The organism is Piscinibacter gummiphilus (genome assembly GCF_032681285.1).
Lineage (GTDB): Bacteria > Pseudomonadota > Gammaproteobacteria > Burkholderiales > Burkholderiaceae_C > Rhizobacter > Rhizobacter gummiphilus_A.
Genome location: NZ_CP136336.1, coordinates 2,452,283 through 2,509,181 on the forward strand (window position 1 = coordinate 2,452,283; position 56,899 = coordinate 2,509,181).

Below are 56,899 nucleotides of genomic sequence, written 5' to 3' on the forward strand. Positions count from 1 at the left end.
ACGTCGACTGGGGTATGGCCGAGCACTTCGCCTACGCCTCGCTCGTGGCCAGCGGCTACCCAGTGCGCCTCTCGGGCGAAGACTGCGGCCGCGGCACCTTTACCCACCGCCACGCCGTGCTGCACGACCAGAACCGCGAGAAGTGGGACGAAGGCACCTGGACGCCGCTGCAGCACATTGCCGACAACCAGGCCCCGTTCGTCGTCATCGACTCGCTGCTGTCCGAAGAGGCCGTGCTCGGCTTCGAATATGGCTACGCGAGCGCTGACCCCAACACGCTCGTGATTTGGGAGGCGCAGTTCGGTGACTTCGTGAACGGTGCGCAGGTCGTGATCGACCAGTTCATCGCCTCGGGCGAAGTGAAGTGGGGCCGTGCGAACGGCCTCGTGATGATGCTGCCGCACGGCTACGAGGGCCAGGGCCCAGAGCACTCGTCGGCACGCCTCGAGCGCTTCATGCAGCTCGCGGCCGACAACAACATGCAGATCGTGCAGCCGACCACGGCCAGCCAGATCTTCCACCTGCTGCGCCGGCAGATGGTGCGCATGTTCCGCAAGCCGCTCGTCATCATGACGCCCAAGTCGCTGCTGCGCGCCAAGGATGCGTCGTCGCCGCTCGCCGAGTTCACCAAGGGCGAGTTCCGCACCGTCATCGGGCCGAACCACCCCGAGATCGACCCGCAGAAGGTCAAGCGCGTGATCGCCTGCTCGGGCAAGGTTGCCTACGACCTGATGAAGCGTCGCGACGAGAAGAAGTCGTTCGACACGGTCATCCTGCGTGTGGAGCAGCTGTACCCGTTCCCGCACAAGGCGTTCGCGGCCGAGCTGAAGAAATTCCCGAACGCGACCGAAGTGGTGTGGGCACAAGACGAGCCGCAGAACCAGGGCGCCTGGTTCTTCGTGCAGCACTACATCCACGAGAACATGCTCGAAGGGCAGAAGCTCGGCTACGCCGGCCGCCCGGCCTCGGCCTCGCCGGCCGTGGGCTACTCGCACCTGCACCAGGAGCAGCTGAAGGCGCTGCTCGACCAGGCATTCGGCAAGCTCAAAGGTTTTGTCCTGACGAAGTGATGTTCACGAGAACGACGGCGGCCGCCCTGCGCCGCCGTCGTTTCGTGCGCTCGGCCGCGACAAGACGGCCACTCGCGCGGGGTGATGAACGACAGAAAGAATTGAAATGGCAATCGTAGAAGTCAAGGTTCCGCAGCTTTCCGAATCCGTCGCCGAAGCGACGCTGCTGCAGTGGAAGAAGAAGCCCGGCGAAGCCGTGGCCGTGGATGAAATCCTCATCGAGATCGAGACCGACAAGGTCGTGCTCGAAGTGCCGGCGCCGTCGGCTGGTGTGATGGGTGAGATCGTCAAGGGCGATGGTTCCAGCGTCGTGAGCGATGAAGTCATCGCCAAGATCGATACCGATGGCAAGGCCAGCGCGGCTGCGCCTGCTGCAGCTCCTGCTGCGGCGGCTGCGCCCGCTCCGGCGCCCGCCGCTGCGGCTCCGGCATCCGGTGGCAGCAAGAGCGATGTCGCCATGCCGGCCGCCGCCAAGCTGATGGCCGACAACAACCTCGCCGCCGGCTCCGTGCCGGGCACCGGCAAGGACGGCCGCGTGACCAAGGGCGACGTGCTCGGCGCCATCGCCGGCGGCGCGAAGCCGGCGGTGTCGGCGCCCGTCGCCGCGCCGGTGAACGCTGCGGTCGCCAAGCCGCTGCCGCCCGTGGCAGCCCCGGTGGCCATGAACCTCGGCGACCGCCCCGAGCAGCGCGTGCCGATGAGCCGCTTGCGCGCCCGGGTCGCCGAGCGCCTGGTGCAGTCGCAGTCGACCAACGCCATCCTGACCACGTTCAACGAAGTGAACATGGCCCCGGTGATGGAGATGCGCAAGAAGTTCCAGGAGAAGTTTGAGAAGGAGCACGGCGTGAAGCTGGGCTTCATGAGCTTCTTCGTGAAGGCCGCGGTGGCCGCGCTCAAGCGCTACCCGGTCGTCAACGCCTCGGTCGACGGCAACGACATCGTCTACCACGGCTACTTCGACATCGGCATCGCGGTGGGCTCGCCGCGTGGCCTGGTGGTGCCCATCCTGCGCAACGCCGACCAGATGACCTTCGCCGAGATCGAGAAGAAGATCGCCGAGTTCGGCAACAAGGCCAAGGAAGGCAAGCTGTCGCTCGAAGAGCTGACCGGCGGTACGTTCTCGATTTCCAACGGCGGCACCTTCGGCTCGATGCTGTCGACCCCGATCATCAACCCGCCGCAGTCGGCCATCCTCGGCGTGCATGCCACGAAGGACCGTGCTGTCGTCGAAAACGGCCAGATCGTCATCCGCCCGATGAACTACCTGGCGATGAGCTACGACCACCGCATCATCGACGGCCGTGAAGCCGTGCTGTCGCTCGTGGCGATGAAGGAAGCGCTGGAAGACCCGGCTCGCCTGCTGTTCGACATCTGAGGACACGACCATGAGCAAATCATTTGACGTGGTCGTCGTCGGTGGCGGCCCCGGCGGCTACATCGCCGCCATCCGCGCCGCGCAACTCGGCTTCAACGTCGCCTGCATCGACGACTGGAAGAACGGCAAGGGCGGCCCCGCACCGGGCGGCACTTGCACGAACGTGGGCTGCATCCCCTCGAAGGCCCTGCTGCAGTCGAGCGAGCACTTCGAGCATGCCGGCAAGCACTTTGCCGACCATGGCATCGGCCTGTCGGACCTGAAGATCGACGTTGCGAAGATGCTCGGCCGCAAGGACACCGTTGTGAAGCAAAACAACGACGGCATCCTGTACCTCTTCAAGAAGAACAAGGTCACGTTCTTCCACGGCCGTGGTTCGTTCGTGAAGGCGGCCGACGGCGGGTACGAGATCAAGGTGGCGGGTGCGGCTGAAGAGTCGGTCACGGCCAAGCATGTGATCGTCGCCACCGGCTCCAACCCGCGCGCGCTGCCGGGTGCGCCGTTCGACGAAGAGAACATCCTCTCCAACGACGGCGCACTGCGCATTCCGTCGGTGCCGAAGAAGCTGGGCCTGATCGGCGCCGGCGTCATCGGCCTCGAGATGGGCTCGGTGTGGCGCCGCCTCGGCTCGGAGGTGGTCGTGCTGGAAGCGCTGCCCACCTTCCTGGGCGCCGTCGACGAGCAGATCGCCAAGGAAGCCGCCAAGGCCTTCAACAAGCAGGGCCTGAAGATCGAGCTCGGCGTGAAGATCGGCGAAGTGAAGTCGGGCAAGAAGGGCGTCACGGTCGCGTATGCCAACGCCAAGGGCGAAGCGCAGACGCTGGAAGTCGACAAGCTCATTGTCTCGATCGGCCGTGTGCCCAACACGATTGGCCTCAACCCCGAGGCCGTGGGCCTGAAGCTCGACGAGCGTGGCGCCATCGTGGTCGACAACGACTGCAAGACCAACCTGCCCAACGTCTGGGCCATCGGCGACGTGGTGCGCGGCCCCATGCTCGCGCACAAGGCCGAGGAAGAGGGCGTGGCCGTGGCCGAGCGCATTGCCGGCCAGCATGGGCACGTGAACTTCAACACCATCCCGTGGGTGATCTACACCTCGCCCGAGATCGCGTGGGTGGGCCAGACCGAACAGCAGCTCAAGGCTGCGGGCCGTGCCTACAAGGCCGGCACCTTCCCGTTCACCGCCAACGGGCGTGCGCGCGCGCTTGGCGACACCACGGGCATGGTGAAGTTCCTGGCGGATGCGAAGACCGACGAGATCCTTGGCGTGCACATCGTGGGCCCGATGGCCTCCGAACTCATCTCGGAAGCCGTGGTGGCGATGGAGTTCAAGGCCTCGGCCGAAGACATCGCGCGAATCTGCCACGCTCACCCGAGCCTGAGCGAAGCCACCAAGGAAGCAGCGCTCGCGGTCGACAAGCGCACGCTGAACTTCTGACGGCGTGACCTTGGGAGTTCGAGCGCTCTACGAGCAGACGCTGGCCGAGCGGGGGTACAAGCCCGATCCGGCTCAGCTTCGCGCCATCGATGCGCTTGAACGCTGCGAGCGGGAGTGGGCCGATTACAAGTCCCGCCGCAGCAATGCGATCACCAAGCTGGTGGTGAAGCCGCCGATTCCGCGCGGTGTCTACATGTATGGCGGGGTGGGGCGGGGCAAGAGCTTCCTGATGGATTGCTTCTTCAACGCCGTGCCGCTGACCCGCAAGACGCGCCTGCACTTCCACGAGTTCATGCGCGAGGTGCACCGCGAGCTGGCCGAGCTGAAAGGCACGGTCAACCCGCTGCACGAGTTGGGCAAGCGCATCGCGCGCCGCTACCGCCTCATCTGCTTCGATGAGTTCCACGTTGCCGACGTGACCGACGCGATGATCCTGCACCGCCTGCTCGAATCGCTGTTCGAGCACCGCGTGAGCATCGTCACCACCTCCAACTTCGAGCCTGACGGGCTGTACCCGAACGGCCTGCACCGCGACCGCATCCTCCCAGCCATCGAACTGCTGAAGCAGAAAATGGAAGTGCTGAGTGTCGACAACGGCACCGACTACCGCCGCCGCACGCTGGAGCAGGTCAAGCTCTATCACACACCACTCGGGCCCGAGGCCGATGCCGCGATGAGCGAAGCCTTCACCCGGCTGGCCGAGAGCAAGGATGAACCTCCGGTGCTGCACATCGAGCACCGAGAGCTGCACGCACGTCGAAAGGCCGGGGGTGCGGTGTGGTTCGACTTCAAGCAGCTCTGCGGTGGCCCTCGCTCGCAGAACGACTACCTCGAACTTGCGACGCAGTTCCACACGGTGCTGCTGTCAGACGTGCCGCAGATGTCGCCACGGCTCGCCTCAGAAGCGCGGCGGTTCACCTGGCTGGTGGACGTGCTCTATGACCGGCGGGTGAAGCTCATCATGTCGGCCGAGGTGCCGCCTGAGCAGCTGTACACCGATGGCCCGCTCTCGCATGAGTTCCCGCGCACGGCGTCGCGGCTGAACGAGATGCAGTCGACCGAGTTCCTCTCGCTGGCCAAGCGTGACGTGGACACCTCGCTGACATGATGAAAGCCGCGGCGACCCTGCTGGCCGGTGTGCTGGGCGTGGCGGCGTTCAGCGTGCACGCTGCCACCCGCGAAGAACTCCGGCGCGAGCGCGAAGCCATCGAAGCCGAGCACGCTCGCCGTGCCGAAGCCTGCAAGTCGCAGTTCGTCGTCACGCCTTGCCTCGACAGGGTGCGCATCGAGAAACAGAAGGCCCTGAGCGGTGTGGCGGCGCAGGAAAACGCGCTCGATGCCGCCGAGCGTCAGGCGCGTGCCGACGCGCGCAGCAAGCGCTTGGCCGACAAGGCGGCGACGGTGGAAGGTGCCGCATCGGCTGCAGCGGCGACACCGTCTGAACCCAGTCCTGGGCCGGCGCCCCGCAAGACGCCCAAGCCGCGCCAGAAGAAGGCGGAAGTGCCTGACCGCAGCGCCCAGGAAGAAGCCAAGCGTGCCGATTTCGAGGCACGTCAGCGCGAGATCGAGGCCCATCGCCAGAAGGTCGAGGAGCGCAACGCCGAACGTGCCCGCAACAAGCCGGCGCCGCGGCCATTGCCGCCGCCGGCCAGCGCCAGCAGCCGCTGACGCGTCAGCTCAGCGGATCGAGGCGCACCAGCGCCAGCGACAGGTTGTCGCCCGATCCACGCGCCCGCTGCCGGGCCTTGCTCACCAGCATCTCGCTCGCTTCGCGCGGCGGAAGCGTGTGCACGATCGCACCGAGTTCCTTCGGCGTGAAGTAGTGCCACAACCCGTCGCTGCAGGCGAGCATGGTGTCGCCGATCTCCAGGCGGTCGATGTGGTGAAGGGTGAGCGGAGGGTCCTGGAAAGTGCCCAAACACCCCGTCAGCAGGTTGGACTGCGGGTGCGTGTTGGCCTCGTCTTCGGTGATCTGGCCTTCGTCGACCAGGCGCTGCACGAAGGAATGGTCGATGGTGCGGCGGACCATGTCAGGCCCACGGAAGTGGTACACGCGCGAGTCGCCCGCGTGGATCATGTCGCACTCGCGAGAAGGGCTGATCAGGAAGGCCGTGACCGTGCTGTGCGGCTCTTCCTCGGCGGTGATCGCGGTCAGCTTGATCATCAGGTGCGCTTCCAGCACCAGCTGCTTGAGCAGCTCGGACGGGTCGTCCTGGTTGGGGCTGTAGCGATCGAAGAGCTGTTTGGCGGTGAGGATCACCTGGTCGGCGGCCTTTCGGCCACCGCTCTTGCCACCCATGCCGTCGGCCAGCACTGCGAGCGCGCAGCCGGGCACTCGATGGTGAGGCAGGATCTCGACCTGGTCTTGCTGGTAGGCGCGGTCTCCGCGGTGAATGCCGGTGGCCGCAGACAGGCGATAGCCAGGAGGTGTGCTCATGGGCGAAAACTATAATCGCTTCCGCCTCGCTGCCCTCATCGCGCTTTCATGGATGACAACCTGCATTCCCCACAGCGCCGATTGATCGAGTTGCGCATGGAACACGCCGACCTCGATTCGCTGATCGACGAAGTCGGCGTGGGTCGGCCCGACGAGCTGGCCCTGCGCCGGCTGAAGAAGCGGCGGCTCGTCCTTCGCGACCAGATCTCCAAGCTCGAAGCCCAGCTGGAACCCCCAGAGCCGGCATGAGCATCCTTCGCGATCACGTGGCGCAAGCCTTTGCGTCCGGCGGGCCTTTGGCCGAAGCGGATGAGCGCTATGTGGAGCGTGAAGTCCAGCAACACATGGCCTACGCCGTGGCCGATGCGATCGACGAGCAGCGAGCCCTGGTGGCCGAAGCCGGCACGGGGGTGGGCAAGACCTTCGCGTACCTCGTTCCCACGCTGCTGTCGGGCAAGCGCGCCCTCGTCAGCACCGCGACCAAGAGTCTGCAGGACCAGCTCTTCCTGCGCGATTTGCCGCGTTTGCGCGATGCCTTGCAACTGCCGGTCTCGCTTGCGCTGCTGAAAGGCCGGGCGAGCTACCTCTGTCTGCATCGGATGAAGCAGGCGCATCAGTCGGCCCAGCTGCCCGACCGCTGGGCCGTGCGCACGCTCGCCAAGATCGAGGCGTGGGCGCAGGGCACGCAGAGCGGCGACCTGGCTGAACTCGAGGGGCTGGATGAGCGGTCCAGCGTGATCCCGCTCGTCACCTCGTCGCGCGAGAACTGCCTCGGCAGCGAGTGCGCCGACTACCGCCAATGCCATGTGATGAAGGCCCGCCGCGAGGCAATGGCGGCCGACCTGGTGGTCGTCAATCACCACCTTTTCTTTGCCGACATGGCGCTGCGCGACAGCGGCGTGGCCGAGTTGCTGCCGAGTGTGGAAGTGGCGGTGTTCGACGAGGCCCACCAGCTGGCCGAGGCCGGCGTGCAGTTCCTCGGCGTGACGCTGGGCAGCGCGCAGGTGATCGACTTCGCCCGTGACATGCTGGCCGCGGGCCTGCAGCTCGCCCGTGGCCTCATGCCCTGGCAGGACCTGTCGGCGGCCTGCGATCGGGCGGCCCGCGAACTGCGGCTCGCCGCGGTGGGGCCGCTGCGCGAGGTGCGGGGCAGTTTCAAGCTGCGCTGGGACGAGCGGTCCACGCGAGACGAGTTCATCGCGTGCATCGGTGCGGTGGCGCAGGCGTGCCTGGCCGCCGCAGAAGCCCTGGACACGGTCGACGAGCTCGCGCCCGACTTCACGAAGCTCGCCGAACGAGCCCGCGCGCTCGCGAGCCACGCCGAGCGCTTCCGCCATGACGCCGTGCCCGGGCATGTGCGCTGGATCGACCTGTCGCCGCATCAGGCGCGGCTGGTCGAGTCGCCGCTCGACATCCGCGAAGCGCTGCGCGAGCAGATGGACGCGGCATCCAAGGCCTGGATCTTCACCTCGGCGACGCTCGGCGACGACGAGCGCCTGAGCTGGTTCACCGAGTCGGCGGGGCTAGATGACGCCACGGTGCTGCGCGTCGGCAGCCCGTTCGACTATGCCGCTCACGCGAGGCTCTACGTGCCGACGCGGTTTCCCAAACCCAACGAGCCGGCGCACCCTGCGGAAGTGGCCGCGCTGGCGGCACGTTTCGCTCGGGCGCTGGGCGGGCGGACCTTCGTGCTCACGACCACGCTGCGGGCGCTGCAGGCCATCGGGGATCGCCTGCGAGAATCTTTCGAGGCCGAAGGCGATTCGATCCAGGTCCTTCAGCAGGGCGATGCACCCAAGCGCCAGCTGCTCCAGCAGTTCCTCAACCAGCCGCGCTCGGTGCTGGTCGGGTCGCAGAGCTTCTGGGAAGGCATCGACGTGCCCGGCGAGGCCTTGCAGTGCGTGCTGATCGACAAGCTGCCGTTCCCGCCGCCCAACGACCCGCTGGTGGAAGCCCGCGTGAAGCGGCTCGAGAGCGAGGGCCGGAACCCCTTCGCCGATTACTTCATCGCCGAAGCTGCGGTCTCGTTGAAGCAGGGGGCAGGGCGCCTCATCCGCAGCGAGACCGATCGCGGCTTGCTGGTCGTTTGCGACCCGCGCATGGCCGGCATGAACTACGGCAAGCGCTTGCGCGAGGCCTTGCCGCCGATGACGCGAGTGATGAGCGAGGAAGAAGCGCTCGCGTGGCTGAACGATCTGTCGGCAGCCGCGCTGCCGTTCTGAGCCTTACTTCGTGGCCGGGGCCGGCAGCGTCGCGATGAAGCCGCTGGTCGGGAAGTTCTTGCGCAGGATGCGGTTGGCGTCGTCGCGCAACTGCGTCATGCCGAGCTTGTCGTAGCTCTGCACCATGAGCGCGAGCGCCTCTTCGGCGGCGGGTGCCTGCTGGAACTCCTGCAGCGTCTGCTGCGCCCGGTTGACCGCGGCGAGGTAGGCGCCGCGGCGGTAGTAGTAGCGTGCCACGTGTACTTCGTAGGCGGCGAGCGAGTTCACGATGTAGCGCATGCGGACCTGCGCGTCCGGCGTGTATTTCGAGCGCGGGAATTGCTCGGTGAGCTGCTTGAACGACTGGTACGAGTCGCGTGAAGCCTGCTGGTCGCGCTCGGACAGATCCTGATTCGCCAGGCTGCCGAAGATGCCCAGGTTGTCGTTGAAGTTGATCACGCCCTGCAGGTACAGCGCGTAGTCCATGGCGGGGCTCGTCGGGTGCAGCTTGATGAAGCGCTCGACGATGGCCAGCGCCTGGGCCTTGTCGCCGGTGCGAAAGCTCATGTAGGCTCGCTCGAGCTGTGCCTGCTGCGACAGCAGCGTGCCGGCCGCGCGGCCTTCGAGGCGCTCGTAAAGCTTGAGCGCACGCTCGTAGTTGCCGGCAGAGGCTTCCTCGCGCGCCTCTGAATACAATTTCTCCACGCTCATGCCGGCGGTTTCGTCCTTCGGGATCGAGTCGCAGGCCGACAGCAGCAGCGACACCACGGCCAGCGACAAGGCTTTCGACGCGCGGCGAGTCCAGCGGATCCGATTCATCAACGACATGGCGCCGCCGCGGCAGCGCTTCGAGTGGAAAGCGCAGAGTATATGGTTCGCCCCCCGCTGCCGGACGCGGTGCCCCTGCCGGCAGAACAGCAGGAGGAAGACGACGCGCCGGAGCGTCGCACGAGCACGGTGCCGGCCGAGTTGCACGGCACGCGTCTCGACAAGATGCTCGTCACGATGGCCGAGGAGTTCTCGCGCAACCATCTTCAGCACCTCATCGATGCAGGCCATGTGTGGGTGGATGGTGTGGGAGCCAAGAGCGCTTCGCGCAAGGTGCTGGCGGGGCAGCGCATCGAGGTCGATCTGGTCCCGACGGCAGAAAGCCGCGCGTTCAAGGCAGAGCCGATCGCCTTGCCCATCGTGTTCGAAGACGACTACCTGATGGTGATCGACAAACCCGCGGGCCTGGTGGTGCACCCGGCTGCAGGCAACTGGTCGGGCACCTTGCTCAACGGCCTGTTGGCCCATCACCCCGGCGCTGCGGCACTGCCTCGTGCCGGCATCGTGCACCGCCTCGACAAGGACACCTCGGGCCTGATGGTGGTCGGCAAGACATTGCCGGCGGTCACCGCGCTCATGCGGGCGATCGCCGGACGCGAGGTGCAGCGTGAATACCTCGCGTTGATCCATGGCCGCCTGGCCGAGGAGTTCCTGCACATCGACCGGCCCCTCGCACGCGACCCGCAATCGCGTGTGCGCATGGCCATCGTGCCTGGGGGCAAGCCCGCCCAGACGGATGTTGCGCGGCTGGCGGTCGCAGAGACGGCAGACGGCCCCGTGACCGCGGTGCGGTGCAAGTTGCACACTGGCCGCACGCACCAGATTCGCGTCCACCTCGCGTCGCGCGGGCACCCGCTGCTGGCCGATGTCATGTACGGCGGGCGTTCAGTGCTCGGGTTGCAGCGGCAGGCCCTGCACGCTCAGCGACTCGCGTTCGAACACCCTGGCACTGCCGAAACGGTGGCTTTCGAGGCCGCCTTGCATGCCGACATGGCGCTCGCGTGGCAACAGGTCGTACCCGGTCGTGGCGGCATCTGACGAGCTTCTATACAATGCGGGCACTTTCCCCAGGGTAACGAGCGTTCGACGCGCCGCGCACAGCGCCCACCTGCGGAAATGATCGCGCCGGAAGGGGCGCGACCCCTGGTTCACCGCGATGAGCGGTGTGAACTTCAAGGCCAAACACTCAGCAGCCATCGACGTGGGCCCGCCGCTTTGCCGGCAGCCTTGGGCGGGAAGCCGCTGTGAGAGAGTCCCGGTGCTGGAGACGAGTCCGGCGATCCCCGACTGAGGATGTAGACGACATCTATGAACACACAGGATGCGAAGCGCGTCCTCGAAACCGCGCTCATCTGTGCGCAGCAGCCCTTGCCCCTGAAGGACATGCGCACCCTGTTCGCCGAGGAACTGGGCCCCGACAGCCTGCGCGCCCTGCTCGATGAGCTGACGCGCGATTGGGAAGGGCGTGGTGTCGAACTGGTCGCGCTGTCCACCGGGTGGCGCTTTCAAAGCCGGCCCGAGATGCGCGACTACCTCGATCGGCTGAACCCCGAGAAGCCGCCGAAGTATTCGCGAGCCGTGATGGAGACTTTGGCGATCATTGCCTACCGCCAGCCGGTGACCCGCGGTGACATCGAAGACATTCGCGGCGTCACCGTGAGCAGCCAGATCGTCAAGCAGCTCGAAGATCGTGGCTGGATCGACGCGATCGGCTACCGCGAGGCGCCCGGCCGGCCGGCGCTCTACGCCACCACCAAACAATTTCTCGATGATCTCGGGCTCGCCAGCCTGGAGCAGCTGCCGATGCTCGAGGGTGGCGGTGCCACTCCAGCAGTAGCGCTGGCCGAAGCGTTGCCCGACCAGGGGTCGCTGCTGGAGGATTCCGCCCAGGCCGTGTTGAGCCTGGACGAAGACGCAACGGCCGTGATTGAACCCGTTGGCGACGAGGCAGCAGATGCACCGGTCGAAGCTGACGATGCCACTGCGTCAGAGGGCGGCGAAGCGCTGCTTCCCGAGGCCGAAGTGACCACCGATGAAGCGCAGGTCGGCCACGAGCCGGCCGAGCAACTTCCTCCCGATCAAACCGAGACCGAGACGGCAGCGCCGTCCGATGACTCCGAATTTCCTTCCGAACCCGCGGCAAAGACCGTCCCGATGGACCCCCAAGCATGAATCAGCCCGACGACGACACCCCGGTTGACGTGAGCTCTGCATCGACCGATGCGGCGCCTGCCGAGGCCAAGCCTGTGCGGCGTCGCCGCACGGCCAAGGCCGACGCGGCACCTCCCGCCGAAGAAGCCCCGGTCGAGAGGGAAGGCGCGGCGCTTGAAGCCGCACCCAAGCCCGCGCGCAAGCGCCGCACGACGGCCAAGGCCGACGCTGCGGAAGCGCCCGTGGCCGCGGAGGCCGCAACGCAAGAGGTCGCGCCTCGCGAGCCGGGTGAGGCACCTGCGCTTGTGCGGCCGGAGCCCAGCGAACCGGCCCCGGTGTCCGAAGGTTCGGCGTCGGCCGAGGGTGGCGACGCCGCACAGGCTGCCGACACCGCCGAGGGTGACGACCGGCCGCGTTCTTCGCGCAACCGTCGCCGCAACCGCAAGGATCGCCAACGCGAACGCGAAGGCGCACCCGACCCGGCAGTGGCGGCTCAGACCGTCGCCAGCCAGGCCGGTGAGGTGTTTGCGCAGGTGCTGGCGGGAGACTTCGACGTCGAGGCGCCTGTCGCCGAGGAGGGCGCCGAGCCGACCGAAGAGGGCGACGAAGCCGCGGCCGAACACAAGCGCGTGCTGGCCGCCGAGCCTGACGCGCCCAAGCTGCACAAGGTGCTGGCGCAGTCGGGCATCGGCTCACGCCGCGACATGGAGCAGCTGATCGAAGACGGCCACGTGACCGTCAACGACCAGCCGGCGCATGTGGGCCAGCGTGTGTCGTTCGGCGACCAGGTGAAGATCAAAGGCAAGCCGGTGCGCATCCGCATCGTGCCGCCACCGGCTCGCATCATTGCGTACCACAAGCCCGTCGGCGAGGTCGTCACGCACGACGACCCGGAAGGGCGCCCGACGGTGTTTCGCCGTCTGCCGCGTCTGCAGCAGGGCAAGTGGCAGTCGGTGGGGCGTCTGGACCTCAACACCGAAGGCCTGTTGCTCTTCACCACCTCGGGCGAGCTGGCCAATCAGCTCATGCACCCGCGATTCGGGGTCGAGCGTGAATACGCCGTGCGCGTGCTGGGCACCTTGACCGAGGACGACAAGGAAGAGTTGCTCAACGGGGTGAACATCGAAGGCCAGATGGCCAGCTTCAAGTCCATCCAGGATGGGGGCGGTGAAGGCGCCAACCACTGGTATCGCGTCGTCATCACCGAAGGCCGCAACCGCGAAGTGCGCAAGCTCTTCGACGAAGTGGGCTTGACCGTCAGCCGCCTGATCCGCATTCGCTACGGCACCGTCGTGCTGCCGCGCGGCCTCAAGCGGGGCGTGTGGGTCGACCTCGATGAGAACGACGTGCGCGCGATCCGCCGTCTGGCCAGTGGCAACAACCCCGGCCAGCAGCAGGGCGACCGCGGTGGCCACGGCCAGCAGCAGAACAACCAGAAGCGCGGCAACCGCAACGATCGCAACGACCGCGGCAACCGGCAGGACCGCGGCCCGCGCGGCGGCCAGCAGCAGCCCGTCCCGGCGCAGGCGCGCGAGAGCAACCATGACGACCAGGATCGCGATGACGATCTTGACTTCGATCCCAGCAAGATTCCCAACCCGCTGGAGCAGACCTTCGACAAGCGCTTCGTGCAGAAGCCGCGCGGCCCGGTGGGCGGCGGGGGCTTTGGTCGAGGCGGCGGAGGTTTCGGGGCGGGGGGAAGCGGCCCGCAGCGCCCGCAGGGCGGGGGCAACAACAAGAAGGGTGGGCCGCGTGAGCCCGATCCGCTGCAGACGTCGGTCGGCTACATCGGCGCCGATGCCTTCCACCGCAAGAACCGCGGTGGCCGGGGCAAGGGTGGGGGCGGTGGTGGCGGCTTCGGTGGCGGCGGCGGTGGTGGTGGCTTCGGCGGAAACCGCCGCGGCGGCCGCTGAACGCTTCTGGTATTCACGAAGGAACCCACCTTCAAGCGTTAGAATCCAAAACTTTGCCAAGTGCTTGATTCAGGAGAAGAAATATGGCGATCGAACGTACCCTTTCCATCATCAAACCCGACGCGGTCGCGAAGAATGTGATCGGCCAGATCTACGCTCGCTTCGAAGGCGCCGGCCTCAAGATCATCGCGGCCCGCATGGCGCATCTCTCGCGCAATGAGGCCGAGCAGTTCTACGCGGTGCACAAGGCCCGCCCGTTCTTCAAGGACCTGGTCGACTTCATGGTCTCCGGCCCCGTGATGATCCAGGTGCTCGAAGGTGAAGGCGCCATCGCCAAGAACCGCGACCTGATGGGCGCGACCGACCCGAAGAAGGCCGAGAAGGGCACCATCCGCGCCGACTTCGCCGACAGCATCGACGCCAATGCGGTGCACGGCTCCGACGCTCCGGAAACGGCCGCCGTCGAAGTGGCGTTCTTCTTCCCTGGCATGAACGTCTACAGCCGCTGAGCGCTGGCCTTGCGCCTCGTGTAGGCGTCGCCTGCCTGAGCGCAAGGAACCACCCCATGACACCGGCCAACCTGCTCGACTTCGATCTCGACGGATTGGCCGCGTTTTGCGAAAAGCTGGGTGAAAAGCGCTTCCGCGCGACCCAGCTCTTCCGCTGGATCCATCAAAAGGGCGAAGCCGATTTCTCGGCCATGTCCGACCTGGCCAAATCGCTGCGCGACAAGCTCGCCGGCGTGGCGGCGGTGACGCCCTTGTCCGTGCTCAGCGAACAGGCTTCGAGCGACGGCACCATCAAATGGCTCTTCGACGTGGGCGGTGGCAATGCCGTCGAGAGCGTTTTCATTCCGGAAGACGATCGCGGCACGCTCTGTGTGTCGTCGCAGGCGGGATGCGCGGTCGGGTGCCGCTTCTGCTCGACCGGCCACCAGGGCTTCAGCCGCAACCTCACCACGGGTGAGATCGTGGCGCAGTTGTGGTTCGCCGAGCACCACCTGCGCAAGCGCCTGAAGCTCGCGCCCGGTGAACGGGCCATCACCAACGTGGTGATGATGGGCATGGGCGAGCCGCTGCAGAACTACGCGGCCCTGGTGCCCGCGTTGCGCGTGATGCTCGACGACCACGGATATGGCCTCTCGCGCCGGCGTGTCACGGTGTCGACCTCGGGTGTCGTGCCGATGATCGACCGTCTGCGTGAAGACTGCCCGGTGGCGCTCGCCGTGTCACTGCACGCACCCGATGACACGCTGCGCGACCACCTCGTGCCGCTCAACAAGAAGTACCCGATTGCCGAGTTGCTCGACGCCTGCAACCGCTACCTCGACCGTGCGCCGCGCGACTTCATCACCTTCGAGTACTGCATGCTCGATGGGGTGAACGACACGCCAGCCCATGCCGAAGCGCTGGTCGAGATCAGCCGTCGGATTTCGTGCAAGTTCAACCTGATCCCTTTCAATCCGTTCCCCGAGTCGGGGCTCGTGCGTTCGCCGCGCGAGCGTGTCACCGCCTTTGCGCGGGTGCTGCAGGACGCCGGCGTGGTGACCACCGTGCGCAAGACGCGTGGCGATGACATCGCGGCTGCCTGCGGGCAACTCGCGGGCGAGGTGCAGGACCGCACCAATGCGGCCGAGCGCATGACGCGCGCGCCGATCCAGATCCACCGCAAGACCAAGACCCCTTCGTCCACACCTCCGGAGAAACATGCATGAGTCTGGGCCGCAGTCGCTTGTGGGTCGCCGCCGCTTTCTGGATGTTCAGTTCATGGATGGCAGGGTGCGCCTTGCCGGCCGCCTCTCCGGCGTCCGGTGACACGCCCGACCGCATCACCGCGTCCGACGAGAGCGAGGCCAGCAAACGTGCGCGTGTGCGGCTCGAACTGGCAAGCGCGTATTTCGGTCGTGGCCAGCACACCACCGCGCTCGACGAGGTGAAGCAGGCGGTGTCGCTGAACCCGAATCTTGGCGAGGCCTACAACCTGCGTGGCCTGATCTATGCCGCGCTCGGCGATGACACGCTGGCGCAAGAGAGCTTCAAGCGTGCGTTGCAGATCAATCCCAACGACGGCGACAGCCTGCACAACTACGGCTGGTACCAATGCCAGCAAAAGCGCTACGGCGAGGCGCAGGTGATGTTTCAGCAGGCGCTGGGCATCCAGCAGTACGCGTCCGCACCGCGCACGCTGATGATCAGCGGTGTCTGCTACGCCCGTGCGGGCCAATGGCCCGAGGCAGAGCTGGCCCTGACCAAGGCCTACGAGCGCGATCCGTCGAACCCGGCCACGGCGGTCAACCTCGCCGAAGTGTTGCTGCGCCGGGGCGAGGCCGAGCGGGCGCGCTTCTACATTCGCCGCGTCAATGCGATGCCGAATCAGTCCAATGCGCAGACCTTGTGGTTGGCCGCACGGGTCGAAAACAAGCTCGGCAATCGCCAGGGCGTGAACGAACTCGGCCGTGAGCTGCGCAGCCGTTTCCCGCAGTCGCGCGAAGCCTCGGCCTTCGATCGGGGCTTGTTCAATGAGTGACGCGCCGGGCGACACCCCGATCGCCGAACCGACCCCGACCCCCGATACCGCTGGCAGCCTGCTGCGGCAGGCCCGTGTTGCCAAGGGGCTGCACATTGCGGCCCTGGCCACGTCCATCAAGGTGGCGCCGCGCAAGCTGGAGTTGCTTGAAGCCGACCGCTACGACGAACTTCCGGGCGCAACCTTCACCCGGGCGCTGGCGCAGACCGTCTGCCGCACGCTCAAGATCGATGCCGCACCCGTGCTGGCCTTGCTGCCGCAGCCGGCCGACCAGGGGCTGTCGCAACTGAGCCGGGGGCTGAACGAGCCGTTCCGCGACAAGCCGGGTCGGCGCGTCCCGAGCGACCTGAGTTTCCTCAAGAGTCCCATCGTCATCGCGGCCCTCGTGCTGGTGGTCGCCAGCGCGGTGATGTACCTGTTGCCCGCCGGCTGGGTGGCCGACCTTGCACAGCAGGCAAGCGGCACGGGAGCGCGCGAAGGCGACGCGGCGTCGGCGCCGCTGGGCACGACGTCCACCATCGTCACCTTGCCGCCACCGGCCGTTGCCACGTCGGCATCCGACCCGGTGGCCTCCGCGGCTCCGCCTGCATCGGCTCCTGCGTCGGGCGCAGAGGCAGCATCGGCGCCTGCAACTGCAGCATCCCTGCCGGTGGTGGCGATTGCCGCACCTGCGCCCGGCGGTGCGCTCCTCTTGCGCGCCAAAGAGCAGTCGTGGGTGGAGGTGATCGACGGCCGGGGCAATGCGCTGATGTCGCGCCTGCTCGAAGCCGGAGAAACCGTGGGCCTCGATGGGCCTACTCCGCTGCGGGTGAGAATCGGCAACGCATCGGCCACGCAGGTGTCGTTCCGCGGTCGCCCTGTCGACCTCGCGCCTTCGCGCGACAACGTGGCCAAGCTCGAACTCAGGTGATGTGATGACCCAGGCCCGTCCTGCCCTCGACGCTGCTCTTCTAGACGCTTTCATCGAACCGGCCGTTCCCCTCGTGCGGCGCAATCTGCAGGCGCAGGTGCGCTGGGGCTCCCGGCTGGTCACGATCGGCGGCGATGCGCCGGTGCGCGTGCAGTCGATGACCAACACCGACACGGTCGATGCGATCGAGACGGCGATCCAGGTCAAGGAGCTGGCGGTGGCCGGCTCCGAGCTCGTGCGCATCACGGTGAACACGCCGGAGGCCGCCGCCGCCGTGCCGCACATTCGCGACCAACTCGACCGCATGGGCATCGACGTGCCGCTGGTGGGCGACTTCCACTACAACGGCCATCGCCTGCTCACCGACTACCCGGCGTGCGCCGAGGCCTTGTCGAAGTACCGCATCAACCCCGGCAACGTGGGCAAGGGCGACAAGCGCGACAAGCAGTTCGCCCAGATGGTCGAAGTGGCCGCCAAGTACGACAAGGTCGTGCGCATCGGCGTCAACTGGGGCAGCCTCGACCAGGAACTGCTCGCGCAGATGATGGACGAGAACGCGAAGCTCGCCGAGCCGTTCGAGCCGCAGCAGATCATGTACCGCGCGATCATCACGTCGGCGATCGAGTCGGCGCGCCGGGCGGAAGAGGTGGGCCTCCGGGCCGAGCAGATCGTGCTGTCGTGCAAGATGTCGGGCGTGCAAGACCTCGTGAGCGTGTACCGCGCGCTCGCCAAGCGTTGCGACTACCCGCTGCACCTGGGCCTCACCGAAGCCGGCATGGGCACCAAGGGCACGGTGGCGTCGACGGCCGCGCTGTCGCTGCTGCTGCAGGAAGGCATCGGCGACACCATCCGTGTCTCGCTCACGCCGCAGCCGGGTGAGGCGCGCACCCAGGAAGTGGTGGTGGCGCTGGAGATCCTGCAGGCCCTCGGCCTGCGCTCCTTCAACCCGAGCGTGACCGCCTGCCCGGGTTGCGGCCGCACCACCAGCACGACGTTCCAGGAACTGGCCAAGCAGATCGACGACTACCTGCGCCTGCAAATGCCGGTGTGGCGTGCGCGCTACCCGGGGGTCGAGAAGATGAAGGTCGCGGTGATGGGTTGCATCGTCAACGGCCCGGGTGAAAGCAAACATGCCGACATCGGCATCAGCCTGCCCGGCACCGGCGAAGCGCCGGCTGCGCCCGTCTTCATCGACGGCGAAAAGGCGCTCACGCTGCGCGGCGAGCGCATCGCCGAAGAGTTCCAGGCGCTGGTCGAGAACTACATCGAGAAGCGCTACGGCAGCGCGACCGCACAGCATTCGACCGCGCCGGCCTGACCGGGGCCGCGCGCATCCGGCGAACGATGCCGTCGCAAGCGACGGCCCTCATTTCTTCTTCTTCCGTGAGAGATGGCTGACAAAAAGAACGCCGCCCTGCAGGCCGTGAAGGGCATGAACGACATCCTGCCGCCCTCGGTGCCACGCACCGAGAAGCTGCCGGATTCCGCCATCTGGGCCTGGTTCGAGACCACGGTGCGCCGGGTGCTGCACAACTACGGCTATCAGTACCTGCTGACGCCCATCGTCGAACCCACCGCGCTCTTCGTGCGGGGTCTGGGCGAGGTGACCGACATCGTCGAGAAGGAGATGTATTCCTTCACCGATTCGATGAATGGCGACAAGCTCACGCTTCGCCCTGAAGCCACGGCCGGCATCGTGCGGGCGATGGTCGAGCACAACGCGCTCTACAACGGGCCGCTGCGCATCTGGACCATGGGGCCGATGTTCCGCCACGAGCGGCCGCAGAAAGGCCGATACCGCCAGTTCAACCAGCTCGATGTCGAGGCCCTCGGATTCGCCGGGCCGGACGTCGATGCCGAGATGATCCTTATGGTGCGCAGCCTCTGGCGCGAGCTCGGCCTGATCGTAGGCCAGCATGTGCGGCTCGAGATCAACAGCCTCGGCCAGCCCGACGAACGCAAGGCGCACCGCGATGCGCTGATCCGCCACTTCGAGCAGCACGCCGACAAGCTCGACGAAGACGGCAAGCGCCGCCTGCACAGCAACCCGCTGCGCATCCTCGACACGAAGAACCCGGCCATGCAGGCCGTGGTTGAAGCGGCACCCAAGCTGATGGACTTCCTCGGCGAGGCCTCGCTCGCGCACTTCAATGCTGTGCGCAAGGTGCTCGACGCGGCGGGTCTCGAGTACCGCGTCAACACCCGTCTCGTGCGGGGCATGGACTACTACAACCTCACCGTCTTCGAGTGGGTCACCGACCACCTGGGCTCGCAGGGCACGGTGTGCGGCGGCGGCCGCTACGACGGCCTCATTGAGCAACTGGGCGGCAAGCCCGCACCAGCCGTGGGCTTCGGCCTCGGCATCGAGCGGCTGTTGCTGCTGCTGCAGGAACTGGCGGTGCCGGTGCCCAGCAGCGCCCCGGTCGCTTATGCCGTGATCCCGAGCGAGGCGACGGTGGCGCAAGCGATGGTGGTCATCGAGGCGCTGCGCAATACCGGCGTGTCGGTGCTCATGCACGCCGGAGGTGGCAGCATGAAGAGCCAGTTCAAGCGTGCTGATGCGAGCGGCGCCCGCTTTGCCCTCATCTTCGGTGACGATGAGGTCGCGCGCGGTGAGGTTTCGCTCAAATCCTTGCGCGACGCGGCCGTGCCGCAGCGCGGCCTGCGCCTCGATGACGCCGCCACCTGGGCTGCCGAACTGCTGGCCGCATAATCCTCGACTCTTTTGCAGAAACGCATCCCCTCATGGCCACGCATCTCGACCTCGAAGAACAAGAGCAGCTCGACCAGCTGAAAGCCTTCTGGAAGCAGTACGGCAATCTCATCACCTGGGTGCTGATCCTGGCGCTCGGCGGATACGCGGGCTGGATGGGCTGGAGCAACTGGCAGCGTGAACAGTCGGTCAAGGCCGGTGTGCTGTTCGAGGAGCTCGAGAAGGCCGCGCAGGCGGGCGATGTCGAGAAGACCGTACGCGTCTTCGGCGACATGAAGGAGCGCTTCGGCCGCACCGGCTATGCCCAGCAGAGCGCGTTGCTGACCGCGAAGCTGCAGCATGAGAAGGGGCAGGGCGAAGCGGCGCGCGCCACGCTCGGCTGGGCCGCCGAGAACGCGAGCGAAGACGAATACCGCACCGTCGCCCGCCTGCGCCTGGCCGGTCTCCTGCTCGACGAGAAGAAGTACGACGAAGCGCTGAAGCAGCTCGACGGAGCCAGCAGCAAGGAATTCGCAGGCCTCGTGGCCGACCGCCGTGGCGACGTCCTGCTCGCGCAGGGCAAGAAAGACGATGCCAAGGCGGCCTACCTGCAGGCCTGGAGGGCCATCGAGGAGACGGTGGAATACCGGCGCATCGTCGAAGCCAAGCTCGCTGCCCTGGGTGCGGCACCCGCTGAAGCGCCGAAGGCCGATGCCTTCTCCGGAGCCGGCAAATGACCTTGTGGTCGCGCCGTATCGGCGCCTGGGCGATCTGTGCAGTGCTCGTGGGATGCGCGGGTTCCGGCCGACCCGACCCAACCCCGCTGCAAGCCCTGGAGGCCAAGGTCTCCGGCAAGCGGGTGTGGAGAGAGGACATCGGCAAGGTGACGTTCCCGCTGGCCGTGTCCGTGAACGGCGGCGTCTTCACCGTGGCCGACGACAGCGGCCTGGTGCTCGCCTTGCAGGCGGACACCGGCAAGGAAGTCTGGCGGGCCGAGGTGGGAGCCAAGCTGAGCGCCGGCGTGGGCAGTGACGGCCGTTTCACGAGCGTCGTGACGCGCGACAACCAGCTCGTCACGCTGCAGGCCGGCAAGGTGTCTTGGCGCAAGCCGCTGCCGTCGCGCGTGGTCACCGCCCCGCTGGTGGCGGGTGAGCGTGTGTTCGTGGTGGCGGTCGATCGTTCGGTGCACGCATTCGATGCACTCGATGGCCGCAAGCTGTGGACCTATCAACGCCCGAGCGACGCCCTCAACCTGGCCAGTGCCAGCGTGCTGATGCCGTTCCGGGACACCCTGGTGGTCGGGCAGGGCGCCAAGCTCGTGGGGCTCGACCCCTTGGTCGGAACGCCTCGTTGGGAAGCGACCCTGGCATCGCCGCGCGGCACCAACGAAGTCGAACGCCTGGCCGACGTGGTGGGCCCTGCGGCGCGCGTGCGAGACGTGTTCTGCGCCCGCGCCTATCAAGCGGCGGTCGCCTGCGTGAATGCTGAGCGTGGCAGCACGGTCTGGACGCGCAATGCCGGCGGCATCGTCGGCGTCGGCGCCGATGACCAGATGGTGGTCGGCGTGGACGCGAGTGATCGGGTGAACGCCTGGAAGACGAGCGACGGCACACCCGCCTGGACCATCGAAGGCCTGCTCTACCGCAGCCTGAGCGCGCCCGTGGTGCTCGGCAAGGCGGTGGTCGTGGGCGACGTGAAGGGCATGGTGCACTGGTTCGCACGCGATACCGGCGAGGCGGTACTGCGCCTGCCCACCGACGGCAGTGCAATCCGAAGCACGCCGGCCGCGTCGGGCCTGACGCTGCTGGTGGTCACGACCGATGGCGGGCTGTATGCCTTCCGTCCCGAGTGAACGAACACAGAGCGCCCTGACCTCATGAAACCAGTGATTGCGGTGGTGGGCCGCCCGAACGTGGGCAAGTCCACCCTGTTCAACCGCATGACCAAAAGCCGCGACGCAATCGTGGCCGACTATTCCGGGCTGACGCGCGACCGGCACTACGGTGACGGCCGCCTGGCCGACCGCGAGTACATCGTCGTCGACACCGGCGGCTTCGAGCCCGACAGTTCCACCGGCATCGTCAAGGAAATGGCCAAGCAGACGCGCCAGGCCGTCGCCGAAGCCGATGCGGTGATCTTCGTCGTCGACCTCAGGGCGGGTTTGTCTGCGCAGGACCACGACATCGCGCGTTACCTGCGCACGGCCAACAAGAAGGTCTTTCTCGCGGCCAACAAGGCCGAAGGCATGAGCGAGTCGCCGCTGCTGGGTGAGTTGTACGAGCTCGGCATGGGCGCACCGCACCCGATCTCGTCCGCACACGGCCAGGGCATTCGCAGCCTGCTCGATGCGGTACTGGCCGATTTCCCGTTTGACGAGCCGCACGAAGAAGAGGGCGCTGGCGAGCAACCGCCGATCCGCCTGGCCGTGGCCGGCCGCCCCAACGTGGGCAAGTCGACCCTCATCAATACCTGGCTCGGCGAAGAGCGCCTTGTTGCCTTCGACATGCCGGGCACGACGCGCGATGCGATCCGCATACCGTTCGAGCGTCACGGCCAGAAGTTCGAGCTGATCGACACGGCCGGCCTGCGCCGCAAGGGCAAGGTGTTCGAGGCGATCGAGAAGTTCTCGGTGGTCAAGACCTTGCAGGCGATCGCCAGTGCCGATGTGGTGCTGTTGCTGCTCGATGCCACGCAAGGCGTCACTGAGCAGGATGCCCACATCGCCGGATACATCCTCGAAAGCGGCCGCGCGGTGGTACTGGCCGTGAACAAGTGGGACGCCATCGACGACTATCAGCGCGAGACCCTGGAGCGCTCGATTGCCCAGCGCTTGGCGTTCCTAAAGTTCGCGCCGGTGCTGCGCATCTCAGCGCTCAAGCGGCAGGGGCTCGGGCCGCTGTGGCAGTCGATCGCCGACGCCCATGCCTCGGCCACGCGCAAGATGAGCACGCCGGTGCTGACGCGCCTCTTGCACGAGGCGGTGGAATTCCAGACGCCCAAACGCTCCGGTGGCTTCCGCCCGAAGCTGCGCTATGCGCACCAGGGTGGGATGAGCCCGCCGGTGATCGTGATCCACGGCAACTCGCTCGAACACGTGACCGACGTCTACAAGCGCTTCCTGGAGCAGCGCTTTCGTGATCATTTCAAGCTGGTGGGCACACCGCTGCGCATCGAGATGCGCTCCAGCAAGAACCCCTACGCCGACAAAGACTAGGCTCATTGTCGTTAAAGCGGCGCTGCGGTGCAGGGCTGTGTTAACGTGAATGCCTCATCCACTCTACATATCACGGAGCATATCGTGAGCAACAAAGGGCAGCTTCTACAAGACCCGTTTTTGAACCTGCTTCGCAAGGAGCACGTTCCGGTGTCGATCTACCTTGTGAACGGCATCAAACTCCAGGGCCACATCGAGTCCTTCGACCAATATGTGGTGCTGTTGCGCAATACCGTGACGCAGATGGTCTACAAGCACGCGATCTCTACCGTCGTGCCAGGCCGTGCGGTGAACTTCCACGCCGCAGAGGCTCCGGAGCAGACCTGAGTTCCGGGCTGCGCCCGCCCAGGCGGACCTCACCTTGACAGCAGCGGCACCAACCGCCGCCCCGGCGGCGGGCGATTCCCCTCGCGCCATCCTGGTGGGTGTCGACCTTGGCGGTCGTTCCCATTTCGACGAGACCCTCGACGAACTCGCCTTGCTTGCCGAATCGGCGGGCGATGTGCCGGTCGCGCGTGTCATCGCCAAGCGGAAGGCGCCCGATCCGGCGCTCTTCGTGGGCTCCGGCAAGGCCGATGAGATCAAGGCGCTCGTCGAAGGCCACAAGGCCGAAGCGGTGCTGTTCGACCAGGCCTTGTCGCCCGCACAGCAGCGCAACCTCGAGCGCCACTTGGGCGTGGCCGTGGCCGATCGCACGATGCTCATCCTCGAGATCTTCGGCGCGCGGGCGCAGAGCCACGAAGGCAAGCTGCAAGTCGAGTTGGCCCGGCTGCAGTACCTGTCCACGCGCCTTGTGCGCCGCTGGAGCCACCTGGAGCGGCAGCGGGGCGGCATCGGCACCCGCGGTGGCCCCGGTGAAGCCCAGATCGAACTTGACCGGCGCATGATCGGCGAGCGCATCAAGTCGGTGAAAGAGCGACTGGTGAAGGTCAAGCGGCAGCGCGGCACACAGCGGCGCTCGCGTGAGCGCAGCGGCACCTTCCGCGTTTCGCTCGTCGGCTACACCAATGCGGGCAAGTCGACCTTGTTCAATGCGCTGGTCAAGGCGCGAGCCTATGCGGCCGACCAGCTGTTTGCCACGCTCGACACCACGACCCGCCAGTTCTACCTGGAAGACATCGACACCACCGCATCGCTGTCGGACACGGTCGGCTTCATCCGCGACCTGCCTCACAAGCTCGTCGAAGCCTTCGAGGCCACGCTGCAGGAGGCGGCCGATGCCGATCTCTTGCTGCACGTGGTCGATGCCGCGAGCCCGGTGCTCGACGAACAGATGGCCGAGGTTCAGCGTGTGCTGCAGGAAATCGGTGCAGACGGCATTCCGCAGATCCTCGTCTACAACAAACTCGATAATCTCGCCGAATCGCAGCGGCCCCATGTCTTGAGCGATGTGCTCGAGCGTGACGGCGGTGTGCGCGTTCCCCGTGTTTTTGTGAGCGCGCTGAATGGCACAGGGCTGCCCGAACTGCGGCGCCTGATCTCCGCCGCGGTGACGGAAGGCCGGCGCCCCGGCTTGAACTTCGGCGAGGCGGCGTCAGATTCCACCGAACCCGAGCCCCGGCATGAGACCGAGGCCGAAGACGACCCCAGAGCGACCAGACGACAACTCTGAACCTGTCATGACCATGAGCGCTACTTCTTCTTCCTCCAGCGGCCAGCCCGTGCATCTGCGCGAGGTGGCCGCTGCGGCCCGCGCCCTCCTGACGGGGGCGTGGCTCACCATGCGCGGGCGATTCGGCCACCGGCCCGAGCTGGTGCTCAACAACGGTGGGCGCGGCGAGGGGCCGCCCGACCTCGATGAGCTGTGGCGCGACTTCAACCGCAAGCTGAGCAATCTTTTCGGCGGCAAGCAGCGCGCCAATAGCCCCGGCAACGGCGGCCCGAACTTTCAACCCGACATGCGTGGCACGGGCATCGGTATCAGCCTCGTGGCAGGTCTGGTGGTGCTGGTGTGGGCGGCGAGTGGCTTCTTCATCGTGCAAGAAGGCCAGCAAGCGGTGGTGACCTCGTTTGGCAAGTACAGCCACACGGTCGATGCTGGCTTCAACTGGCGCTTCCCGTACCCGTTCCAGGCGAACGAGGTCGTGGCCGTGACCCAGCTTCGCTCAGTCGAGGTGGGGCGCAGCGCCGTGGTGCAGGCCACGGGTCTGCGCGAATCGTCGATGCTCACGAAGGACGAGAACATCGTCGACATCCGCTTCACCGTGCAATACCGCCTGAAGGATGCGCGTGCCTATTTGTTCGAGAACGCCAAGCCCGATGAAGCGGTGATCCAGGCTGCCGAGTCGGCCGTGCGCGAGATCGTGGGCAAGAGCAACATGGACCAGGTGCTCTACGAGCAACGCGACGAGATTTCGTCGCAGCTGATGGCCTTGCTGCAGGCTCAGCTCGACCGACTCAACACCGGCATCCTCGTGGTCAACGTCAACGTCGGCAGCGTGCAGGCGCCCGAGCAGGTGCAGGCCGCGTTCGACGATGCCTTCCGTGCCGGTGCCGACCGTGAGAAGGCCAAGAACGAAGGCCAGGCGTATGCGAACGACGTGATTCCGAAGGCTCGCGGCAGCGCGGCGCGCCTCCACGAAGAGGCCGAGGCCTACAAGGCTCGCGTGGTTGCGCGTGCCGAGGGTGACGCACAGCGTTTCAGCCGCGTCTTGGCCGAGTACCAGAAGGCTCCCTCCGTCACGCGAGACCGCATCTACATCGACACCATGCGCGACATCTATGCCGGTGTGAGTAAGGTGATGGCCGATGGCCGCAACAACTCCAACCTGCTGTACCTGCCGCTGGACAAGCTGATCCAGCAATCCGCAGCACCATCGCCGACACAACCGGCAACCCCCTCGCCGGTGGACACCGGAACCTCCACGTCGGCACCCGGCAGTGCGGCAGATGTCCGCCTGCGTGACGGGCAGCGCAGCCGCGACCGCGACGCACGTTGATCAGGGCAGGAAGCACAAGACCATGAATCGAATCGGAACCTTTGCCATCGGCCTCATCGTGCTGCTGATGCTGGTCTATTCCACGCTCTTCATCGTGGACCAGAAGCAGTTTGCAGTCGTCTATGCCCTGGGTGAGATCAAGGAAGTCATCACCGAGCCAGGGCTCAAGTTCAAGCAGCCGCCGCCGCTGCAGAACGTTGTCTTCCTCGACCGCCGAGTGCAGACACTCGACAGCCCCGAGACGCGCCCCATCTTCACCGCCGAGAAGAAGAGCCTCGTGATCGACTGGCTCATCAAATGGCGCGTGACCGAGCCTCGCCAGTTCATCCGCAACAGCGGCACCGACATGCGCAACGTCGAGGCGCGCCTGAGCCCGATCGTGCAGGGCGCCTTCAACGAAGAAGTCACCAAGCGCACGGTGCAGGCCATGCTCTCGACCGACCGCGACAACGTGATGCAGGGCGTGCGGACCCGCCTCGCCGATGAGGCGAAAAGCTTCGGCATCGAGATCATCGACGTGCGAATCAAGCGCGTGGACTTTTCCGCCAACATCACCGGCTCGGTTTACGGCCGCATGGAGTCAGAACGCAAGCGCGTGGCCAACCAGTTGCGCTCGACCGGCTTCGCCGAAGCCGAGAAGATCCGCGCCGACGCCGAGCGCCAGCGCGAAGTGATCCTCGCCGAGGCATATCGCGACGCCCAGTCGATCAAGGGTGATGGCGATGCGAAGGCTTCGGCGATCTACGCTGAGGCCTTCGGCCGCGACCCGCAATTCGCCAAGTTCTATCGCAGCCTCGAGGCCTACCGAGCCAGCTTCCAGAACCGTTCAGACGTGATGGTGGTCGATCCATCGAGCGAATTCTTCCGTGCGATGCGCGGTGAGATGGGCGGGTCGTCGGCCTCCGGCAAGAAGAAGAGTGAGTAGGGCAGGGCCCGCAGTGTCGGATCTGCTGCTCAGCGCTCTGGCCTTGATGCTGGTGGTCGAAGGGCTGCTGCCCTTCCTGAGCCCCGGCGCATGGCGGCAGGTCTTTCAGCGGGCCTTGCAGTTGTCGGACGGGCAACTGCGATTTCTCGGCCTCACCAGCATGATCCTGGGGCTGATCGCCTTGCTGCTGCTCTGGCCCTGACCCGGGCAGTAACAGCAGTCGGCGGGGGACCGGCCGGCCGGTACAATCTTGTTTTTAATCCCCCGGTCATTTCACATGTCGTCTGCTTGGCTGCTGCCCGAGCACATTGCTGACGTCCTGCCTGCGCAGGCCAGACGCATCGAGGAACTCCGTCGCGACCTGCTCGACGGCGCTCGCGGCTACGGGTTCGAACTCGTCATGCCGCCGTTGCTGGAGCACCTGGATTCGCTGCTGTCCGGTGCTGGCCGCGAACTGGACCTCAAGACCTTCAAGCTCGTCGACCAGTTGAGTGGCCGCACCTTGGGTGTGCGTGCCGACACGACTTCGCAGGTTGCTCGCATCGACGCGCATCTGCTCAACCGCCGGGGTGTGACGCGCCTTTGCTACTGCGGGCCCGTGCTCCACACCCGGCCTGACGGTCTCCACGGCACGCGCGAACCCCTGCAGTTTGGCGCCGAGATCTATGGCCATGCCGGCTTGGAAGCCGATCTGGAAGTGCAGGAACTGGCTCTCGATGCCTTGCGCCGTGCTGGCATCACCCAGCTGACGCTCGACATGGGCGATGCACGCATCGTGCGGGGTTTGCTGGCCGGGCTGTCGCTCGATGCATCGATGCTGGCGCAAATCTACGCCGCGCTGGCCGCGAAGGACCAGGCCGCCATGGATGCCGCGTCAGCGCCGTTGCCGGACGCGGCGCGCCAGGGGCTGCGAGCGTTGCTCAGGCTCTACGGCGGCCAAGACGTGCTGCAGGCCGCCCGCCAGGAACTGCCAGCCCATCCGCTGATCCACGCTGCGCTGGACGACCTGGGTTGGCTCGCTCAGCACCTGCGGCAGGCGTATCCCGATGTGCGCATCGGTTTCGACCTGGCCGACCACAGCGGCTACGCGTACTACAGCGGGGCCCGATTCGCGATCTTCTCCGCCGGCACCAGCGACGCGCTGGTGCGCGGTGGGCGCTACGACGAGGTGGGCGCCGTTTTCGGCCGCAATCGCCCGGCGGCCGGCTTCAGCACCGACCTGAAGCAACTGGTGGCCGTGGCGCCCGTGCGCGCCATGCGGCCCGCCATTCGGGCACCCTGGGGCGAGCAGCCGGAGTTGCGCGCGGCCGTGCGTGCTTTGCGTGAGCAGGGCGAGTCGGTCGTGTGCATCCTGCCGGGGCACGAGCATGAAGGCGAAGAATTCGCCTGCGACCGTGAACTCGCCCTCGTCGAGGGCCAATGGCTCGTGCGCGCGCTCTGACGCTGGCGCACTTTCATTCTTCAAGCAAACCGGATTCGAGCAATGCAACAGAAGCGCAGCGGCCACAACGTGGTCGTCGTGGGCACCCAGTGGGGTGACGAAGGCAAGGGCAAGGTCGTCGACTGGCTGACCGACCACGCGCAGGCGGTGGTGCGTTTCCAGGGTGGCCACAACGCCGGCCACACACTCGTCATCAAAGGCGTGAAGACAGCGTTGCAGCTGATCCCGTCGGGCATCATGCGCGATGGCGTGAAGTGCTTCATCGGCAACGGCGTGGTGGTCGATCCGAGCCACCTGCTGAGCGAGATCGAGCGCCTGGAAGCCATCGGCCTCGATGTCCGCTCGCGCTTGTACATCAGCGAATCCTGCCCGCTGATCCTGCCGTTCCACGTGGAAGTGGACCGTGCGCGCGAGGCGCTGCGTGAAACCAGTGGCGCCGGCAAGATCGGCACCACCGGCAAGGGCATCGGCCCGGCCTACGAAGACAAGGTGGCGCGTCGCGCGATGCGCGTTCAGGATCTGAAGCACCCCGAGCGCTTCGCGAAAAAGCTGCGCGAGCTGCTGGAGCTGCACAACTTCGCGCTCGGCGGTTACCTCAAGTCGAAGCCGCTCGAGTTCCAGCCGATCTTCGACCATGCGATGAAGGTCGCGGAAGCGTTGAAGCCGATGTTGGCCGATGTGGGCTACCAGCTCTACACCGCCAGCCAGAAGGGCGACAACATCCTCTTCGAAGGTGCACAAGGCACTCTGCTCGACATCGACCACGGCACTTATCCGTATGTGACCTCGAGCAACTGCGTGGCCGGCAACGCGGCCGCAGGTTCTGGCCTGGGCCCGGACATGCTGCACTACGTGCTCGGCATCACCAAGGCCTACACCACGCGCGTGGGCAGCGGCCCGTTCCCCACCGAGCTGGAATGGGACACGCCGGGCACGGTCGGCAACCACCTTTCCGTCGTGGGCCAGGAGCGCGGCACCGTCACCGGCCGCCCGCGCCGTTGCGGTTGGCTCGACGCTGCGCTGCTCAAGCGTTCGATCATCATCAACGGAATCTCGGGCCTGTGCATCACCAAGCTCGACGTGCTCGACGGCCTGCCGGAGATCAAGGTGTGCGTGGGCTACGACCTCAACGGCAAGCGCCTCGACATCCTGCCGCTCGATGCCGACGAGATCGACGCCTGCGTGCCGATCTACGACGCCTTCCCGGGCTGGACCGAGAAGACCGCCGGCATCACGCAATGGGACCAGCTGCCGCTGAATGCGCGCCGCTACCTCGAGCGCGTGCAGGAGTTCATTGGTGCGCCGATCGACATGGTCTCCACCGGGCCCGATCGCGACCACACCATCCTGCTGCGCCACCCCTACCAAGCTTGATGTCCAAGGAGCTTTCTGCATGTTGACCGAAGACGGCAAACACCTCTACGTTTCCTGGGACGAATACCACCTGCTGATCGAGCGTCTTGCGCTCAAAGTGCATGCATCGGGCTGGCAGTTCGACCAGATCCTGTGCCTTGCCCGGGGCGGCATGCGCCCCGGCGACGTGCTTTCGCGGGTGTTCGACAAGCCGCTCGGCATCATGTCGACGAGTTCGTACCGCGCGGAGGCCGGCACCATCCAGGGCCGGCTCGACATGGCGAAGTACATCACGCTGCCGAAGGGCGAACTCGCAGGCCGCATCCTGCTGGTCGACGATCTCGCCGACTCCGGTGTGACGCTCAGGGCGGTGGTGGAGCGCCTGCGCAGCATGCCCGCCATCACCGAGCTGCGCTCGGCGGTGATCTGGACCAAGGGAGTTTCGAGCTACACGCCCGACTACTACGTCGAACTGTTGCCCACGAGCCCGTGGATCCATCAGCCGTTCGAAGAGTACGACGAGCTGCGCCCGGACGGCCTGGCTCGGAAGTTCGCGATCTGATCGCGACGGCGTTCACCCGATGCAGCACGGCCGCAACGATGGCCCCAATGACTGCATCAACAAACGAGCGCGCAAACAAAAAGGCCTGCATCATGCAGGCCTCTTCGTTTCACGCTTTATTTTTCTAACCACTTGGTGCCCAGGAGAGGACTCGAACCTCCACGGAGTTACCCGCTAGTACCTGAAACTAGTGCGTCTACCAATTCCGCCACCTGGGCATTTCAGGAAGTCTTGGACTATATCATCAAACAATCGAAATTTTCAAACACGACTGCCATCGGCGCTGAGCTGATGAGCGAAGTCGAAGGCACAGTGCAAGGCCATCGCGATGGACACGGCTTCGTCGTGCGCGATGACAACCAGCCCGATCTCTATCTTTCGCCGCAGGAGATGCGGGCGGTTCTGCATCGTGACCGTGTGAAGGCACGCGTGGTGCGCTACGACCGCAAGGGCCGCCCTGAAGGCCGCGTGCTCGAGATCCTCGAGCGCCGCAAGACACCGATCATCGGGCGCCTGCTGCACGAGAGCGGCATCTGGCTCGTGGCACCTGAAGACAAGCGCTATGGCCAGGACATCATGGTCCCGAAGAACGCGATCGCGAATGCGACCGCCGGACAGGTCGTGGCCATCGAGCTGACCGAGCCGCCGTCGCTGTACTCGCAGCCGATGGGCCGCGTGACCGAAGTGCTCGGCGAGATCGACGACCCCGGCATGGAGATCGAGATCGCGGTGCGCAAGTACGAAGTGCCGCATCGTTTCTCGCCGGAGACCTTGGCACAGACGGCCAGCCTGCCGGAGAAGGTCCGCCCCGCCGACAAGCGCGATCGCATCGACCTCACCGATGTGCCGCTCGTGACCATCGACGGTGAAGACGCCCGCGATTTCGACGATGCCGTCTACTGCGAGCCCGCCAAGCACGGCCGTGGCAAGAGCGCCTTCGACGGCTGGCGCCTCGTGGTCGCCATTGCCGACGTGAGCCACTACGTGAAGCCCGGCGAGCCGCTGGACGACGACGCCTACGAGCGCGCCACGTCGGTGTACTTCCCGCGCCGTGTGATCCCGATGCTGCCGGAGAAACTCTCCAACGGCCTGTGTTCGCTCAATCCGAATGAAGACAGGCTGTCGATGGTCTGCGACATGCTCATCACGAAGGAAGGCGAGATCCACGCCTACCAGTTCTTCCCGGCCGTGATCTGCTCGCATGCGCGCTTCACCTACAACGAGGTGGCGGCCATCCTGTCGAACACCCGCGGGCCGGAAGCCGCGCGCCGCAAGGACCTGGTGTCGCATCTGCTGCACCTGCACGAGGTCTACCGCGCGCTGCTGAAGGCGCGTGCCAAACGCGGTGCGGTCGACTTCGAGACCACCGAGACGCAGATCATCTGCGACGACAACGGCCGCATCGAAAAGATCGTGCCGCGCACGCGCACGGAGGCGCACAAGCTGATCGAAGAGGCGATGCTGGCCGCCAACGTGTGCTCGGCCGACTTCATCGCATCGGCAAAGCATTCGTCGCTGTACCGCGTGCACGAAGGGCCGACGCCGGAGAAGAAGACGCTGCTGCAGAACTACCTCAAGCAGCTCGGCCTCGGCATGAACGTCGGCGACGACCCGAAGCCCGGAGAATTCCAGGCCATCGCCGCCGCGACGAAAGACCGGCCCGACGCGCAGCAGATCCACACCATGCTGCTGCGGTCCATGCAGCAGGCGATCTACACCGGCATCAACAGCGGCCACTTCGGACTGGCCTACGAGGCCTACACGCACTTCACGAGCCCGATCCGCCGTTACCCCGACCTGCTGGTGCACCGCGTGATCAAGGCGCTGCTGCAGGGCAAGCGCTACAGCTTGTTGAGCGGCCACATCGAGGCTGCGGGCAAGTCGCGCAAGAACTCGCACGCGGAAGAGGAGCGGTGGGAAGGCGTGGGTGCCCATTGCAGCGCCAACGAACGCCGTGCCGACGAAGCGTCGCGGGACGTCGAAGCCTGGCTCAAGTGCCGCTTCATGCGCGAGCACCTGGGCGAGGAGTACAGCGGCACGGTGAGCGCCGTGACGAGCTTCGGCCTCTTCGTCACGCTCGACAGCTTGTACGTTGAGGGCCTGATCCACATCACCGAACTCGGAGGCGAATATTTCCGCTTCGACGAAGCGCGCCAGGAACTGCGCGGCGAACGCTCCGGCGTGCGCTATGCCATCGGCTCGCGCGTGCGCGTGCAGGTGAGCCGCGTGGACCTCGATGGCCGGAAGATCGACTTCCGCATGGTCCACGAAAACGAAGACAGCGCCCTGCTGGCCCGCGCCAAGCGCGACAAGGCAGGGGCGGGCAAAGGTGCCGTGGCCGAACTCGCCGCGGTGAAGGAGGCGGACCGTGCCGTGAAGGCCGCCACACGTGCCCGCAAGGAAGGCTCGGGCAGCAAGAAGAGCGGTGCGCACCCGGTGCGCGCGGCCAAGTCGGCGGCACGCAAGCCCAGCGGCAAGACGGCGCGCCGACGCTGAGCCCTCAGCGCCGTGCGCCGGCGCTGTGCATCGCTTCGACCAGATCGGCGGCGCGCAGCGGCGCCGTGGGGCTGAGTTCGGCGGCCAGGCCGTGCAGCCAGGTGGCGTGTCGCGCGGCCTCGAGCGCGCCGCTTCCCGAGGCCGACCAGCAGCCGCCGATCCAGCCTGCGAGCACATCGCCGGTGCCGGCACTGGCGAGCGCTGCGTTGCCGGTGCCGTTGATCCAGAGTGCACCGTCGGGCGCCGCGATCACCGACCCCGAGCCCTTGAGCACGACCACGCAGCCGAATTGCGACGCCAGTCGGCCCGCAGCGGCGAGGCGGTCGGACTGCACGCTTGCGGTGTCGGTGTTCAGGAGGCGTGCGGCCTCGAGTGGATGTGGCGTCAGCACGGTTTCACGCTGACGGGTCTGGCGTGCCGCCAGGAGCGCAGCGAGCGACGGATCGGCTGACACGGCGTTCAAGGCGTCGGCGTCCAGCACGAGACGGCCCGCGGTGCTCAGCAAGCGGGGCAGTGCTTCGCGGATCGCCGTGCCGCCGCCGCAGCCGGCAACGACGGTCGACGCTTCTGCCGATGCGGTTTGCCACCAGCCGCGGCGGAACATCAGCTCGGGCCGCGTGGCATCCAGCGTGAGCGGGGCGGCGTCGAGCACGTCCACGTAGACACGGCCGCTGCCGGCGGCATGGGCGGCTCGGGCGGCGAGCAGCGCCGCTCCTGCCATGCCAGTGGCGCCGCCCACGATGGCGACGTCGCCAAAGCTGCCTTTGTGCCGCGCGTGGCCTCGGTCGGCGGCGCTTGCCGGGGAGCCGCTCAGCATGGCGCTCGCGCGTTCGGGCCCAGCAGTTCCCAACGCATCGAACCACACCTCTCCTGCGTGGTCTCGGCCGGCCGCGGTGAAGAGGCCCGGCTTGAGTGTCAGGAGCGACAGCGTGTGGTCGGCCACGACGCAGGCATCGTCATGCGCTTGGCCTGTGTCGGCGTTCAGGCCCGAGGGCAGATCCACCGCCAGCACCGGGCAGGCGAGGGCGTTCAGGGCGTCGATCAGCGAGGCGAGTTCACCGGCCGGAGCGCGCCGGCTGCCCAGGCCGAGAAGGGCGTCGATCGCGACGTCCGGCCTCTCGGCCGGCCCGGTGTTGGCGTGAACGGAGATGCCGGCGTTGCGGGCCCGTGCGTAGGCGTCTGCCGCATCGGCGGGCAGATGCTGCGGGTCACCGATCAACGAAACCTCGACTGACCAACCCGCAGCCAGCAGGTGGATGGCGGCGTCCAGCCCATCGCCGCCGTTGTTGCCCGGCCCGCAGGCGATCCACACGCGGCGTGCGTGAGGATGCAGCGCGCGCGTGAGGGCGGCGACCGCCGCTCCCGCTCGCTGCATCAAGGTGTGGGGCGGCAACCCAAGCTGCGCCTGCTGCTCGATCTGCCGCGACGCGGCCACGTCATGCAGCGGCCAGTCGCGCCGGGCGGGCAGGATGCGTTGCATCGCTCAGTGCCGCAGCCGTTCGAGGCCGAGGCCTTCGGTGTCGATGGCCGCGGCGCGCGACGACACCGCATCGGCGACCACCCGCGCCGACCCGCAGGCGAGAGCCCAGCCGCTGGAGCCATGACCCAGGTTGAGCCACACGCCGGGCAGGCCGCTTTCGCCCAGCAGCGGTGGGCCGTCGGGCAGCATGGGGCGGGCACCCTTCCACACCTGGGCCTGGCTCATGTGGGCCGCGCCGGGGAACCAGTCATTCAGCACCTTGTAGAGCGTGGCAAGCGCGGCCTTGTGGTGCCGCTCGGGGCGGCCGCCGAGTTCGGCACTGCCGGCCACGCGCAGGCGTGAGCCGAAGCGGCTGACCGCGACCTTGTAGCGTTCGTCCATGACGGCTGAGCGCGGGCCCAGGTCGGGGTGGGCGTCTAGCTTGCGAAGCGGGGCCGTCACCGAGTAGCCATACACGGGGGCCAGCGGCAACTTCAAGCCGTGCGGTCGCAGCAGCCGGGTCGAATCGACGGCGGCACAGATGACCACGGCGTCGAACGTTTCGGTCTCGGGCTCGAAAGGGAGGACGTCGGTCGGAGGCCCGTCGAGGCGCGCGGCGTCGGCGCTCACCCAGGTGGACTCCTCCATCGGCGAGTAGACCCTGGTCAGCGTCGGTCGGCTACCCGGGCCGAGGCTCTGCACGTTGGTGTGGAAACGAAACTTGGCGCCCAGGCGTTCTGCCTCGGTGCGCAGCAGCAGCGCGAACTGGCGGCAATTCCCCACCTCGTCGTGCGGCAGGTGGACGCCGGCGTGCAGCGGAGCATCGGCGCTCAGGCCCGGCTCGACCTGGCGGCATTGAGCGGCATCGAGAAGGTGGTGGCGTATGCCGGCTTCCTTCAGCTGATCGAGGGTCGCTTGCGCGCGTTCGGCCTCGCGGGCACTGCGCAGCAGCACGAGGTAGCCCTCGGCACGCTCGTAGTCGAGCTGCAGTGCATGCGTGAGCTTGTGCAGACGCTGCTTGCTGTAGTTGGCGAGCCGCTGCAGGTTGGCGCGGTTGCTGCGGTAGGCGGCGGGGCGGCAGGCGCGCCACCAGCGCCACATCCAGCCCAGCGTCGACGCCCCGAGGCGTGCGTTGAGCCTCACGGGGGCGTGCCGTTGGAAGAGGTGGCTCATCACGTGCCACGGCATGCCCGGCGATGCCCAGGGTGTCACATAACCTGGGGCGATCACGCCCGCGTTGGCGAAACTCGACTCGGCTGCCACGCTGCCGCGACGCTCGAAGACAGTGACGTCGTGGCCATCGGCCGCGAGTTCATAGGCAGACGTCACCCCGACGATGCCAGCTCCGATCACGGCGACGCGCATCAGGAGCGCCCCTTCGCGAGCGTGGCTTCGATCGCAAGCGAGGCGTCGAGTACGGCGTCGTCTTGCAGTGCGTGGCTCCAGACCATCAGGCCGACGGGCAGTTCGTCGGGCGTGTGGCAGGGCAGCGAGAGCGCACAGCCATCGAGCATGTTGACGACCGAGGGGTTGCGCAGCAACAGGGCATTGGTGGCGAAGAAGGCATCGTCGCTCGTGAGGCTGGCGATGGTGGGCGCCACGATGGGGACGGTGGGGCTGAGCAGCGCGTCGTAGCGGCGCATCGTGAGGGTCATGCGGGCAATCCAGTCGGCGCGGGCGCGCGTGAGGTCGAGGTAGTCGGCGGCCGACATTGTTTCGCCGCGGTGGATGCGCAGGGCGACGCGGGGGTCGTAGTCGGCCTGGCGCTGGCTGAGCAACTGGCGGTGCCACGCCCAGCTCTCGGCGGCCGAGAAGCCACCAGTGGCGTTGATGGCGGTGAGCTCGGCCAGCTCGGGCAGGGCAAGGGTCTCGATCTGTGCCCCGGCTTGGCGCAGTGTTCCGAGGGAGCGCTCGAAGGCGCGCGCGACGTTGTCGTCCAGTCCTTCCAGCTGCGACGTGGGCACGGCCAGTCGCAGTGCGCTCACGGGGCGGCCCGGGAGACTGACGCGACGTGCCGCCAGTACTTCGTGGAGCAGCACGGCGTCGCGCACCGAGCGGGTGATGGCGCAGGCGGTGTCAAGCGTGGTCGACAGAGGGATCGCGCCTTCGGTCGGCGTGAGCCGGGCCGTGTTCTTGAAGCCGACCAGGCCTTGCAGCGCAGCCGGGATGCGGATGGAGCCGCCGGTGTCGGACCCGAGCGCGGCCCACGCCGCGCTACTGGCGACCGAGACGGCGCCCCCCGAGGTCGAACCACCTGGAATGCGAGGCTCGGCGTCCAGCGCCAGAGTCGCGGCGTTGGGAGGCGTGCCGTAGTGGGGGTTCAGTCCGACGCCCGAGAACGCGAACTCCGTCATGTTGGTATGGCCGGTCAGCGAAGCGCCGGCGGCTCGCAGCCGAGCGACCGCCGGGCAGTCGGCCTGCGCGACTGGCGCATCGGCCAAGACGCGGGAAGCGGCCGTCGTGGCGTAGCCCTGCACATCGAACAGCGCCTTCACGCTCACCGCAAGGCCTGCGAGGGCGGGAAGCGGCGCGCCGGCCGCGTGCAGCCGGTCGACGCCGTGCGCCGCGGCCATCGCCTGGGCATCGAAGCGGGTCAGGTACGTCCTGGTGTTGGCGGCGCTCTCGGCGCTCTGCAGGCTGGCGGCCAAGGCCTCGGCCGCCGTCGTGCGCCCTTGCAGCAGGGCGGCTCGGGCAGCGGTCAGGTCATTCGTCATGGGTGGAGAGTGCCTGCTATACTCCGCGGGTTTACCTGAATGCCGGCCGTGTCGAGCTGGCGTGGGTGAACAAATCGCGAATCCGGCCGTTGAAGGTGTCGCCTGCTTTACGAAAAAGCGCTGGCGATTCTGGCCGGATTCTAGAACCAACCTTTGGAGTGATTCATGTCCGTCACCATGCGTGAAATGCTGGAAGCCGGCGTCCATTTCGGGCACCAAACGCGCTTCTGGAACCCCAAGATGGCCCCGTACATCTACGGCCATCGCAACAAGATCCACATCATCAACCTCGAGAAGACGCAGCCGCTCTTCCTCGATGCGATGAAGTTCATCCGCCAGCTCGCCGCCAAGCGCGGCACGATCCTGATGGTCGGCACCAAGCGCCAGGCGCGCGACGTGATCGTGCAGGAAGCCAAGCGCGCTGGCATGCCCTTCGTCGACCAGCGTTGGCTTGGCGGCATGCTGACCAACTTCAAGACGGTCAAGGGTTCGCTCAAGAAGCTGAAGGACATGCAGGCCCAGGTCGAGGCGGGCAGCGAGATCCGCATCAAGAAGGAAGCCCTGCTGTTCCAGCGCGAGCTGGCCAAGCTCGAGAAGGACATCGGCGGCATTCAAGACATGAACGCGCTGCCTGACGCGATCTTCGTCATCGACGTCGGCTATCACAAGATTGCCGTTGCCGAAGCCAAGAAGCTGGGCATCCCGGTGATCGGCGTGGTGGACTCCAACCATTCGCCCGACGGCATCGACTACGTCATTCCGGGCAACGACGACTCGTCCAAGGCCGTGGCGTTGTACGCCCGCGCCGTGGCCGACGCCGTGCTGGAAGGCAAGGCCAACGCCACCAACGAAGTGGTCCAGGCTGTGTCGGCCGAAGGCGACGAATTCGTGGAAGTCAGCGAGAACGCCTGAGCGACTCGCCCCGACTCACCTCACGGGTGAGCATGAAAAGGGGCTTTGACAGCCCCTTTTTTTCAATCAATGCATGACGATTCCGGCGGTCGGCGGACGCTTCCGACCCCGAGCCAACAGGAGATTTGAGATGGCTGCAATCACCGCAAGCATGGTCGCCGAGCTGCGCGCCAAGACCGACGCCCCGATGATGGAGTGCAAGAAGGCACTCACCGAAGCCGGTGGCGACTTCGACAAGGCCGAGGAACTGCTGCGCGTCAAGCTGGGCAGCAAGGCCGGCAAGGCCGCTTCGCGCATCACCGCTGAGGGCGTGGTCGCCGCGGCCGTGGAAGGCACGACCGGCGCGATCCTCGAAGTCAATTGCGAAACCGACTTCGTCACCAAGAACGACTCGTTCCTCGCGCTCGCCAAGGCCGCCGCCGAGCTCATCGCCAAGAGCAACCCGGCTGACGTGACCGCGCTGGGCGCATTGCCGTATTCGCAAGACGGCTTCGGCCCCACGCTCGAAGACGTGCGCAAGGGCCTGGTCGGCAAGATCGGCGAAAACATGTCGTTCCGCCGCTTCAAGCGCTATGCCAGCGGCGGCAAGCTCGCCAGCTACCTGCACGGCACCCGCATCGGCGTGATCGTCGAGTTCGACGGCGACGAGGTCGCTGCGAAGGACGTGGCCATGCACGTGGCCGCCATGAAGCCGGTGTCGCTGTCGGCTTCAGACGTGCCCGCCACGCTGATCGAGAAGGAGCGTTCGGTTGCTGCCCTGAAGGCTGCCGAATCGGGCAAGCCGGCCGACATCGTCACCAAGATGGTCGAAGGCTCGGTGCAGAAGTACCTGAAGGAAGTCAGCCTGCTGAACCAGGTGTTCGTGAAGGCCGCCGACGGCAAGCAGACTGTCGAGCAGTACCTCAAGTCCACCAACACCACGGTCAAGGGCTTCACGCTCTACGTGGTGGGCGAAGGCATCGAGAAGAAGGTCGACGACTTCGCAGCCGAAGTGGCGGCGCAAGTGGCGGCCGCCAAGGGCGGCTGAAGCCCCCACTGGAGCGTGCCGCGCCGGGCCTTCGGGCCCGGCTTCGCGGATAGACTCAATGCCCACCCCGTCCTGAACACGAGTTCGTCTGACCACAAGTCGACTTCACGAGGAAACTGAATGCCGGCCTACAAGCGCATCCTGCTCAAACTTTCTGGCGAAGCCCTGATGGGCGACGATGCCTACGGCATCAACCGCGCGACCATCGTCCGCATGGTGCGCGAGATCCAGGAAGTGACGCAGCTCGGGTGCGAGGTGGCGGTGGTCATCGGCGGGGGCAATATCTTCCGCGGCGTGGCGGGCGGCTCGGTCGGCATGGACCGGGCCACGGCCGACTACATGGGCATGCTGGCCACGGTGATGAACTCGCTGGCGCTGGCCGACACGATGCGGCAAGAGGGCATGACGGCGCGCGTGATGTCGGCCATCGGCATCGAGCAGGTGGTCGAGCCCTATGTGCGCCCGAAGGCGTTGCAATACCTTGAAGAAGGCAAGGTGGTGGTCTTCGCTGCCGGCACCGGCAACCCCTTCTTCACCACCGACACGGCCGCGGCACTGCGCGGCGCCGAGATCGGCGCCGAGATCGTGCTCAAGGCCACCAAGGTCGACGGCGTCTACACCGCCGATCCCAAGAAAGACCCGAGCGCCACGCGCTACAGCCGGGTCAGTTTTGACGAAGCCATCACCCGCAACCTGCAGGTGCTCGACGCAACCGCCTTCGCGCTGTGCCGCGACCAGAAGCTGCCGATCAAGGTCTTCAGCATCTTCAAGGCCGGCGCGCTCAAGCGCGTGGTGCTGGGTGAAGATGAAGGCACTCTCGTGCACGTGTGAGGCAGGAGCACTGAAATGAGCATCGCAGACATCCGCAAGAACGCTGAAGCGAAGATGGCCAAGTCCATCGAATCGTTCAAGAACGAACTGGGCAAGATCCGCACCGGCCGCGCCCACCCCGGCATCCTCGACCAGGTGCAGGTCGACTACTACGGCTCGATGGTGCCCATCAGCCAGGTCGCCAACGTGAGCCTGCTCGACGCCCGCACGATCAGCGTGCAGCCCTGGGAAAAGGGCATGGGCCCGAAGATCGAGAAGGCTATCCGCGAGTCGGACCTGGGCCTCAACCCCGCCGCACAGGGCGACCTGCTGCGCGTGCCGCTGCCGGCGCTGACCGAAGAGCGCCGCCGCGACCTCACCAAGGTCGTGCGCTCGGCTGCCGAAGACTCTCGCATCGCGGTGCGCAACCTGCGCCGCGATGCCAACGACCAGGCCAAGAAGCTCCTGAAAGACAAGCTCATCACCGAAGACGACGAGCGCCGCTCGCTCGACGAGGTGCAGAAGCTCACCGACCGCATCATTGCGGAAATCGACCGCCTCACCTCGGCCAAGGAAGCCGAGATCATGGCCGTCTGACACACAGCACCTTCGTGGACTCAGCGCAGCGCGTCCCACGCCACATCGCCATCGTGATGGATGGCAATGGCCGCTGGGCGAAGAAGCGCTTCATGCCGCGCTTTGTCGGGCACAAGTTCGGGGTCGACGCGCTGGTGGGGGTGGTGAAGGCCTGCGCTGACCGTGGGGTCGAGTACGTCACGGTCTTCGCGTTCTCGTCGGAAAACTGGAAGCGACCGGCCGAAGAGGTGTCGGGGTTGATGAGCCTCGCCATTTCCACCGTCTCCAAGCACCTCACCAAGATGGTGGGCGAGGGTGTGCGCATCCGCATCGTCGGCGATCGTTCGCACGTCGCACCCGCAGTGCGCGCGGCGCTCGAGCGTGCCGAAGAGTCCACACGCCACAACACCCGCATCAACCTGTCGGTCGCGTTCAACTACGGCGGCCGCTGGGACGTGGTGCAGGCCTGCCAGAAGGCGATCGCCGATGGCGTGGCTCCCGAAGCCCTGGACGAGGCCACGCTCTCGCGCTACATGGCGATGAGCTTCGCGCCCGACCCCGATCTCTTCATCCGCACCGGCGGCGAGAAGCGCGTGAGCAACTTCCTGCTGTGGCAGGCGGCGTACTCGGAATTCGTGTTCAGCGACTGCCTCTGGCCCGACTTCGGCGAAGCCGAACTCGATGCAGCACTGGCCGATTACGCGCGGCGTGACCGCCGTTTCGGCCTGGTGTCGTCGGCGGACGCAGCGGCGCTGGCGAAGGCCTGACACCATGTTGAAGCAACGTGTCATCACCGCGGTTGTCATGTTGCTCGTCTTGCTGCCGGCGCTCTTTGCGCCGATGGCCTGGCCGTTCGCCCTGCTGATGCTGGCGATGGCGGGCGCCGCGGCCTGGGAGTGGGGTCGCCTCAATGGCGCGTCTTCTGCGACTGCCGTGGGAATGGGCGTTGTGACGGCGGCAGCCTGCGGCGTGGCGTTGTGGGCGGGCTGGGTGCACGTCGGGCCGAGTGTGGCCTGGTGGTTGGCGTTCGTCGTCTGGGTGCTGGGCGGCGCGCTCGCGCTGAAGGTGGGCGTCGGATCGTGGCCGAACTTGCCTCGCGTGGCCCGCTGGCTGATTGGCATGGCCGCCATCTGGACGGCCTGGCTCGCGCTCTCGAGTGCCAAGGCGGCCGGCATCAACTTCCTGCTGTCGATCTTCTGCCTGGTCTGGGTGGCCGACATCGCGGCCTACTTCGGCGGCAAGACCTTTGGCCGGCGCAAGCTCGCCCCCGCCATCAGCCCTGGCAAAAGCTGGGAAGGGGTGTGGAGCGGCATGGTCGGCGTGCAGGCACTGGCCTGGGCGTGGATCTGGGCCGATCAGCACTGGCAATTGCCATCCCTCGACTCGGCGAGCCTCTTCACCGTGCTGCTGGAGCGCCTGGGGGCGCCAGGACTCGTGCTGGCGTTGGTTTTCCTGAGCGCGATGAGTGTGGTGGGGGACCTGGTCGAGTCGCTCGTGAAGCGCAGCGCCGGGGCCAAGGACAGCAGCAACTTGCTGCCCGGGCATGGCGGTGTACTCGACCGTGTCGATGCGCTGCTGCCCGTGTTTCCCATCGCGATGGCGCTGAGCACGCTCGGCAATTTCTGAGCAACTCCATGCAATCGACTCCTTCCGCGCGGCAGCGCGTCTGTGTCCTTGGCTCGACCGGCAGCGTGGGCGCAAACACGCTTGAAGTGATGTCACGTCACCGCGAGCGGTACGACGTCTTCGCTCTGACGGCGCACAGCCGCGTCGACGAGCTCCTTGCACAGTGCGTGCAGTGGAAGCCGCGCTACGCCGTGATCACGCAGCCAGGGCTCGCCCAGCTCTTGCGCGAAGGCCTGAAGGCCGCAGGCCTGCGCACCGAGGTGCTCGAAGGCTCGGGTGCCCTGTCGCTGGTGGCGGCGCATCCTGAAGTGGACTCGGTGATGGCGGCCATCGTCGGAGCCGCGGGGCTTGAGCCCTGCATCGCTGCGGCGCGTGCCGGAAAGCGCCTGATGCTCGCCAACAAGGAGGCGCTCGTCGTGGGCGGCGCGTTCTTCATGAAGGCGGTGAAGGAGGGCGGCGCGACGCTCCTGCCCATCGACAGCGAACATTCCGCGATCTTCCAGTGCCTGCCGGAGGATCGCAGCACCTGGGGCCGGCGCATCGACCACATCGTGCTCACCGCGTCGGGCGGCCCGTTCCGCCAGCGAGATCACGGCACCCTCCACCGCGTGACACCCGATGAGGCCTGCGCCCATCCCAACTGGGTCATGGGCCGCAAGATTTCGGTCGACTCGGCGACCATGATGAACAAGGCGCTCGAGGTGATCGAGGCGCGTTGGCTGTTCGACCTCACGCCGGAGCAGATCCGCGTGGTGATCCACCCGCAGAGCATCATCCATTCGATGGTGGTGTGCCGAGACAACTCGGTGCTCGCGCAGCTCGGCACGCCCGACATGCGCGTGCCGATCGCCTATGGCCTGTCGTTCCCCGAGCGCATCGAATCGGGCGCGAGTGCGCTCGATTTCACGACGCTGGCGGCACTGCAGTTCGAGCCGGCCGACATGCAGCGCTACCCCGGCCTGCAATTGGCGTGGGACACGCTGCGCGGCGCCGAGGGCAGCACCGCGGTGCTCAACGCCGCCAACGAGGTGGCGGTGGCGGCGTTCCTGGCGGGAACCATCCGCTTCGACCAGATTCACAGCGTCAATGCGCACACCCTCGATGCGATCACGCCCTCGTCCGATGCCTGCCGCTCGATCGAGGGGCTGCTCTCGCTCGACGCCAGCGCACGCCGCGCGGCCGAGCAGCAGGTGAGCCGCCTGCGCGCACCATGACCACTGTTCTCGCTTTCATCCTGACGCTGGGCGTGCTCATCGTCATCCACGAGTACGGCCACTATCGTGTGGCCCGTGCCTGCGGGGTGAAGGTGCTGCGTTTCTCGGTCGGCTTCGGCAAGGTGCTGTGGCGACGCCAGCCGCAACCGGGCGGCACGGAGTTCGTGCTCTCGGCGTTGCCGCTGGGCGGTTATGTGCGCATGCTCGACGAGCGCGAAGGCCCGGTCGAGCCGAGTGAGCTGCACATGGCCTTCAACCGCAAGCCGCTGCGCCAACGGGCCGCGATCGTCGCGGCGGGGCCGGCGGCCAATCTGCTGCTTGCGGTGTTGCTCTATGCCGCGCAGCACTGGATTGGCGTCGAAGAGCCGAAGGCGCTTCTGTCAGCGCCGGTTGCAGCGAGTGTGGCCGAGCGTGCCGGCATGCGCTCGGGCGACTGGGTGCGCGCCTGGTCGACCGATGGCACCGATTGGGAAGACGTGCGCTCGCTGACCGATCTGCGCTGGCAGGTGACCCATGCCGTCCTGGAGGGGCGCCCCATCCAGTTGCTGGTGACCAATGGCGAGGGCCATGGCCAGCGCACCGTCGTGCTCGAACTCGACAAGCTGAATGCCAAGGATGTCGACGCCAAGTTGATGCAAAGCATCGGGCTCGGTGCCCCCTATCGCGGCGACGCACCGCTGCTCGCATCGGTCAAGCCGGGTGGGGCCGGCGCCCAGGCCGGGCTCAAGGCGGGCGATGTGGTACTGAGCATCGATGGCACGCCGATGCGCACCATGGACCAGCTCTGGCAGACCATCCGCGCCAGCGCCGATCGTCGTTCGACCGACCCGCAGCGCTGGTCGGTGCTGCGCGAGGGTCAGGTGCTCGAGCTGGCGGTCAAGCCGGCGATCGTCACCGATGGCGACAAGCGGGTCGGCCGCATCGAAGCGGGGCTCGGGCTGCCAATCGAGATGGTGACCGTGCGCTACGGCCTGTGGGATGGCTTCGCGCAGGCGGCGTCTCGCACCTGGGAGGTCTCGGCGCTCACGCTGCGCATGCTCGGACGCATGCTGATCGGCGAAGCGTCGCTCAAGAACCTGAGCGGCCCGTTGACCATCGCCGACTACGCCGGCCAATCGGTGAAGATGGGCCTCGCTTACTATCTCGGTTTTCTCGCGGTGGTCAGCGTGAGCCTCGGGGTGCTCAACCTGCTGCCGTTGCCGGTCCTCGATGGTGGGCACCTCATGTACTATCTTTTCGAAGCCGTGACGGGGCGGCCGCCCTCCGAGGCGTGGTTGGATCGACTGCAGCGCGGTGGTGTGGCGCTGATGCTCGTGATGACATCGCTCGCCCTCTACAACGACGTGGCCCGCATTCTGGGCCTGCACTGAATACTGCATGCGCAATCTCCCTGTCTCGCCACGCCTCCGCCTGTCGTACTTCCGTCCCAGCGTCCTGTCGATTGCCTTGGGGTTGGCCTTGCAGGCCGGGTCGGCCTGGGCCGTCGCACCGTTCGTGCTGAAGGACATCCGCGTCGAAGGCCTGCAGCGCTCCGATGCGGGCACCGTGTTCGCTTCCCTGCCGTTCCGCATCGGTGACACCTACACCGACGAAAAAGGCGCGGCGGCCTTGCGGGCACTTTTCGCGACCGGCCTCTTCAAGGACGTTCGCGTCGAGGTCGATGGCGATGTCGTCGTGGTGATCGTCGACGAGCGCGCCGTCATCGCCAACATCGACTTCGTGGGCTTGAAGGAGTTCGACAAGGACGTGCTCATCAAGTCGCTGAAGGACTTCGGCATTGGCGAAGGCCTGCCCTTCGACAAGGCCCTGGCCGACCGCGCCGAGCAGGAATTGAAGCGTCAATACCTGACGAAGAGCCTCTACGCCGCCGAGGTGGTGACCACCGTCACGCCGCAAGAGCGCAACCGCGTCAACGTGACCTTCACCATCACCGAAGGCGGCCCTTCGCGCATCCGCGACATCCGCATCCTCGGCAACAAGGCGTTCTCGGAAGGCACGCTCACCGGGCTCTTCGACCTCAATGACGGCAGCTGGCTCAACTGGTACACCAAGGGCGACCGTTATTCGCGCTCGAAGCTCACGGCGGATCTGGAGACGCTGCGCTCGTACTACCTGAATCGCGGCTACCTCGAATTCGCGATCGAGTCGACCGAGGTGAGCATCTCCGGCGACAAGCAGGACATCACGATCACCGTCAACATCCGCGAAGGCCAGCCCTACACGGTCACCGGTGTGAAGCTCGAGGGGGACTACCTCGGCAAGGAAGACGAATTCAAGTCGCTGGTCAAGATCGAGCCGGGTGAGCCTTATCGCGCCGAATCGGTGGCCGACACTTCGAAGGCCTTCACCGACCGCTTCGGCACCTACGGCTACGCCTTCGCGCGTGTCGATGCTCGCCCCGACATCGACCGTGCGACCGGGCAGGTGGTGCTTGTACTTGTAGCCGACCCGCAGCGCCGCGTCTACGTGCGCCGCATCAACGTTGCCGGCAACAGCCGCACTCGCGACGAAGTGATCCGCCGCGAGTTCCGCCAGTTTGAATCGTCCTGGTACGACGGCAACCGCATCAAGCTGTCGCGCGACCGGGTCGACCGCCTGGGCTACTTCAAGGAAGTCAACATCGAGACCAACGAGGTGCCCGGGTCGCCCGACCAGGTGGATCTCACGCTGACGGTTGTCGAGAAGCCGACGGGCAACCTGTCGCTGGGCGCTGGCTTCTCAAGCGCCGACAAGCTCGCGCTGTCGGCGTCGATTAAGCAGGACAACGTCTTCGGGACCGGCAACTACCTCGGCATCGACATCAATACCAGCAAGTCGGCCCGCACGCTGGTGGTGAGCGCGGTCGACCCGTACTTCACCATCGATGGCATCTCGCGTGCGGTGGACGTTTTCTACCGCACCCAGAAGCCGATCAACAGCCAGGGTGAGGAGTACGAGTTCATCACCCCCGGCGCTTCCATCAAGTTCGGGGTGCCGTTCAGCGAGTACGACACGGTCTTCTTTGGCGCTGGCATCGAGCAGACGAAGATCAAGGGCAGCTTCGGAATGCCTGAGACTTACGTGCAGCACATCGCGCAATACGGCGAAAAGACCACATCGGTGCCAATCACCATTGGCTGGACGCGTGACGGCCGCGACAGCGCTCTGGTGCCCAACGAAGGCAGCTACAAGCGAGTCAACGTCGAGTGGGGTGCCGCCGCAGATACGCGCTACCTCCGGACCAACCTGCAATACCAGCACTACTGGCCTCTGTCGAAGAGATACACCTTTGCTGTCAACGCCGAACTGGGCTGGGGCGAGGGTCTGCAGGACAAGCCCTATCCGGTGTTCAAGCGTTTCTATGGAGGCGGCCTGGGCACCGTCCGGGCGTTCGACCAAGGCACTCTGGGCCCAGTGGACGTACAGGGTGGCTACATCGGCGGCACGCGGCGCCTGAACCTCAACAGCGAGCTCTATCTGCCAGTGCCCGGTGCCGGGAACGACCGCACGCTGCGCTTCTTCGCATACCTCGACGCCGGCAACGTGTGGGACGACAAGAGTGCCCTCGACCCACTGCGCGTCTCGGCTGGCCTGGGCCTGAGCTGGGTGTCCCCGGTCGGCCCGCTCAAGCTCAGCTGGGGCAAGCCGCTTCGCTACGAGCGCACGGATAGAATCCAGCGTCTCCAATTCCAGATCGGGACCGCGTTCTAATGAGCAGCTCATCCATCAAGTCGGTGATCTTTGCCGTCTGCCTGGTCGTTGCCGCCTCGCTCGCGCACGCCCAGAGTGTGAAGATCGCCTATGTCAACAGCGACAAGGTGATGCGCGATGCGCTCCCCAACCAGGCCGGCTGGGTGAAGCTGGAGGCGGATTTCAATCGGCGCGAGAAAGAACTCACCGAACTCAACAGCAAGCTGAAGGCGGCGGCCACGAAGCTGGACCGTGAAAGCGTCTCGCTGCCTGACGCCGAGCGTGAACGCCGCCAGCGCGAGCTGATCGATCAGGATCGTGAGTTGCAGCGCAAGCAGCGCACCTACCGCGAAGACCTCGCCCAGCGCCGCAACGACGAAATGATCGCGCTGCGCGAGCGGGTGCTGGCGGTGATCCGCCAGATCGCCGAAAAAGAGAACTACGACCTCGTGGTCCAGGAAGCCTTCCACGCCAGCCCGCGCATCGACATCACTGACAGCGTGATCAAAAAGCTCAACGAACCAGTCGGAAAGTAGGCGGTGGCTGAGGCTGCCACACTGGGTGAGATCGCCTCGCACCTGGGGGGCGAGCTGATCGGCGATCCTGCCCACCGCATCACGCGCATCGGGCCCCTGGAAGGCGCCACGCCGTCCACAATTTCGTTTCTTTCCAACCCGAAGTACCAGAGCCAGTTGGCCAGCTCCGAAGCGGGCTGCGTGATCGTTGGCCCGGCGTCCCGCGACGCGGCCATCGCGCGCGGCGCAACGCTGGTGACGGCCGACGCCTATCTCTCGTTTGCGCACCTCACGCAATGGTGGGCAGCGCGCAGCCGCCCGCGCGATCTGCCGGGCATCCATCCGAGCGCTGCCATCGACCCCTCGGCGCAGGTGGCCAAGTCGGCAAGCATCGGCCCGTTCGTCGTCATCGAAGCCGGCGCGGTGATCGAGGAAGACGCGGTGATCGGAGCCCACTGTTTCATCGGGCGAGACGCCAGGGTGGGGTGGGGTACGCGCCTGTCGGCGCGTGTGACGCTCATGCACGGAAGTCAGATCGGCGCGCGCGGCATAGTGCACAGTGGTGTCGTGCTGGGCGCCGACGGGTTCGGCTTCGCGGCCAGCCCGAGCGGTGCCGTCAAGATCGAGCAACTGGGCAACGTGCGCATCGGCAACGATGTCGAGATCGGCGCCAACACCTGCATCGACCGCGGTGCGCTCGACGACACCGTCATTGAAGACGGCGTGAAGATCGACAACCTCGTCCAGATCGGCCACAACTGCCGCATCGGCGCACACACCGCCATCGCGGGCTGCACGGGCATCGCCGGCAGCTCGATCATCGGCAGCCGCTGCATCATCGGCGGCGCCGCCATGATCACCGGCCACCTCAAGATCTGCGATGGCACCGTGATCTCATCGTGCACCGCAGTGACACGCTCGATCCTCAAGCCGGGAACGTACAGCGGCCTCTTCCCCATGGACGACAATGCGACCTGGGAAAAGAACGCGGCCACGCTGCGCAATCTGCATGCATTGAGGGAGCGCCTGCGCGCCCTTGAAAAGAAGACCCCATGACGACCATGATCGACATCCACCAAATCCTGAAGACGCTGCCGCACCGCTACCCCATCTTGTTGGTGGACCGGGTGCTGTCGCTCGAGAAGAACAAGCGCATCCAGGCGATCAAGAACGTCAGCATCAACGAGCCGTACTTCAACGGCCACTTCCCGCACCGCCCGGTGATGCCGGGCGTGCTGATGCTGGAAGCGCTGGCCCAGGCCGCGGCCATCCTTGCCATCGAGACGATGGGCATCAAGCTCGACGACCAGACCGTCTTCTATTTCGCCGGCATCGACGGTGCTCGCTTCAAGCGCCCGGTGGAGCCCGGTGACCAACTCGTGCTTGAAGTCGACCTCGACCGCATGAAGGCCGGCGTGTGCCGCTTCAAGGCGCGCGGCCTGGTTGCTGGCGAACTGGCCGTCGAAGCCGAACTCACCTGCACCATGCGCCGCGTGGCGTGACGGCGGAGGGCTCGCGATGAGCAACAACATCCACCCGACCGCGATCGTCGACCCGAAGGCACAACTCGCGGGCTCGGTGACGGTGGGCCCGTATGCGGTGATCGGCCCCGAGGTGCGCATCGGTGAAGGCACGACCGTCGGGCCGCACTGCGTGATCGAAGGCCGCACGACGATCGGCCGCGACAACAAGCTCTACCAGTTCAGCTCCATCGGCGCGATGCCGCAGGACATGTCGCATGGCGGCGAAGTCACCGAACTCGTGATCGGCGATCGCAACACCATCCGCGAGTTCTGCACTTTCAACACCGGCACCTTCAAGGAGCAGGGTGTGACCCGGGTTGGCAGTGACAACTGGATCATGGCTTACGTCCACCTCGCGCATGACGTGCGCGTGGGCAGCCATACGGTGCTGGCCAACAACGTGACGCTCGCGGGCCATGTTCACGTGGGTGACTGGGCCGTCATCGGTGGACTGTCGGGCGTGCATCAGTTCGTGCACGTCGGTGCGCACACGATGATCGGCTTCCAGGGCCATGTGGCTCAGGATGTCGCACCCTTCATGACGGTCGACGGCAACCCCCTGGCCGTGCGTGCAGTGAATCTCACCGGCCTCAAGCGTCGCGGCTTCAGCGATGAGCGCCAACGGGTGATCCGTCAGATGCACAAGCTGATCTTCCGCAGCGGTGCCACGCTCGACCAGGCCAAGGCCGAAGTCGAAGGTCTGAGGGGGCAGGGCGGAGACGAAGACATCCAGACCATGCTGGATTTCCTCGCCGCGTCCACCCGCGGCCTCGTGCGCTGAACTGCGGGCTACCGATGACAGTGACGACAGGCCCTCGCCTGGGCATGGTGGCCGGCGAAACCTCGGGGGATCTGCTGGCGGGCCTTCTGCTCGGAGGTCTGAAATCACGTTGGCCCGACCTGGCCAGCTTCGGCATCGGTGGCCCACGCATGGCCGAGCATGGGTTCGACGCCTGGTGGCCGCACGAGAAGTTGGCGGTGCGTGGCTATGTCGAGGTGCTGCGCCACTACCGCGAGCTGGTCGGCATCCGCAATGCGCTGGGCGACCGTTTGCTCAAGGAGCGGCCTGATGCCTTCATCGGCGTCGATGCCCCCGACTTCAACCTCGGCCTGGAGACACGCCTCAAGTCGGCCGGCATCAAGACCGTGCACTTCATCAGCCCGTCGATCTGGGCCTGGCGCGGCAAGCGCATCGAGAAGATCCGCGCTGCGGCCGACCATGTGCTGTGCATCTTCCCGTTTGAGCCGGAGATCTATGCAAAGCATGGCATCGCCGCGAGCTACGTGGGTCACCCGCTGGCCGATGCCATTCCGGTCGAGGTGCCGCGTGCTGCCTCGCGGGTCGCGCTCGGGCTTGACGCCGATGTGCAGGTGGTAGCTTTGTTGCCCGGCAGCCGCCGCTCCGAGATCCAGTACAACGCGCCGCGCGTGCTTGCTGCTGCGCAGTTGATGAAGCGCGAACGCCCGGGCCTGCGCTTCGTGCTGCCTGCGGTGCCGAGCCTGCGCTCGATGATCGACCCGCTGGTGGCGCAGTACGCACCCGGAGCCGGCGTCCAGGTGCTGAACGGGATGTCGCACCAGGCGCTCGGCGCCTGCGATGTGACGCTCATCGCCAGCGGCACCGCCACGCTCGAGGCTGCGCTCTTCAAGCGGCCCATGGTCATCACCTACGTGATGCACTGGCTGACCTATCAGCTCATGAAGCGCATGGCCTACCAGCCCTGGGTGGGCCTGCCCAACATTCTGTTGCGCGACTTTGCCGTGCCGGAGTTGCTGCAAGCCGAGGCGACCCCCGACAATCTCGCTCGCGCCGCTTTCAAGTGGCTGGACGATCCCGAGGCGGGTGCCTCGCTGGTCCGGCGCTTCGAAGGCCTGCACCAGCAATTGCGCTGCAACACCGCCCAAGCCGCCACCGATGCCATCGAAAAAGTCCTCCGTGCCTGAACAGCTCGGCCTGAGCTTCGATGTGATCGGGCTCGTCGCGGGTGTCGATGAAGCGGGGCGCGGCCCGCTGGCCGGCCCGGTGGTGGCCGCGGCCGTGATCCTCGATGAGCTGAAGCCCATCCGTGGGCTCAAGGATTCGAAGCTGCTCACGGCGCTCGCGCGTGAGCGCCTCTACGACGAGATCCGCGCCAAGGCGCTGTGCTGCTCGATCGCCGAAGCCTCGGTCGAAGAGATCGACACGCTCAACATCCTGCATGCGACGATGCTCGCGATGAAGCGCGCCGTCGAAGGTCTGCGCCTGAAACCCGGCAAGGTGCTGGTCGACGGCAACCGCTTGCCGGTGCTCAAGATCGCGGCAGAGGCCATCGTCAAGGGCGATGCCAAGGTGAAGTCGATCTCGGCGGCCTCGATCCTCGCCAAGGTGCATCGCGATCGGCTGTGCCTCTCCTTGCACGAGGCCCATCCGCAATACGGTTTCGACGGGCACAAGGGCTACGCGACCGCCGAGCACCTGGCGGCCTTGCGTGCGCACGGCGCCTGCGTGCACCACCGACGCTCGTTCGCGCCGGTGCGCGAAGCGCTCGAAGGGCCCTGACGTGGCCGACGTCAAGGCGATCAGTTCGCGCGACAACCCTTTGCTCGTGCGCCTACGCAAGCTCGCGAGCGACCCGGCTGGATATCGCAAGCTCGGTCAACTGTGGATCGAAGGCGATCACCTGTGTTCGGCACTGCTGCAGCGCGGTGGCCAGCCGGCACACGCACTGATCTCGGAAGATGCCTGGGCACAGCCGGCGCTGCGAGACATCGCCAACCAGGCGCAGGCCGTCGCGGTGCTGCCCGCGTCATTGATGGCGGGCATCAGCTCGCTCGAATCGCCAGCGTCCATCGGTTTCGTCGCCGACTGGTCCGGCGCGGGTGAGCTTCAGCCCCATGCGCCCAGCGTGGTGCTTGACCGGCTGCAGGATGCCGGCAACGTCGGCACCATCTTGCGCACGGCTGCAGCCTTCGGCTTCACCCAATGTGTGGCCCTGAAAGGCACCGCGGCGCTTTGGTCGGGCAAGGTGCTGCGCGCCGGCATGGGCGCGCATTTCGGCCTCAACCTCGTCGAGCTGGCCGGTGACGCGCAACTCGATGCCCTGCGCGTGCCCTTGATCGCCACCAGCTCGCACGCGCAGCGTGCGTTGCACGAAGTCGACCTGCCCTGGCCCTGCGCCTGGGTGATGGGCCACGAAGGGCAGGGGGTGTCTGCGGCGCTCGAGGCCCGCTGCTCCCTGACCCTGCGCATTGCGCAGCCGGGTGGCGAGGAGTCGCTCAACGTGGCCGCCGCCGCGGCCGTCTGCCTTTACGAATCGACCCGCCAGCGGATTTAGTACATCAGCCGGTCGGGCCGGATGTCTCGCAGGATGGTGGTGGCGATCTCTTCGATCGACTTGTGCGTGGACGACAACCACGAGATGCCCTCGCGACGCATCATCTGCTCGGCCTGCGCGACCTCGCGGCGGCAGTTTTCCAGGTTCGCATACTGGCTGTTGGGCCGGCGCTCGTTGCGGATCTCCGAGAGACGCTCGGGCGCAATGGTGAGGCCGAAGCATTTCGCCTTGTGCGGCGCGAGGCTCTTGGGCAACTCGTTGCGCTCGAAGTCTTCGGGGATCAGCGGGTAGTTCGCGGCCTTGATGCCGTGCTGCATGGCGAGGTACAGCGAGGTCGGCGTCTTGCCGCTGCGGCTGACGCCCACGAGGATCACGTCCGCCTGCTCCAGGTTCTTGGCCGACTGGCCGTCGTCATGGGCCAGCGAGAAGTTGATCGCCTCGATGCGGTCGGTGTACTCCTGGCTCTTCGACACATCGGCGAAGCGCCCGATGCGGTGGTTGGACTTCACACCGAATTCGGCTTCCAGCGGCTCGATGAAGGTGTTGAACATGTCCAGCACCATGCCCTTGCTGGCCTTGAGCACGCCCAGCATGTCGGGGTCCACGAGGGTCAGGAAGACCACCGGCCGCACGCCTTCGAGTTCAGCCGTCTGGTTGATCTCGCGCACCACCTGGTGTGCCTTGTCGAGGGTGTCGATGAAGGGGCGTCTCACGTGGCGTGGCTTGCCCGGGAACTGCGCCAGGATCGAGTTGCCGAAGGTTTCGGCGGTGATGCCGGTGCCGTCAGAGACAAAGTACACAGTGCGGTTCGGCATATGGAATCTGGGACCGGGGAGTAAGGGGGTCGATCATAGGCAAATCGGGCCTAGAATCTTTTTTGACTCTTCCCAGTCGCACCAACGCATGCCACCGCCTGCACTCCAATCACAACTCGACACGCAGCGAGTCGCTTTGCCGCTTGAGCCCCTGATCGGCTCGCGGCGCTGGGAACACCCGGTTTACCAACATCACGGAGTTTTCCCATGTCTTCCATCAATCTGGCGACCGCCCTGGTCGTGCCGTTTGAACACCTGAGGATGACCGACGTCGAGTCGGTTGGCGGCAAGAACGCCTCCCTCGGCGAGATGATCAGCCAGCTGGCGGCCTCGGGCGTGCGGGTGCCCGGCGGCTTTGCCACCACGGCCCACGCCTTCCGGCGCTTCCTGGCGCACAACGGCCTGGCCGAGCGCATCAGCCAGCGCCTGGCCACCCTCAACACCGAAGACGTACGCGCGCTCGCCGAAGCCGGCGCCGAGATCCGCCGCTGGGTCGAAGACACCCCGTTCCCGGCCGACCTGCAAGACGCCATCACCACCGAGTTCGCCAAGCTCACCGCCGGCAACCCGGGGGCGTCCTTCGCCGTGCGCTCCTCGGCCACCGCCGAAGACCTGCCCGACGCCAGCTTCGCCGGCCAGCAGGAGACCTTCCTCAACGTCGTCGGCATCGACGACGTGCTGCACAAGATGAAAGAGGTCTTCGCCAGCCTCTACAACGACCGCGCCATCAGCTACCGCGTCCACAAGGGCTTCGCCCACACCGACGTGGCCCTCTCCGCCGGCGTGCAGCGCATGGTCCGCTCCGACCTGGGGGCGGCCGGCGTCATGTTCACCATCGACACCGAAAGCGGCTTCAAGGACGTCGTCTTCATCACCTCCAGCTACGGCCTCGGCGAAACCGTGGTGCAAGGCGCCGTCAACCCCGACGAGTTCTACGTCCACAAGCCCGCGCTCAAGAACGGCAAGCAGGCCATCATCCGGCGCAACCTCGGCTCCAAGCTCATCAAGATGGAGTTCGCCAGCCCCGAGGAGAAGAAGGCCTCCGGCAAGCTCGTCAAGACGGTGGACACCGCCACCGAGCAGCGCAACCGCTACTCCTTGACCGACACCGACGTCACCGAACTCGCCCAATACGCCCTCATCATCGAGCAGCACTACGGCCGCCCGATGGACATCGAATGGGGCAAGGATGGCAGCGACGGCCAGCTCTACATCCTGCAGGCCCGCCCCGAGACGGTGAAGAGCCAGCAAGAAGGCAAGGCCGAGCAGCGCTACAAGCTCAAAGGCACCGGCACCGTGCTCGCCGAAGGCCGCGCCATCGGCCAGAAGATCGGCACCGGCCCCGTGCGCATCGTGCACAGCCTGGCCGAGATGGACAGCGTGCAGCCCGGTGACGTGCTCGTCACCGACATGACCGACCCCAACTGGGAGCCGGTGATGAAGCGGGCGAGTGCCATCGTCACCAACCGCGGCGGGCGCACCTGCCACGCCGCCATCATCGCCCGCGAACTCGGCATCCCCGCCGTGGTGGGCTGCGGCGACGCCACCGACACCCTCAAAGACGGCGCCCTCGTCACGGTCGCCTGCTCCGAGGGCGACACCGGCTACATCTACGACGGCCTGCTCGAGACCGAGATCACCGAGGTCGACCGCGGCGAGCTGCCGTACTGCCCCATCAAGATCATGATGAACGTGGGCAACCCCCAGCTCGCCTTCGACTTCGCCCAGATGCCCAACTCCGGCGTCGGCCTCGCCCGCCTCGAGTTCATCATCAACAACAACATCGGCGTGCACCCCAAGGCCATCCTCGACTACCCCAACATCGACATCGACCTCAAGAAGGCGGTCGAGTCGGTGGCCCGTGGCCACGCCTCGCCGCGCGCCTTCTACGTCGACAAGCTCACCGAAGGCGTGGCCACCATCGCGGCCGCCTTCTGGCCCAAGCCGGTGATCGTGCGCCTGTCCGACTTCAAGTCCAACGAGTACAGGAAGCTCATCGGCGGCAGCCGCTACGAGCCCGAAGAAGAAAACCCCATGCTCGGCTTCCGCGGCGCCTCGCGCTACGTGAGCGACGGGTTCGGCGACGCCTTCTCGATGGAGTGCGAGGCCCTGAAACGTGTGCGCAACGACATGGGCCTGACCAATGTCGAGATCATGGTGCCCTTCGTCAGAACGCTCGGCCAGGCCAAGCGCGTGACCGAGATGCTGGCCGAGAAGGGGCTCAAGCGCGGGCACGAGGGCCTGCGCATCATCATGATGTGCGAGATCCCGAGCAACGCCGTGCTGGCCGACCAGTTCCTCGAGTTCTTCGACGGCATGTCGATCGGCTCGAACGACCTGACCCAGCTCACCCTCGGCCTGGACCGCGACTCGGGCATGGAGATCCTGGCGGCCGACTTCGACGAGCGTGACCCGGCCGTGAAGGCGCTCATCTCGCGGGCCATCACGGCGTGCCGCGCGGTGGGCAAGTACGTGGGCATCTGCGGCCAGGGGCCCAGTGACCATGCGGACTTCGCCGACTGGCTCGCGGCCGAGGGCATCGTGTCGATTTCGTTGAACCCCGATACGGTGGTCGAGACCTGGAGACGCCTGGCCACGCGCCGCTGATCGCCCACACACGCCTCGGCGAGGGTAGATGAGGATGGCACGGGGCCGCCGCGCCCCGTGAGAATGGCCCGCCATGGCCGGCCTCTCCGCATCCGATGACTTGAGCCCGCGGGCCTTCACCCGCCGGCTGAACCGGGTCTATGGCGCCTACGTGCTGGGGCTGCTGCTCTTCATCGCGGCGCTGGCCGGGCTTGAAGCGCTGGGCATGTCGCGCCGCTGGATCGGCGCGATCTTCCTGCTTTCGACGGTGTTGCTCTACGCGGGCATCGGCGTGCTGTGCCGCACCTCGGATGCCGATGAGTACTACGTCGCCGGCCGGCGTGTGCCTGCGGCCTACAACGGCATGGCGACCGCGGCCGACTGGATGTCGGCCGCGTCGTTCATCAGTCTGGCCGGCACCATGTACCTGCAGGGCTACGCGGGTCTGGCGTTCATCATGGGGTGGACCGGAGGCTACTGCCTCGTCGCGCTGCTGCTGGCGCCGTATCTGCGCAGCTTCGGCCAGTACACGATCCCCGATTTCCTGGGCGCGCGCTACGGCAGCCACGGCCCGCGCCTGATGGGGGTGCTGGCGGCGATCCTGTGCTCGTTCACCTATGTCGTGGCGCAGATCTATGCGATCGGGCTGATCGCGAGCCACCTTGTCGGCGTCGGCTTCGAGATCGGTGTGTTCCTCGGGTTGGGCGGAATCCTCGTGTGCTCGTTCCTCGGTGGCATGCGGGCAGTCACGTGGACGCAGGTGGCGCAGTACATCGTGCTGGTGGTGGCGTTCCTGGTGCCCGTGTTCTGGCTCTCGGTCAAGCAGACGGGCGTGCCACTGCCGCAGCTGGCCTATGGGCAGCAGCTGCAGAAGGTGACCGAGCGCGAGAACGCCTTGCGAGCCGACCCACGCGAGCTGGAGGTGATCGCGCTCTACAAGGTGCGGGCCGAGGAATACGCAGCCAAGCTGAAGGACATCCCGGCAGCACTTGCGCGCGACCAGGAATCCGCGCGCCAGCGCGTGCAGCAGCTGCGCGCGGAAGACGCACCGCTCGCCCGCATTCAGGCGGCCGAGAAGGCTCTGCTGGCCTTGCCCCGCGATGCAGAGACGGCTCGCCGCATGTGGTCGCAGGCCAAGGCGGCGGCTGAGGCGAGGGCTCAGCCTCTTGGAGGGCTGCCGGCACACGGCACTGCCTATGCGGGTGACCCGAAGGGCACGGCCGCGCAGCAGCGTGAGTTCGACGACTCCCGGCGCAATTTCCTGGCGCTGGTCTTCTGCCTGACCATCGGCACCGCGGCCCTGCCGCACCTCTTGATGCGCAGCTACACCACGCCCTCGGTGCGGCAGGCACGGCAGTCGGTGACGTGGTCGCTTTTCTTCATCCTGCTGCTGTACCTCTCGGCACCGGCATTGGCGGTGATGGTCAAGTTCGAGGTGTTCAACGTGCTTGTGGGCACGCCTTTCGACCAGCTGCCGGGTTGGATCGCCAATTGGGCCAAGGTCGACGCCGGGCTCCTGAGCGTGAGCGACATCAACCAGGACGGCGTGCTGCAGCTGGGCGAGATCCGCATCGGCAGCGACATGGTCGTGCTCGCCACGCCCGAGATTGCCGGGTTGCCCTTCGTGGTGTCGGGCATGGTGGCGGCGGGCGCTCTGGCTGCAGCGCT

The 56,899-nt window shown here is 66.4% G+C and carries 52 protein-coding genes and 1 tRNA gene (2 of these 53 cut by a window edge); 46 read left to right on the plus strand and 7 right to left on the minus strand.

Going from position 1 to position 56,899, the window contains the following annotated elements; genetic code table 11:
- From RXV79_RS11500 to RXV79_RS11520, 5 genes are all read left to right on the plus strand, one after another.
- Positions 1-1,070 carry the final stretch of a 2-oxoglutarate dehydrogenase E1 component gene (locus RXV79_RS11500; protein WP_316704089.1) on the plus strand. Its footprint begins 1,789 nt before the window's first position, so only the last 1,070 of its 2,859 coding nucleotides appear in the window; the start codon falls outside the window, past its left edge; the stop codon is at positions 1,068-1,070.
- A 106-nt stretch (positions 1,071-1,176) separates the two neighbouring features.
- Positions 1,177-2,445, plus strand: a complete 1,269-nt coding sequence (gene odhB / locus RXV79_RS11505) for a 2-oxoglutarate dehydrogenase complex dihydrolipoyllysine-residue succinyltransferase (protein WP_316703556.1) — start codon at positions 1,177-1,179, stop codon at positions 2,443-2,445.
- 10 nt (positions 2,446-2,455) lie between these two features.
- Entirely contained in the window at positions 2,456-3,883 is a 1,428-nt protein-coding gene (gene lpdA, locus RXV79_RS11510; RefSeq protein ID WP_316703557.1) for a dihydrolipoyl dehydrogenase, read from the plus strand.
- Between the two features lie 10 nt (positions 3,884-3,893).
- Complete coding sequence (zapE, locus tag RXV79_RS11515) at positions 3,894-4,991, plus strand: cell division protein ZapE (RefSeq protein ID WP_316703558.1); 1,098 nt, start codon at positions 3,894-3,896, stop codon at positions 4,989-4,991.
- Positions 4,988-5,551: a hypothetical protein gene (locus RXV79_RS11520; RefSeq protein WP_316703559.1), complete on the plus strand. Its 564-nt coding sequence runs from the start codon at positions 4,988-4,990 to the stop codon at positions 5,549-5,551. The genes zapE and RXV79_RS11520 overlap by 4 nt, the downstream gene beginning before the upstream one ends.
- A 4-nt stretch (positions 5,552-5,555) precedes the next feature.
- Here RXV79_RS11520 and RXV79_RS11525 read toward each other — a convergent pair whose 3' ends face one another.
- Complete coding sequence (locus RXV79_RS11525) at positions 5,556-6,320, minus strand: PP2C family protein-serine/threonine phosphatase (RefSeq protein ID WP_296719547.1); 765 nt, start codon at positions 6,318-6,320, stop codon at positions 5,556-5,558.
- 48 nt (positions 6,321-6,368) lie between these two features.
- Between RXV79_RS11525 and RXV79_RS11530 the strand changes: the two genes are divergently transcribed.
- Complete coding sequence (locus tag RXV79_RS11530) at positions 6,369-6,569, plus strand: YdcH family protein (RefSeq protein WP_316703560.1); 201 nt, start codon at positions 6,369-6,371, stop codon at positions 6,567-6,569.
- The gene (locus tag RXV79_RS11535; protein WP_316703561.1) at positions 6,566-8,542 is read left to right on the plus strand and encodes a DNA repair helicase YoaA; all 1,977 of its coding nucleotides are present in this window, start codon (positions 6,566-6,568) and stop codon (positions 8,540-8,542) included. Before RXV79_RS11530 ends, RXV79_RS11535 begins: the two co-directional genes overlap by 4 nt.
- A gap of 3 nt (positions 8,543-8,545) precedes the next feature.
- On the opposite strand, the gene RXV79_RS11540 is transcribed toward RXV79_RS11535, so the two are convergent.
- Positions 8,546-9,340, minus strand: coding sequence for an outer membrane protein assembly factor BamD (locus RXV79_RS11540; RefSeq protein ID WP_316703562.1), 795 nt, complete (start codon positions 9,338-9,340; stop codon positions 8,546-8,548).
- 51 nt (positions 9,341-9,391) lie between these two features.
- Here RXV79_RS11540 and RXV79_RS11545 point away from each other — a divergent pair, with 51 nt between their 5' ends.
- The 20 genes from RXV79_RS11545 (at position 9,392) to RXV79_RS11640 (ending at position 29,975) form a co-directional block, all read left to right on the plus strand.
- A complete protein-coding gene (locus RXV79_RS11545; RefSeq protein ID WP_316703563.1) occupies positions 9,392-10,387 on the plus strand; it encodes an RluA family pseudouridine synthase in 996 nt (331 codons plus the stop codon).
- A 270-nt stretch (positions 10,388-10,657) separates the two neighbouring features.
- Entirely contained in the window at positions 10,658-11,521 is an 864-nt protein-coding gene (scpB, locus tag RXV79_RS11550) for an SMC-Scp complex subunit ScpB (RefSeq protein WP_316703564.1), read from the plus strand.
- Positions 11,518-13,413 (plus strand): pseudouridine synthase, encoded by a 1,896-nt coding sequence (locus tag RXV79_RS11555; protein ID WP_316703565.1) that lies wholly within the window; start codon positions 11,518-11,520, stop codon positions 13,411-13,413. Before scpB ends, RXV79_RS11555 begins: the two co-directional genes overlap by 4 nt.
- An 83-nt stretch (positions 13,414-13,496) precedes the next feature.
- Complete coding sequence (ndk, locus tag RXV79_RS11560) at positions 13,497-13,922, plus strand: nucleoside-diphosphate kinase (protein WP_201803836.1); 426 nt, start codon at positions 13,497-13,499, stop codon at positions 13,920-13,922.
- Between the two features lie 56 nt (positions 13,923-13,978).
- On the plus strand, positions 13,979-15,127 hold the full coding sequence (gene rlmN, locus RXV79_RS11565) for a dual-specificity RNA methyltransferase RlmN (RefSeq protein WP_316703566.1): 1,149 nt from the start codon (positions 13,979-13,981) through the stop codon (positions 15,125-15,127).
- Entirely contained in the window at positions 15,124-15,939 is an 816-nt protein-coding gene (pilW, locus tag RXV79_RS11570; RefSeq protein WP_316703567.1) for a type IV pilus biogenesis/stability protein PilW, read from the plus strand. The genes rlmN and pilW overlap by 4 nt, the downstream gene beginning before the upstream one ends.
- A complete protein-coding gene (locus RXV79_RS11575; RefSeq protein WP_316703568.1) occupies positions 15,932-16,849 on the plus strand; it encodes a helix-turn-helix domain-containing protein in 918 nt (305 codons plus the stop codon). Before pilW ends, RXV79_RS11575 begins: the two co-directional genes overlap by 8 nt.
- Positions 16,850-16,853: 4 nt before the next feature.
- A complete protein-coding gene (ispG, locus tag RXV79_RS11580) occupies positions 16,854-18,167 on the plus strand; it encodes a flavodoxin-dependent (E)-4-hydroxy-3-methylbut-2-enyl-diphosphate synthase (protein ID WP_316703569.1) in 1,314 nt (437 codons plus the stop codon).
- Positions 18,168-18,239: 72 nt separating this feature from the next.
- On the plus strand, positions 18,240-19,562 hold the full coding sequence (hisS, locus tag RXV79_RS11585; RefSeq protein ID WP_316703570.1) for a histidine--tRNA ligase: 1,323 nt from the start codon (positions 18,240-18,242) through the stop codon (positions 19,560-19,562).
- A gap of 32 nt (positions 19,563-19,594) precedes the next feature.
- Complete coding sequence (locus tag RXV79_RS11590) at positions 19,595-20,278, plus strand: YfgM family protein (RefSeq protein WP_316703571.1); 684 nt, start codon at positions 19,595-19,597, stop codon at positions 20,276-20,278.
- Positions 20,275-21,393: an outer membrane protein assembly factor BamB gene (gene bamB / locus RXV79_RS11595; protein ID WP_316703572.1), complete on the plus strand. Its 1,119-nt coding sequence runs from the start codon at positions 20,275-20,277 to the stop codon at positions 21,391-21,393. The genes RXV79_RS11590 and bamB overlap by 4 nt, the downstream gene beginning before the upstream one ends.
- A 24-nt stretch (positions 21,394-21,417) precedes the next feature.
- Entirely contained in the window at positions 21,418-22,755 is a 1,338-nt protein-coding gene (gene der, locus RXV79_RS11600) for a ribosome biogenesis GTPase Der (protein ID WP_316703573.1), read from the plus strand.
- Positions 22,756-22,839: 84 nt separating this feature from the next.
- Positions 22,840-23,082, plus strand: coding sequence for an RNA chaperone Hfq (gene hfq, locus RXV79_RS11605; protein ID WP_047502530.1), 243 nt, complete (start codon positions 22,840-22,842; stop codon positions 23,080-23,082).
- Between the two features lie 34 nt (positions 23,083-23,116).
- Positions 23,117-24,367, plus strand: coding sequence for a GTPase HflX (hflX, locus tag RXV79_RS11610; RefSeq protein ID WP_316703574.1), 1,251 nt, complete (start codon positions 23,117-23,119; stop codon positions 24,365-24,367).
- Between the two features lie 109 nt (positions 24,368-24,476).
- Complete coding sequence (gene hflK / locus RXV79_RS11615) at positions 24,477-25,694, plus strand: FtsH protease activity modulator HflK (protein ID WP_316704091.1); 1,218 nt, start codon at positions 24,477-24,479, stop codon at positions 25,692-25,694.
- 22 nt (positions 25,695-25,716) lie between these two features.
- The gene (hflC, locus tag RXV79_RS11620; protein ID WP_316703575.1) at positions 25,717-26,619 is read left to right on the plus strand and encodes a protease modulator HflC; all 903 of its coding nucleotides are present in this window, start codon (positions 25,717-25,719) and stop codon (positions 26,617-26,619) included.
- A 13-nt stretch (positions 26,620-26,632) separates the two neighbouring features.
- Entirely contained in the window at positions 26,633-26,821 is a 189-nt protein-coding gene (locus RXV79_RS11625) for a DUF2065 domain-containing protein (RefSeq protein ID WP_316703576.1), read from the plus strand.
- Positions 26,822-26,896: 75 nt separating this feature from the next.
- Positions 26,897-28,060, plus strand: coding sequence for an ATP phosphoribosyltransferase regulatory subunit (locus RXV79_RS11630; protein WP_316703577.1), 1,164 nt, complete (start codon positions 26,897-26,899; stop codon positions 28,058-28,060).
- 42 nt (positions 28,061-28,102) lie between these two features.
- Positions 28,103-29,434, plus strand: coding sequence for an adenylosuccinate synthase (locus tag RXV79_RS11635; protein ID WP_316703578.1), 1,332 nt, complete (start codon positions 28,103-28,105; stop codon positions 29,432-29,434).
- Positions 29,435-29,453: 19 nt separating this feature from the next.
- A complete protein-coding gene (locus tag RXV79_RS11640) occupies positions 29,454-29,975 on the plus strand; it encodes a phosphoribosyltransferase (protein ID WP_296719471.1) in 522 nt (173 codons plus the stop codon).
- Between the two features lie 133 nt (positions 29,976-30,108).
- On the opposite strand, the gene RXV79_RS11645 is transcribed toward RXV79_RS11640, so the two are convergent.
- A tRNA-Leu gene (locus tag RXV79_RS11645) sits at positions 30,109-30,193 on the minus strand.
- A gap of 25 nt (positions 30,194-30,218) precedes the next feature.
- Between RXV79_RS11645 and rnr the strand changes: the two genes are divergently transcribed.
- Positions 30,219-32,471: a ribonuclease R gene (gene rnr / locus RXV79_RS11650; RefSeq protein WP_413816696.1), complete on the plus strand. Its 2,253-nt coding sequence runs from the start codon at positions 30,219-30,221 to the stop codon at positions 32,469-32,471.
- A gap of 4 nt (positions 32,472-32,475) precedes the next feature.
- Here the strand turns inward: rnr and RXV79_RS11655 are convergent, their stop codons facing one another.
- From RXV79_RS11655 to RXV79_RS11665, 3 genes are read right to left on the minus strand one after another with little or no spacing between them, the layout of a single operon-like run.
- Positions 32,476-33,951, minus strand: coding sequence for an NAD(P)H-hydrate dehydratase (locus RXV79_RS11655; protein WP_316703579.1), 1,476 nt, complete (start codon positions 33,949-33,951; stop codon positions 32,476-32,478).
- Between the two features lie 3 nt (positions 33,952-33,954).
- The gene (locus tag RXV79_RS11660; protein WP_316703580.1) at positions 33,955-35,295 is read right to left on the minus strand and encodes an FAD-dependent oxidoreductase; all 1,341 of its coding nucleotides are present in this window, start codon (positions 35,293-35,295) and stop codon (positions 33,955-33,957) included.
- Positions 35,295-36,644 carry an amidase gene (locus RXV79_RS11665; protein ID WP_316703581.1) on the minus strand — a complete coding sequence of 450 codons (1,350 nt, stop codon included), beginning with the start codon at positions 36,642-36,644 and terminating at the stop codon, positions 35,295-35,297. Before RXV79_RS11665 ends, RXV79_RS11660 begins: the two co-directional genes overlap by 1 nt.
- Positions 36,645-36,809: 165 nt before the next feature.
- Here RXV79_RS11665 and rpsB point away from each other — a divergent pair, with 165 nt between their 5' ends.
- From rpsB to RXV79_RS11745, 16 genes are all read left to right on the plus strand, one after another.
- Positions 36,810-37,556, plus strand: a complete 747-nt coding sequence (gene rpsB / locus RXV79_RS11670; protein ID WP_316703582.1) for a 30S ribosomal protein S2 — start codon at positions 36,810-36,812, stop codon at positions 37,554-37,556.
- 130 nt (positions 37,557-37,686) lie between these two features.
- The gene (tsf, locus tag RXV79_RS11675) at positions 37,687-38,583 is read left to right on the plus strand and encodes a translation elongation factor Ts (RefSeq protein WP_316703583.1); all 897 of its coding nucleotides are present in this window, start codon (positions 37,687-37,689) and stop codon (positions 38,581-38,583) included.
- Positions 38,584-38,703: 120 nt separating this feature from the next.
- Positions 38,704-39,414 (plus strand): UMP kinase, encoded by a 711-nt coding sequence (gene pyrH / locus RXV79_RS11680; RefSeq protein WP_316703584.1) that lies wholly within the window; start codon positions 38,704-38,706, stop codon positions 39,412-39,414.
- Positions 39,415-39,429: 15 nt separating this feature from the next.
- Positions 39,430-39,990 (plus strand): ribosome recycling factor, encoded by a 561-nt coding sequence (frr, locus tag RXV79_RS11685; RefSeq protein ID WP_316703585.1) that lies wholly within the window; start codon positions 39,430-39,432, stop codon positions 39,988-39,990.
- Positions 39,991-40,004: 14 nt separating this feature from the next.
- Entirely contained in the window at positions 40,005-40,736 is a 732-nt protein-coding gene (gene uppS, locus RXV79_RS11690; RefSeq protein ID WP_316703586.1) for a polyprenyl diphosphate synthase, read from the plus strand.
- 4 nt (positions 40,737-40,740) lie between these two features.
- Entirely contained in the window at positions 40,741-41,595 is an 855-nt protein-coding gene (locus tag RXV79_RS11695; protein ID WP_316703587.1) for a phosphatidate cytidylyltransferase, read from the plus strand.
- Between the two features lie 8 nt (positions 41,596-41,603).
- Positions 41,604-42,809 carry a 1-deoxy-D-xylulose-5-phosphate reductoisomerase gene (gene ispC / locus RXV79_RS11700; RefSeq protein WP_316703588.1) on the plus strand — a complete coding sequence of 402 codons (1,206 nt, stop codon included), beginning with the start codon at positions 41,604-41,606 and terminating at the stop codon, positions 42,807-42,809.
- The gene (gene rseP / locus RXV79_RS11705) at positions 42,806-44,179 is read left to right on the plus strand and encodes an RIP metalloprotease RseP (protein WP_316703589.1); all 1,374 of its coding nucleotides are present in this window, start codon (positions 42,806-42,808) and stop codon (positions 44,177-44,179) included. Before ispC ends, rseP begins: the two co-directional genes overlap by 4 nt.
- A gap of 7 nt (positions 44,180-44,186) precedes the next feature.
- Positions 44,187-46,499 (plus strand): outer membrane protein assembly factor BamA, encoded by a 2,313-nt coding sequence (gene bamA, locus RXV79_RS11710; protein ID WP_316703590.1) that lies wholly within the window; start codon positions 44,187-44,189, stop codon positions 46,497-46,499.
- Complete coding sequence (locus RXV79_RS11715; protein WP_316703591.1) at positions 46,499-47,014, plus strand: OmpH/Skp family outer membrane protein; 516 nt, start codon at positions 46,499-46,501, stop codon at positions 47,012-47,014. The genes bamA and RXV79_RS11715 overlap by 1 nt, the downstream gene beginning before the upstream one ends.
- Before the next feature lie 3 nt (positions 47,015-47,017).
- A complete protein-coding gene (gene lpxD / locus RXV79_RS11720; protein WP_316703592.1) occupies positions 47,018-48,049 on the plus strand; it encodes a UDP-3-O-(3-hydroxymyristoyl)glucosamine N-acyltransferase in 1,032 nt (343 codons plus the stop codon).
- A gap of 5 nt (positions 48,050-48,054) precedes the next feature.
- Positions 48,055-48,495 (plus strand): 3-hydroxyacyl-ACP dehydratase FabZ, encoded by a 441-nt coding sequence (gene fabZ, locus RXV79_RS11725; protein ID WP_316704094.1) that lies wholly within the window; start codon positions 48,055-48,057, stop codon positions 48,493-48,495.
- A gap of 16 nt (positions 48,496-48,511) precedes the next feature.
- Positions 48,512-49,297 carry an acyl-ACP--UDP-N-acetylglucosamine O-acyltransferase gene (lpxA, locus tag RXV79_RS11730; protein ID WP_316703593.1) on the plus strand — a complete coding sequence of 262 codons (786 nt, stop codon included), beginning with the start codon at positions 48,512-48,514 and terminating at the stop codon, positions 49,295-49,297.
- Between the two features lie 14 nt (positions 49,298-49,311).
- Positions 49,312-50,460: a lipid-A-disaccharide synthase gene (lpxB, locus tag RXV79_RS11735; RefSeq protein ID WP_316703594.1), complete on the plus strand. Its 1,149-nt coding sequence runs from the start codon at positions 49,312-49,314 to the stop codon at positions 50,458-50,460.
- Positions 50,432-51,055, plus strand: a complete 624-nt coding sequence (rnhB, locus tag RXV79_RS11740; RefSeq protein WP_316703595.1) for a ribonuclease HII — start codon at positions 50,432-50,434, stop codon at positions 51,053-51,055. The genes lpxB and rnhB overlap by 29 nt, the downstream gene beginning before the upstream one ends.
- A gap of 1 nt (position 51,056) precedes the next feature.
- Entirely contained in the window at positions 51,057-51,830 is a 774-nt protein-coding gene (locus RXV79_RS11745) for a TrmH family RNA methyltransferase (protein ID WP_316703596.1), read from the plus strand.
- Here the strand turns inward: RXV79_RS11745 and RXV79_RS11750 are convergent.
- Positions 51,827-52,645 carry a posphoenolpyruvate synthetase regulatory kinase/phosphorylase PpsR gene (locus RXV79_RS11750; protein ID WP_316703597.1) on the minus strand — a complete coding sequence of 273 codons (819 nt, stop codon included), beginning with the start codon at positions 52,643-52,645 and terminating at the stop codon, positions 51,827-51,829. The genes RXV79_RS11745 and RXV79_RS11750 overlap by 4 nt on opposite strands.
- A 207-nt stretch (positions 52,646-52,852) precedes the next feature.
- Between RXV79_RS11750 and ppsA the strand changes: the two genes are divergently transcribed.
- A complete protein-coding gene (gene ppsA / locus RXV79_RS11755; RefSeq protein WP_316703598.1) occupies positions 52,853-55,252 on the plus strand; it encodes a phosphoenolpyruvate synthase in 2,400 nt (799 codons plus the stop codon).
- 73 nt (positions 55,253-55,325) lie between these two features.
- Positions 55,326-56,899: the 5' portion of a sodium:solute symporter family protein gene (locus tag RXV79_RS11760; RefSeq protein ID WP_316703599.1), read on the plus strand. The gene runs 526 nt beyond the window's last position; 1,574 of the gene's 2,100 nt are visible here — the first part of the coding sequence; its start codon is at positions 55,326-55,328; its stop codon lies off the right edge, out of view.

Bases quoted from the DNA above. Each gene is read 5' to 3' on its own strand.
- lpxB (WP_316703594.1), top strand. From the start codon at position 49,312: ATGACAGTGACGACAGGCCCTCGCCTGGGCATGGTGGCCGGCGAAACC.
- RXV79_RS11555 (WP_316703565.1), top strand. From the start codon at position 11,518: ATGAATCAGCCCGACGACGACACCCCGGTTGACGTGAGCTCTGCATCG.
- RXV79_RS11545 (WP_316703563.1), top strand. From the start codon at position 9,392: ATGGTTCGCCCCCCGCTGCCGGACGCGGTGCCCCTGCCGGCAGAACAG.
- RXV79_RS11635 (WP_316703578.1), top strand. From the start codon at position 28,103: ATGCAACAGAAGCGCAGCGGCCACAACGTGGTCGTCGTGGGCACCCAG.
- pyrH (WP_316703584.1), top strand. From the start codon at position 38,704: ATGCCGGCCTACAAGCGCATCCTGCTCAAACTTTCTGGCGAAGCCCTG.
- RXV79_RS11535 (WP_316703561.1), top strand. From the start codon at position 6,566: ATGAGCATCCTTCGCGATCACGTGGCGCAAGCCTTTGCGTCCGGCGGG.
- ispC (WP_316703588.1), top strand. From the start codon at position 41,604: ATGCAATCGACTCCTTCCGCGCGGCAGCGCGTCTGTGTCCTTGGCTCG.
- RXV79_RS11525 (WP_296719547.1), bottom strand. From the start codon at position 6,320: ATGAGCACACCTCCTGGCTATCGCCTGTCTGCGGCCACCGGCATTCAC.
- RXV79_RS11640 (WP_296719471.1), top strand. From the start codon at position 29,454: ATGTTGACCGAAGACGGCAAACACCTCTACGTTTCCTGGGACGAATAC.
- pilW (WP_316703567.1), top strand. From the start codon at position 15,124: ATGAGTCTGGGCCGCAGTCGCTTGTGGGTCGCCGCCGCTTTCTGGATG.
- scpB (WP_316703564.1), top strand. From the start codon at position 10,658: ATGAACACACAGGATGCGAAGCGCGTCCTCGAAACCGCGCTCATCTGT.
- RXV79_RS11590 (WP_316703571.1), top strand. From the start codon at position 19,595: ATGGCCACGCATCTCGACCTCGAAGAACAAGAGCAGCTCGACCAGCTG.
- rlmN (WP_316703566.1), top strand. From the start codon at position 13,979: ATGACACCGGCCAACCTGCTCGACTTCGATCTCGACGGATTGGCCGCG.
- ndk (WP_201803836.1), top strand. From the start codon at position 13,497: ATGGCGATCGAACGTACCCTTTCCATCATCAAACCCGACGCGGTCGCG.
- hflC (WP_316703575.1), top strand. From the start codon at position 25,717: ATGAATCGAATCGGAACCTTTGCCATCGGCCTCATCGTGCTGCTGATG.
- rnhB (WP_316703595.1), top strand. From the start codon at position 50,432: ATGCCATCGAAAAAGTCCTCCGTGCCTGAACAGCTCGGCCTGAGCTTC.
- bamA (WP_316703590.1), top strand. From the start codon at position 44,187: ATGCGCAATCTCCCTGTCTCGCCACGCCTCCGCCTGTCGTACTTCCGT.
- hflK (WP_316704091.1), top strand. From the start codon at position 24,477: ATGCGCGGGCGATTCGGCCACCGGCCCGAGCTGGTGCTCAACAACGGT.
- RXV79_RS11530 (WP_316703560.1), top strand. From the start codon at position 6,369: ATGGATGACAACCTGCATTCCCCACAGCGCCGATTGATCGAGTTGCGC.
- RXV79_RS11540 (WP_316703562.1), bottom strand. From the start codon at position 9,340: ATGAATCGGATCCGCTGGACTCGCCGCGCGTCGAAAGCCTTGTCGCTG.
- bamB (WP_316703572.1), top strand. From the start codon at position 20,275: ATGACCTTGTGGTCGCGCCGTATCGGCGCCTGGGCGATCTGTGCAGTG.
- fabZ (WP_316704094.1), top strand. From the start codon at position 48,055: ATGATCGACATCCACCAAATCCTGAAGACGCTGCCGCACCGCTACCCC.
- tsf (WP_316703583.1), top strand. From the start codon at position 37,687: ATGGCTGCAATCACCGCAAGCATGGTCGCCGAGCTGCGCGCCAAGACC.
- rpsB (WP_316703582.1), top strand. From the start codon at position 36,810: ATGTCCGTCACCATGCGTGAAATGCTGGAAGCCGGCGTCCATTTCGGG.
- hisS (WP_316703570.1), top strand. From the start codon at position 18,240: ATGGCTGACAAAAAGAACGCCGCCCTGCAGGCCGTGAAGGGCATGAAC.
- RXV79_RS11655 (WP_316703579.1), bottom strand. From the start codon at position 33,951: ATGCAACGCATCCTGCCCGCCCGGCGCGACTGGCCGCTGCATGACGTG.
- RXV79_RS11630 (WP_316703577.1), top strand. From the start codon at position 26,897: ATGTCGTCTGCTTGGCTGCTGCCCGAGCACATTGCTGACGTCCTGCCT.
- der (WP_316703573.1), top strand. From the start codon at position 21,418: ATGAAACCAGTGATTGCGGTGGTGGGCCGCCCGAACGTGGGCAAGTCC.
- RXV79_RS11575 (WP_316703568.1), top strand. From the start codon at position 15,932: ATGAGTGACGCGCCGGGCGACACCCCGATCGCCGAACCGACCCCGACC.
- RXV79_RS11665 (WP_316703581.1), bottom strand. From the start codon at position 36,644: ATGACGAATGACCTGACCGCTGCCCGAGCCGCCCTGCTGCAAGGGCGC.
- RXV79_RS11660 (WP_316703580.1), bottom strand. From the start codon at position 35,295: ATGCGCGTCGCCGTGATCGGAGCTGGCATCGTCGGGGTGACGTCTGCC.
- RXV79_RS11520 (WP_316703559.1), top strand. From the start codon at position 4,988: ATGATGAAAGCCGCGGCGACCCTGCTGGCCGGTGTGCTGGGCGTGGCG.
- RXV79_RS11750 (WP_316703597.1), bottom strand. From the start codon at position 52,645: ATGCCGAACCGCACTGTGTACTTTGTCTCTGACGGCACCGGCATCACC.
- odhB (WP_316703556.1), top strand. From the start codon at position 1,177: ATGGCAATCGTAGAAGTCAAGGTTCCGCAGCTTTCCGAATCCGTCGCC.
- RXV79_RS11715 (WP_316703591.1), top strand. From the start codon at position 46,499: ATGAGCAGCTCATCCATCAAGTCGGTGATCTTTGCCGTCTGCCTGGTC.
- rseP (WP_316703589.1), top strand. From the start codon at position 42,806: ATGACCACTGTTCTCGCTTTCATCCTGACGCTGGGCGTGCTCATCGTC.
- frr (WP_316703585.1), top strand. From the start codon at position 39,430: ATGAGCATCGCAGACATCCGCAAGAACGCTGAAGCGAAGATGGCCAAG.
- lpxA (WP_316703593.1), top strand. From the start codon at position 48,512: ATGAGCAACAACATCCACCCGACCGCGATCGTCGACCCGAAGGCACAA.
- ppsA (WP_316703598.1), top strand. From the start codon at position 52,853: ATGTCTTCCATCAATCTGGCGACCGCCCTGGTCGTGCCGTTTGAACAC.
- RXV79_RS11695 (WP_316703587.1), top strand. From the start codon at position 40,741: ATGTTGAAGCAACGTGTCATCACCGCGGTTGTCATGTTGCTCGTCTTG.
- lpdA (WP_316703557.1), top strand. From the start codon at position 2,456: ATGAGCAAATCATTTGACGTGGTCGTCGTCGGTGGCGGCCCCGGCGGC.
- ispG (WP_316703569.1), top strand. From the start codon at position 16,854: ATGACCCAGGCCCGTCCTGCCCTCGACGCTGCTCTTCTAGACGCTTTC.